This is a genomic window from Enterobacter sp. JBIWA005 (assembly GCF_019968805.1).
Classification (GTDB): Bacteria; Pseudomonadota; Gammaproteobacteria; order Enterobacterales; family Enterobacteriaceae; genus Enterobacter; species Enterobacter vonholyi.
The window spans coordinates 1-55983 of the sequence record NZ_CP074161.1; the positions used below are offsets into that span (position 1 = coordinate 1).

Consider the following 55983-nt stretch of genomic DNA (forward strand, 5'->3'; position numbering starts at 1 on the left):
GTGCGGGAAGGTGTGACTGACGCTCAGACCCTGTTCTCACATTACCGTCAGGTCAGAAACCCGCATCCGGCATTCACGCCGCGTGAAGGAAAGAAGACGCTGCCGTTCTGTCGTAAGCTGATGGCGAAAGCCGAAGGCTTCACGTCCCGTTTTGATTTTTCCGTCCACGTGGCGTTCGTGCGCTCGCTGGGTAAGCGTCACCGCATGCCGCCGGTGCTGCGCCGTCGTGCCATTGATGCGCTGCTGCAGGGGCTTTGCTTCCACTACGACCCGCTGGCCAACCGCGTCCAGCGCTCCATCACCAATCTGGCCATCGAGTGCGGACTGGCGACGGAGTCGAAGAGTGGCAACCTGTCCATCACCCGCGCCACGCGGGCGCTGAAATTTATGGCGGAGCTGGGTCTGATTACCTATCAGACCGAATATGACCCGCAGATTGGGTGCAATATCCCGACCGATATCACCTTCACGCCGGCGCTGTTCTCGGCGCTGGACGTCTCAGACGTGGCCGTGGTGGCCGCGCGCCGCAGCCGCGTGGAATGGGAAAATCAGCAGCGTAAAAAACAGCGCCTCCAGCCGCTGGGGATGGACGAGCTGATAGCGAAGGCCTGGCGTTTTGTGCGCGAGCGGTTCCGCAGCTACCAGACCGAGCGCAAGTCGCACGGGCTGAAGCGCGCGCGCGCCCGCCGCGACGCGGGCAGAACCCGTCAGGATATTGTCACGCTGGTGAAACAGCAGCTGACGCGCGAGTACGCCAGCGGCCGCTTTACCGGCGGGCTGGATGCGATGAAGCGCGAGCTTGAGCGGCGCGTGAAGGAGCGCATGCTGATGTCGCGGGGCAACAACTACACGCGACTGGCCACCGTCCCCATATAACCCTCCTTCATGAAAAATCCGGCTGACGCCGGAGGATTTCGCACGCCTGCAGCATACAGTCGCGCATTATCTGAGCAACATGGTCTACCCCACCATCAAAATTCCCACCGTCCTGTCCCCAAAACGGCCCAAAATCTCACCGGCGAAGCCCGCTGCGGTCGCTGAATACACTTACCCACATTTAACTGCAAGGGACCTTTCCATAAGGTTACAACCGTACAGCTTACAGAGCGCCAGCCGATGTATTTTCAAAGTGCGTGGTTTCCTTTAAAAACCTGCTCTGTACTTCTTTTAAATAAATAAGATTACTTCTTATAAATAAATAACCTGTTCGTCGCCTGCCCTGTGGACAGGCTCAGGAGAATGCCCGCCCCTGCAGCGGACTCACGTCCGCGCCGGTTCGGTGAACATAAGAGGTTGGTCCCGCCGCGTTGCAGCGGGCGCTGTCGCGCGCGTATAGTTACAACATACAAAAATGAGAGCGGCAGACCGTGCACAGCGGCAACACCTGAGCCAGAACCCACCACTGAAAAGCGCCGCCACCCCCGGCCACAGGCCGGGAGTAGTGTCGCTTTTAGTGATGGATGTTGTAACCAGCTTTTGAGTGGCTGTAAGTGGTATCGCTGGAAGTATTGTGTACACGCCCGTAAGCGGCCCTGACGGCCCGCTAACGCGGAGATACATTCCGGCTATGCCGGAATCACTCCGGTGGCGCACACAGGCTTCTGCGTCGCTTTGAGCGGGGTTGGGTCTGGCAGGGGGAAGGTATGGATTGGTGAAACCTGTCAACAACGTAACCGGCTGCGCCGGGCTACGGCGCCACTCACTCACAGTGCCATATTCAACGCACGCTGGCGCCTCCATGCCGCGTTGCGGCATCACGTGACGGGTACCGTTAAATATCATTAACTATCATCAGGATATGCTATACTGCCCCGGTATATGATACCCGGAGATAACCGTGTCGCTGACTGAACAATCTGGCCATCTGGCATGGTGCGCCCTCATTGCCCTGCTGACCGCCCGGGAAGACCGCGTGGTGGTCTCAGAGTCGCAGGAAAATCTGTTTCTTGCCCGCTGGCTCGCGCAGGCAAAAAAACAGCGCCGGTTTTCCCGTGACGTCGCCACTGATATCGACTGGCTCCTCAACCAGGCCCGCACCCTCGGTATCCGGGCTCGGATGCGCCACAAGCTGGACTATCTCTGGCGCAGCTGTACCGGCGAACTGTCAGAACAGAATGACCTCTTTCGCCTGACGTATGCGATGGAGCTGGCAAAACAGTATGACTGGGTGTATCACGTCCTCAGCGACAGTGAGTGGTGCGGCCGGCGTCAGATTCAGCCAGCGGCGTCGGTTAACAGCATCTCTCTGCTGAAAAGCGCGCTGGAAATCGGTTTTAATGATGACGGGAAGCAGGTTATGCCGGTGCCGGTAAGAATTGGTGGCCAGGCTGACGGGCTGAATGCGCTGCTGAAAACCTGCGGCTGGGAGGCCGTCTGCTGCGACGGAGACTGGACACTGCTGACCATAAACCCGGTCAGTAATGGCGAAACTGACACGCAAACCGCCGGCTGAGTGACGGCATTAACAGGGGGATGACGGGTTATGGGTTTTCTGGTTCACGTATAGGAAATTGAAACCTTTTCTGCTCTGGAATGAAGTGGTTGAAATTTAACCCCTCTTTGATTTATGTCTCCGTGGGTAAGCGGGCACTCCCCGGAGTGGTGATAATTTGTGCTTTTTCAGGTCAATTTCCAGGCTGCCAGTGTACGCAAGGCAGATCTTCCCTTCATCAGGCCGGGATATACCTCATCAGACTGCTCTCCCGGGCATGAGTCTTCAGCCCCTGCACATTCAGGCCTGCTACCGCACGACGGTACGCCATCTTCCCTCCACACAACACGCATTCAAACGGGTCACGTCGCAGGAACTGCTTACTCATCTGCGCATAGCAGACCTTCGGTACAATGGAACGAAAACGTACATTAGTGAAGTAACTGTCTGATATATCAAAACGCAAGCCTGATACCAGAGATCACTCACTGATTAGGTAATATTCATTTAAAAATAGTTTCGCTTAGTGACCGCCGGGTCTGATAACCTGTTGCCCTTTTCTGGTGCAACCTGTTACCCCGGGCGGGGACATATTGTCAACGACGGGTAAAAAGTGATCCACTTATATCTCCACCGACGGTCTAATATTGGGTCTTCCGCAACTTGGGTGGAAGAAAATCAATGAAACTTTTTAGTTAACAAAGATCTAAGCTGTTTTAAGTTATGGATGACGAGATGACCTCACTTAAAACACTTTTGCAGCTACCTTGTGGATGGCAATCCAGCCGACAAATTACTGGCTCTGATGGGATCACCCTCCATCTCCGCGCCACGCGTAAAACAGCGCAATGCCCTGAATGTCTAAAACGCAGCCGCTCTGTTCATAGTTGTCGTCGACGACGGATACAACACCTCCCATGCTCCGGCCGGACACTCTGGTTAATCTTTGCTGTCCGGCACTGGTACTGCCGTAACCCGTCCTGTTCACGCAAAATCTTTGCGGAATCGCTGGCTCCTTTTGCTGGTCCACAGCAGCAGTCTTCAGCGTTACTTCAAAATCTACAGCATCAACTGGGACTCATTGCTGGCGGAGAGGCTGGAAGACGGGCTGCGGTAGCCTCAGGAATACAGATCAGCCCGGATACGTTGCTGCGTAGGGTCGTTCAGGCTCCAGAGCAGACGGAGAACAGGACCCGGCATGTCGGTATCGACGAGTGGGCATGGCATAGGGGCCACAGGTACGGCACGCTGATTGTTAACCTCGATACGCATCGCCCTCTGGTACTACTGCCCGGTCGGGAGCAGCGCACTCTGACTGCATGGTTTAAAAAATACCCGGAGATACAGGTCGTTTCACGCGATCGAGGAGGTATTTACTCCATGGCTGCCCGGGAAGGAGCACCTCAGGCCAGACAGGTGGCCGATAGATGGCACCTGTTAAAAAATATTGGCGATGCGCTTGAACGAATGATGTACAGACATATGCCTCTGATAAGGCTGGTTGCCAGTGAGTTGTCACCAAAGAAATCACCTGAGCCAGAATCCTCTGTGCCAGTACCAACGCTCCGTCGTCCGGAACGACTTAAACAGCAGACCCGAAATAAACGACATCAGCGCTGGACAGAGGTTATGGCCCTGCATAATAAGGGGTGTGGGTTCAGGGAAATATCCCGCATCACTGGATTATCACGCGTAACAGTCAGTCGCTGGGTGCAGTCAGGGGCATTCCCTGAAATATCGACCCGGCCTCCAAAGCGAGGCCTTCTTGACCCATGGCGAAAGTGGATGGAAGAGCAACGTGAAAGTGGTAATTATAATGCTAGCCAGATATGGCGGGAAATGGTGATGAAGGGGTTTACAGGCAGTGAAACCATCGTCAGGGATGCCGTTGCCAGATGGCGTAAAGGCTGGCTCCCACCGGTTGCTGCCACCACCCGACTTCCTTCCGCTTCCCGTGTAAGCCGCTGGCTGATGCCCTGGCGAATAATCAGGGGTGAAGAAAATTATGCCTCCCGCTTCATCGGGCTGATGTGTGAAAAAGAGCCGCAGCTGAAAATAGCACAACAACTGGCACTGGACTTCTACCGGATCCTGAAAACCAAAAACAAGCAACAACTTAGCAGATGGTTCAGTAATGTCAGCAAAAGCGGCCCGGTTGAGCTTCAGCGTGTTGCTGCCGGGATGGAAGCTGATGCAGCAGCAATATATGAAGCGATTACCAGCCGATGGAGTAACGGTGTAGTCGAAGGGCATGTAAATCGCCTGAAAATGCTGAAGCGGCAGATGTACGGGCGTGCTGGGTTCGAGTTACTGAGGCGACGGGTGTTGAGTCCTCTGGCCTGAAAGGTTCCACCCAAGTTGCGGAAGACCCACTTTTTACCCGTCGTTGACAATTGTGCAGGTCAGATGCTTATCCTTCGGAACTTCTCTGGCTTAGCTGCCCCAGTCGTCGCTGGTGATAATGTCCGGAATCACGCTCGTTTAGCGGCGTCGAAAATCTATTTAGAATAGCAGGAGAAGAGCTTCGGTATTTCGTGCAGGAACCAGGATTTAGCTTCTCCCATGCTGTCGCGACGCCACGCCATAATGATATCCACCTCATGGCTATATTCCGGGCTGACAACGCGCAGCCGCCCTTCAGCAATATCTTTTTCCACAAACGGATACGGCATTGTCGCCACGCCAAGCCCTGCCAACAGCGCCTGCCGTTTGTCTTCCAGCGAGGTAACTGTCAGACGAGGCTGTTTATCCAGCAACTGTACCGTCAATACAGGACGTTCACGTGCGGTATCTGCGACTGCAACACCGCGATACTTCACGCGCGTGACTTCAGACAGCGGTTCCGGCTCGTTGTGAATAGGGTGACTGGGTGCAGCAACATAGATGTTATTCACGCTGTAAAGCTTGCGCGAGTTGATTTCCGAACTTGAACGCAAATGCCTGCCCGACGCAATGACGATGTCTGCTCTGCCAGTATCCAGACTCTCCCAGACGCCTGCCAGAACCTCGGTGATGATTGACAGCTGCGTATTGGCCTTCGCCGCCAGGCGGTCAACCAGCGGGAACAGCGCTTCAGTCGGCACCAGTGCTTCGGTAACTAACGTCAGATGGTTTTCCCAGCCTCGCGCCAGCGCTTCGGCGTCCGCTGTAAGCTTGTCCGCAGCTTCCAGAAGCATGCGACCGCGCTCCAGAAACATTCGCCCCACATTAGTGAATTTTGTTCGGTGACCTGAGCGATCAAACAACAACACGTCCAGCTCTTCCTCCAGCTTCTGCATGGTGTAACTTAGCGCAGACGGAACGCGTCGCAACTCATTTGCCGCCGCTGCAAAACTGCCACGCCGGTCAATCGCGTCTATGACGCGAAGCGCCTCAAGCGTTAATGCTCTCTCTTTTGCCATGTCGTACTCAGTTGATCTTGACCCGCCATCTCCGGACAGCTTTGTCTCTTAATTTAACGATGCCCACCCTCTCCGGTATTCCCTTGGGGAGTGATATCCCAGCGCGCTGTACGGTTGTAATGCGTGAACGATGCTGCAAGGTTTCGCAGGGCTGTTCTCACATCCGGTTTTGCCATGAACGCGATATAGTCTTCCTTCATCGTCTTCACGAACCGCTCTGCCATGCCATTACTCTGTGGGCTGCTCACTGCTGTTGTACAGGGTTCCAGATTCAGCTCTCTGGCGAACTTCCGCGTTTCATGCGAGGTATACGCTGAACCGTTATCTGTCAGCCACTGCACCGGTGTGTCGGGCAACCTGTCGCCGAAGCGTTTTTCCACCGACCTCAGCATCACATCCTGCATGGCGAACTGTCATAGCCTCCCGTGCTTGCTGCCCAGTCTATGGCCTCACGGTCACAGCTGTCCAGCGCGAACGTTACACGCAGTTTTTCGCCGTTGTCGCAGCCGAACTCGAAGCCATCTGAACACCAGCGCATATCGCTTTCTGCAACGGCGATTTGGCTTGAAGAACAGCGAGAAAGCGGAAACCACAATGCCAGTCAGATATGGCGAGAAATGGCGGGAAAACGGTTCGCAGGCATGATGCTCCCAAAACGCCTTATAATCGCCTGATAGAACTGCATACTCTGCGTGCTGAGTTCCGATGCCATTTTGACGATATCATCCACGCACTAGATCCTTTGAAGTTGCTGGAAACCATTCGACTTTATCAGCATCAGTTGGTACGAATAGCTGTCGGAGATCCTGTTGGAGACAAAAACAGCGATTTAACCGCATTTTGCAGGGCCTCTCCGTAGCCTGGCAGGAAGGTGCAGTGAATCCTTTACATCATCCAGCACCATCAAAACCTCGCCACTGGCGAATCCGTGCAGATCCCTTCGCTGACGTCTGGAACGAAATAGAATGCTGGCTTAAAGATGAACCGCAACTGGGCAGTACCGAATTACTTCTCAAACTTGAAGACGCACATCCGGGTCAATTTACGGAGGGTCATCGCAGAACACTGCAACGCAGGTTGCAGGAATGGCGGGTCAGGGTGGTCAGAGAACTGGTCTACGGAACTCATGCCGATGGTAACATTTTAGCTGAAGCAAGAAAGTAACATTAACTGGTGAGGCAACACGTCGGCAAAACTAGTTGACGTCTAATATCCAGCCCCTTAATGGTCAGACTCAATGCTGATTGCGACAAATGCAGTCTTTTACTGGCGTGGACGAAATTCAGAGTGTGAGCCACCGCTAAAAATGCGCGTAACTGCTTGACGCTCATTTTCATTCTTTCGCCAGTTAATTAATTGAAAAAATTCAGTTAAAAATAATTTAATAAAAAAAACAAATGAGTACATCACAAATTCAAAATTAACAAATAAGTCTCTGCCATCAATGATGGCGGCATAAGCAACGGGAGAGATAAACATGTCTGGACTGGACAAACGTGTGCTCAGTTATGCAGAAGCACTCAATGGTCTGAAAGACGGCATGACCGTGCTGGCTGGCGGCTTTGAACTGTGCAGTAGTCCTGAAAATCTGATTGCTGAAGTCAGACGTGTTACCAACGGTGCGAAAGGTTATAGCTTCATATGTGGGGGAAAACGCACTGTTTGAACAACTAGTACCCTGTGGCGAACTGGAAATTGAACTGACACCTCAGGGAACGCTAGCAGAGAGAATGCGTGCAGGAGGGGCTGGTATCCCCGCATTTTATACCGCAACAGGATATGGCACGCCGATTTCTGAGGGTAAAGGGCTTCATCAGTTTGGTGGTAATCATTACATTCCTGAAGAGTCTCTGACAGGGTATTTTGCATTAATCAAGGGCTGGAAAACAGACTGGTACGGCAATGTGGTTTATCGCCATACTGCGCAGAATTTCAATCGACTCATGGCGACGGCGGCTCAGATAACGGTAGTAGAAGTGGAGGAAATTGTCCCGCCGGGTGAATTACCGCCAGACGCTATTCATACCCCGGGTACACTCTGTGCAGTGTGGTGGACAGGGTATTGCCATGCCCCTTTTCTGCTGATGTAGTTCCTTGATTTCCCGATAGTCTCCATGCTAACGAGATGTTGTATAACGCATTGACAGCTCTCCTGTATCGGCGTTGCTTGATGCCGGGAGACTAAACTTTCAAAAGCATTTTACAGATATCTGGAGAAAAAAGATGCAACTTATTAAGAGAATTCACCATGTGGCTTATCGCTGCAAAGATGCCAAAGAGACGGTCGAATGGTACCAGAAGTACCTGGGAATGAACTTTGTTCTCGCTATTGCTGAGAATCAGGTCCCCTCGACAAAAGAGCCGGATCCCTACATGCATGTTTTTATGGATGCGGGTAATGGCAGTATTTTGGCCTTCTTCGAATTACCGACCAGACCTGAAATGGGGCGAGATCCGAATACTCCAGACTGGACTCAACACCTGGCTTTCGAAATCGGGTCATTCGATGAATTGATGGAAATTAAGAGTAAACTCGAGATTGATAGAATTTCAGTCGTTGGGCCGACCGACCACACTATCTTCCAGTCCATTTACTTCTTCGATCCGAATGGTCATCGTCTCGAGCTGGCGGTCAATACCGGAACACCAAAGATGGCAGCATTGCTTAATGACGTTAAGTGGGAAATGCTCAACGAGTGGTCCAGGACCAAAAAAGCACCTCAGCACGCCAGCTGGATGCACGATGGCAGCTATACAGAATAACGCGTATTACCTATCAGGCCGGGGTTACTAAGCCGTTCCCCGGATAGTTAAACTGAATTACAACTGTGATCGTCTGAGAGCCCATTATTTAAAAGGGGTTTAAGGATATCTAGGAGACATTTAATGGGTTTGACTTCAAAAATAGACGTCGTCAGGCTGATTGACGAAAATCCCATAGGTACGTCCCAGTGGCGTATTTTTATCCTGTGCGCTATTTGCATGATACTTGATGGTTTCGACGCTCAGGCAATAAGCTATGTTGCCCCAGCGTTACTTCAGGACTGGTATGCTGACAAGACGGTTCTAGGGCCCGTATTTGGTGCCGGTTTATCCGGTCTGCTCATCGGCTCTCTGATATTCAGCATTGCTGCCGATAAACTTGGGCGACGCCCCGTGCTCATCGTATCCACATTCTTTTTTGGTGTGTGCATGCTGTTCACACCATTTTCCAGTACCATCCAGGAACTGATCATCATTCGATTTATCACTGGGCTGGGACTGGGTGCCATTATGCCCAACTCGATGGCGCTTTGCGGAGAGTTCAGTCCAAAGCGTAAGCGTATCTTAATAATGATGCTGATTTCCTGCTGCTTTACTGTTGGTGCCATGCTTGGTGGTATAGTTTCAGCTGTACTGATCCCTGTGCATGGCTGGCAATCAGTATTCTGGTTGGGTGGTCTCTTGCCGCTGATTCTCGCAATACTAATGACCGTCTATCTGCCTGAGTCCCTTCAGTTCCAGGTGCTCAGTGGGAAAAGTGTGGATACAACGCGGACAGCCTGCAATAAAATCTTTCCGGAGCAGCATATTTCCGATGACATGGAACTGGTGGCTGTCGGACATCACAATACCGGTTTACCCATCATTGCTCTATTTCAGGATGGCAGGACGGCCGGAACGCTGGTGCTCTGGACAATCAGTTTTCTTAATATGATAGCTCTCTATTTCCTGTCCAACTGGCTGCCAACGATTGCCAGACTCGCTGGGATGAGTCTTGAACAAGCCGTACTTGCTGGTGCCATGCTGCAATTGGGCGGAACCATCGGTACCATTGTAATGGGCAGCCTAATCGACAAAATTGGATTCAGACGTGTTCTGGTGCCGTGCTTTGCAATAGCCGCCGTGTTCATCGCCTTAATCGGTCATTCAATAGAAGTGATCACGCTGTTGTTTACTGTTGTTTTTGTCACTGGTTTTACCGTCGTTGGTGGTCAACCAGCTATCAATGCGATGGCTGCCAGTTACTACCCAACCACACTGCGAACGACCGGAGTGGGCTGTAGCCTAGGTGTTGGTAGGATCGGATCGGTGGTAGGGCCCGTTATCGGTGGTCAGCTGATCGGTTTGAACTGGAGTCAGGGCAGTCTTTTTTTTCTGATCGCCATACCTTCGATCATCATTGTTCTGGTTCTGCTGCTTGGTGTACGAATCGAGCAGACTGTGTTGTCTGATCCTTCGTGATTCACCAGGAAGAGGTAGTGTGCCGGAAAACCGAAGGCAACCGTCTTTCCATTATCATCAAAAATGGAGTAAAAAATGAAACTGGCTACGTTGAAAAACGGTCGTCGTGACGGCGTCCTTGTCGTCGTGAATCGCACCCTGACCCATTGTCAGAAAGTCCCTTCTATTGCCAGTACTTTGCAGGACGCACTTGATCATTGGGATACAGCTGAAGGGAAATTGCGTGAAATTTACAATGCTATGAATAGGGGGGAGTTACAGGCTGCGCAGACGTTTAATCCTGCACAGTGCCACTCTCCGTTGCCGCGCGCCTACCAGTGGGCTGATGGGTCGGCATACATCAATCATGTCGAACTCGTTCGCCGTGCTCGTGGTGCTGAGCTTCCGCCGTCTTTCTGGACTGAGCCTCTGATGTATCAGGGCGGATCTGACTCGTTTCTCGGCCCACGAGACCCCATTACAGTCAGTTCCGAAGAATGGGGGGTTGACCTCGAAGCGGAAGTGGCGGTGATCACTGATGATGTACCTATGGGCACCACACCGGAACAGGCGAAGAACCATATTCGACTCATCATGTTGGTTAACGATGTTTCCTTACGTAATCTGATCCCGACTGAACTGGCCAAGGGGTTTGGTTTTTTCCAGTCGAAACCGTCATCGGCTTTTAGTCCAGTAGCCATTACGCCGGATGAGCTTGGAAGAGACTGGCGTGATGGTAAAGTTCATCGTCCTCTGACAGTCAGCATCAATAGTACCCTCTTTGGGCATCCGGATGCAGGTCAGGACATGACTTTCAGCTTCCCGCAGTTGATTGCCCATGCTGCCAAAACCCGCAATCTGGAGGCCGGTTCCATCCTTGGCTCAGGAACAGTCTCGAACAAACAGGGGGATCTGTATGGTTCATCGATTATCAATGGTGGTGTCGGTTACTGTTGTCTTGCAGAGGTCAGGATGTACGAAACTATCGAGAAAGGTAAACCACAGACCGGCTTCCTGAAGTTTGGCGACAGCGTGAAAATTGAAATGTTTGATAATAATGGCCAGAGTCTGTTCGGTGCTATTGAGCAGCAAGTCCAGCCAAATGCTGAATGAGAAGTAGTCCGGGGAGTCTCCTGAATTTGTTTACGCTCTGTCAGGACAAAATAGTATGAAGCTTTATACCTATTTCAGAAGTTCGGCCTCCTACAGGGTTAGAATTGCTCTAAACCTCAAAGGGATACAATACGATACCGAGTCAGTACATTTACTGAAATCCGGTGGTCAGCAGAATTCGGTCAGCTACCGGGCACTCAGTCCACTCGGTCTTGTTCCCTGCCTTGAGACAGATGCTGGCGGCCATCTGACGCAGTCTCTGGCTATTATTGAGTATCTGGAGGAAGTTTATCCGGATGCTCCATTGCTACCGGTTAGTCCTGGGGATAGGGCTAGGGTCAGAGGTATTGCCCAGACGATTTCCTGTGATATCCATCCACTTAATAACCTCCGAGTTCTTAATTTTCTTACCGGGAAGTTTGGCCTGTCGGTGGAAGATAAAGAAGGCTGGTATAGCCATTGGCTTACTGAGGGCCTGCTGGCCATCGAAAGAATGCTCATTGATGATCCACGAACCGGTCGTTTCTGCCATGGTAATACGCCAGGATTAGCTGATTGTTGCCTGATACCGCAGGTCTTCAATGCGCGGCGTTTCAATTGCTCGCTGGAACGTATGCCTACTATCCAGCGAATTTGCCTGGCGTGTGAAGAGCTGATATCGTTTCATGCTGCATCTCCGGTTAATCAGCCTGATGCGGAACCAGAGAACAATTAATTTGATTAAACTTTGTAGCTCCGGCATTTGCCGTGGTTTCTTGGGGAAAATTCCTGGAGTATGAACCGCCCCGGGAATCCTGGAGACTAAACTCCTTGAGAGAGGTTATGAGACGACAATAACTCAGTCCGGTTGGCGCTGATTATTCTGGCCGATTTTGTAATCTGAGCATCATGTTCATGGTTAGGAAAATGAATCATCGTTTTGAAAATTTCCTGACCATGAACAGCAGTGTCAACAATGCAGTAATGATGCGCCATCGGGAACGTTATAGTCATAAAATGCTGTTTTTGACGTGTTTTTAACCCGTAACCCATATTTCAGACGCACTTATCCTGCAGCCTGTGCCAGAAGCCATCGTTTTCTGTCTATGTCATGCAGCCTTTCTGCCACTAATTCGGTCGTATGTCTCCCTGCCTGTGCACTGCTGAAGCGCAGCCGGTTGCCGCACAGAAGGCATTTGTACGGATCCGTGCGCAAAAATTCCTTCATCAGCACGGCGAAGCCCGGCTGCTCCGGTTTTTCCCGCGTCTCCATCTCCAGGGCTTCATACACTTTTGGCGTAAGCGCTCCGTCCTGAGCGTGGTCGTAAGGATTATTTTACAGAAGAGAGGTTCCAGGGTAGCAGTTCATGTAGCCGGTTTGAAGGCCAGGCGTTGATCTTGCTTATAATATCACGCAGCCAGCCTTCCGGCTCCACGCCGTTCAGCTTGCAGGTGCCAACCAGGCTGTAGATCACCGCCGCGGCCTCACCGCCGTTATCAGAGCCGAAGAACAGATAATTTTTCCTGCCAACTGCCACTGAGCGCAACGCGTTTTCACCGATGTTATTGTCGATCTCTACCTGACCGTTGCGGCAGTATTCGTTCAGCGCATCCCATTGTTTCAGCATGTACGCGAACGCCTTCGCCATCTCAGCGTGGACCGACAGCGTTTTCATCTGCTCCTGTACCCAGTCATACAACGACTGCATCAGCGGGACCGTCCGCTCCTTTCTGGCTGTCAGTCGCTCACCCGGCGGGAGACCACGGATTTCGGCTTCGATAACGTACAGCGCAGCTATCCGTTTCAGCGCCTCATTCGTCATCACAGTTGGCCGCCGCGCATGCTCGTCATGGATTTTTCGTCTGGCATGCGCCATGCACGCTGCCTCTCTGATCCGCCCGGACTCATACAACGCATCGTAAGCGCCGTACGTATCGGCCTGCAGCACGCCCTGATACCCGGAGAGATGCCGCTGCGGATGTTCCCCCTTACGATCCGCTGAGTAAGAGAACCACACTGCCGGTGGTTCTGTCGCCCCGGCGTTGCTGTCATCCCGGACGTAGACCCACAAGCGACCGGTTCGCGTTTTACCTCTCCCCGGCTCCAGCACCCTGACCGGCGTGTCATCGGTATGCACCTTGCCAGCCTGAAGGACGTACTGGTTGAGCGCCTCATACAGCGGACGAAGCCGGCTGCCCATCATCACGACCCAGCGCACCATCGTGTTACGACTCAGCGTCAGTCCATGACGGGCGTAGATTTCAGACTGTCGGTACAGAGGCGTATGCTCCACATATTTTCCTACCAGGATACGGGCCAGCAGGCTGCTGCCCACACGACTGCCTTCTACTGGTTTGGCCGGGAGTGGCGCCTGCACGATAACGTCGCACCGGCTGCACGCCAGTTTTGGCCGGACCGTTTCGATAACTTTAAAGGCGGTATTGATGATTTCCAGTTGTTCAGAGAGAGTTTCTCCCATCACCTTCAGTTCTCCACCACAGGACGGGCAGACGCTGTCCGCTGGCAGGAGAGTCTGCGTTTCCCGTGGCAGGTCTTCTGGCAGCGGTTTTCGGGTGGTGTTGCGGGCGGTTTTTCCTGGCGTCGTTTGTGGCGCAACCTCAGCATCTGTTGGCGCATCCAGGACCGCTTTGTCGTCGTTCAGGCAGTTTTTTGCCGCCTCCAGGCGGTTTTCCAGCTCTGCCAGCCGTTTCTCTGCCTGGCGGATTTTGTTTTCCAGCTTATTACGGCTCTTTTCCGAACTCTGACCGAACAGCATTCTCCGCAGTTTATCCAGCTGTGCTTTCAGGCGGTTGATTTCCTGCTCATAACCCGCCAGCTGGCCTGCATACTGGCGCAACCGGGTCTGCTGGTCGTTCAGCATCGTCCGCTGTTTACGCAGCATGGCTTTTAACTGGTCGATATCGTCAGGGAGTTCATTTTCCATACACCCGACATTACAACAGGTTACACCCGCAGGCCAGGACGTTGTGATGACTGCGGATGTTTCCAGTTCAGGCCTTCCAGCAGCATAGCCAGTTGCGCCGGGGTCAGGTGGAGCTTCCCGTCGCTGACAGCGGGCCAGACGAAGTGTCCACGCTCAAGACGTTTGATGAACAGGCACAGACCATCCTCATCGGACCACAACAGCTTCACCATATCACCACGGCGCCCCCGGAAGATGAACAGATGGCCGCTGAACGGGTCATCGTTGAGGACATTCTGCACGCGGGAGGCCAGGCCGTTGAAGCCGTTTCTCATGTCGGTAACGCCCGTCACCAGCCAGATGCGGGAACCCACGGGAAGGGATATCATCCGCCACCTCTCTTCAGTTCACGAACCAGAGCAGACAGCATGGCCGGGGTGAGATTGCCGGACAGCTTCAGGCGTGCACGGCCGATGCTGACCTCACAGCGTTGCCCGGTATTCGCTGGCAGACTCTGTGCTGATGATGCCGGGAGAGCGGGCAGCACGGGTTGAGAGTATCCGGCGGTCACAACAGGAACGATATCGTCACGGATAATGGTCGGTGCCTGAGGCTCATCAGATAGCGCATCAACCAGATGACGATAGCGCTGACGCCAGGTGAAAAGCAGGTTGTCATTAATGCCGTTCTGGCGGGCGAGTTGTGCCACACAGGCACCGGGTTGAAGTGATCGCTGAACCAGGTCGAGTTTGAACGGCATGGAGTAGATTGCCCGCTGGCGTGGGGCTCTAGGTTCTGTCATTTGTGATAGAGTCCATTTAAAAATTAAGTGGACTCTATCATCGCCGGATTAAAGGTTCGTCGACAGACGTCGCTGACGGGGCGCTTACGCCCAGCCTGCTGTTCAAGTGGAAGAAACAATACCAGGAAGGCAGCCTCACTGCCGTTGCGGCCGGGGAGGAAGTCGTTCCTGCCTCTGAGCTTGCAGCAGCACTGAAACAGGTTCGGGAACTACAGCGCCTTCTGGGCAAGAAGACAATGGAAGTTGAGATCCTGAAAGAAGCAGTGGAGTACGGTCAGTCGCGAAAATGGATAGCGCACGCGCCCTTGCTGCCAAAGGACGGGGAATAGCCCTGGTCAGCCGCACCATGGGCGTGTCGCGTGCGCAGCTGTCACTGCGGATGAACCGTTCTGCCGACTGGCTGGACAGGCGCGGTAACCGGCGTAATGACGAAGCTGACGCTGAAATACTGTCGGCTATCCTCAACATTATCAGCGATATGCCGAGTTATGGTTATCGACGCGTGTGGGGCATCCTGCGCAAGCAACGTCGCTCAGAGGGACAGCCACCTGTGAATGCCAAACGTCTTTACAGGATAATGAGCGAGCATAACCTGTTGTTGTTGCATGACAAACCAGAGCGCCTGAAGCGTGAACATAAGGGTAAAATCGCAGTTGCAGAAAGCAATATGCGCTGGTGTTCAGATGGCTTCGAGTTCGGCTGTGACAACGGCGAAAAACTGCGTGTAACGTTCGCGCTGGACTGCTGCGACCGTGAGGCCATAGACTGGGCTGCAAGCACGGGAGGCTATGACAGTACGACTGTGCAGGATGTGATGCTGAGGTCGGTGGAAAAACGCTTCGGCGACAGGTTGCCCGACACACCGGTGCAGTGGCTGACGGATAATGGTTCAGCGTATACAGCGCATGAAACGCGGAAGTTCGCCAGAGAGCTGAATCTGGAACCCTGCACAACAGCAGTGAGCAGCCCACAGAGTAATGGCATGGCAGAGCGGTTCGTGAAGACGATGAAGGAAGACTATACGCGTTCATGCCAAAACCGGATGTGAGAACAGCACTGCAAAACCTTGCAGCAGCGTTCACGCATTACAATGAAAACCACCCGCATAGCGCGCTGGGATATCACTCCCCAAGGGAATACCGGCGGCAGCGGGCATCGTTAACTTAAGATACAAAAGCTGTCCGGAGATGGCGGGTCAAGATCAGAGCCACGAAGAGGTTGAAAAGCGTGGTGATTTCAGTGTGAAAGAATTTCAAATTTTCCTTTATAATCAAACCAATAAGCATGAAATTGGCGTGGTGAAAAATATACAAAAAAGGATGCTCTTCGGCATCCTTGTCCCTTACTCACCTGACTCTGGAAGTCTTTCCAGAATACGTTTTATTGCCTCATCAATCTCCGACTGCACCTCAGCGGAAATACGGGAAAACTCATAAACAACAAGTCGCTTCTTTGGATCAGTTTTCTTTCTGGCAAACTGATTACGATCTGAAAATTCTCTCAGCTTCTCGGTTTGAACCGTTCTAGTTGGGAGGGCTGTCAACAATTTGCTCTCCGACCGGATAACCGCAAGAATTTTGCTTTTATCAATTGCCGGATAATCTGGCATGGTCTTCAACCGATACAGAACTTTTTCCATAAGTTCTGTTACCGATGTTTGCTTGTTGTTTGCTTCTTCAGCCAGTTTCAGTAGAAACTGATAATCCGACAACGAAATATCATTTATCATCGGGAATACTGCAACCATTTCATCTGGCACTGCTGCGGCCTGGAACGCACGTGTCACTTTCGCCGGAGAGAGATTTTCTTTCAACGCAATCTCTTCTTTCGTCATGCTAGTTCCATAGGTGACCTCTAGTCGTTTTCCCAGCTCGCGAAGACTATGTTCTCTTGCTGTCTGGATATCTTTCGCCAGCTGCCGTGCATCGGCGAGTGAGATATCATCTTTGGTTACCAGAATTTCGAATTTAACATTATTAAAGATGCAGGCGGCACGACGTCGGGTCCCATCTAATATCTCAATTCGTCCATCTACTTCGCGTCCAATAGCCGGGAAGAATTGCTGCAGCCTTATCGTCCGGGAAATATCACTTACGGACTCGCGAGTAAGCATCGCCTGATCCCGTCCATTAACAGATGCATCAACGAACGTTTTTGATTCAATCTCACCGCTTAATACAACCGTTTTGACAAATTTGGCCTGCTTGCCAGATTTGAGTGTGAACGTTTTGACATCTCCGTCACCTTCAAGCATACGGGCGAACTCTGAATTGCTATTGCCGAGAACTCGACCACGAGCTAAAACCTTTTTCACTTAGATGCTCCCCGGATGTATTCAATGCGATCAAAAACAGCTTTCGTAAACCGTTCTGCTTCAGTACGTGCCTTTTTCAACGCTTCAGCACTACCTGGGTATGAAACAGGGTTAGCACTAATGATAGTGTCAAAAGATTCACCACATCGTTCGAATCCATCCAAACGTGGCAGCGACGAGTCCAGAATATTACTTGCATACACTTCGCGGGCCAGGCTATGCGAAGTTTCGTGATCGCGTTTATTAGTCATTTTGGACATGAAACCGATACTCGCACTCAGGCGTGGTTCTACACCTTCTTCTTCAAGACGCTCCAGCATTTCAGGCAAACGCGTCAGGTATTTAAGGGTTGAATGGAAATCAACCTGCGCCGGTGGGGTAGGGGTCAGAAGCAAATCACTCGCCGCCAGGCCATTCAAAAGAAACGGATCAAGATGGGGGCCGGTATCAATGAAGACAAAATCATAGTCCCCTGCGATACGGTCGATGATTGTTTTCCTGAGCACTTCTGAAGGTTTAAGACCTGGTAAATGTTCTGCAACCAGAGACTCCCACTGACTCGCCACGAAGCCGTCATCAATAGAAGCAGGGATGACATCAACGCCAGGAATAATAGTAGGACGAATAACGGCTTCTCGTAATGTTTCGGTATCGAGGTCATTCAGCATTGCCTGAGCAGCTGTTTCAAGGACCGTACCAATGCTATGGGTGTGATCCAGGAACATGGTACTGGAGGCCTGTGGGTCGAGGTCTATTACAAGGATGCGAAGATCATGCCGCAGCAGGTCCTGATGTACACGCAACGCATGTGCAAGCGTAACTGTACTGACTGTTTTTGATACACCACCTTTAAGGTTTACAACGAAAATTACGTAGGGTTCTTTATGGATATCGCGATATTTAGGTATCTGTCGGTGGGCGTAGATATCGATAACATTCTTTATCGTCAGAGCATATTGTTCGACGTTACCAATCTGCTTTTTATTAAATATATAGCCGTTTTCTTCCATTTCTTTCATGGCCAGTTCTACGATACGCCGGCTCAGCTTTGGTAGTTTTGCGACAGCGTTACGAGTATATGTCTGATGATACTCTGTCAGATTAAATTCTTTCCTTTGTTCCTCAATATCCCTACTCATAGCCTGAAGTAAAGCGCTTGCTCTGAGAGCTATGGTACCCACACTACCGTAATCGCGTTTCATTATTGTCCCCTCAAGATGGAATCCTTGCACATTGATGGCGTAAAAGCTCACGCTATTGTACAAAACAAACAAAAACGTACAACATATAATGATACGGCATTAAATTTTTGTACATAAACGATCATTTATCTCATGGTTCAAAAAGACAACTGAGGCTGTACTCAAAGAACCAACTCCTCCTCTGTTCAGAACTTGCTTCGGAACAAGGGGAGGGGTGGGACAAGCCCGGCGGGTGCGTCAGCCTGTCACATTGGGGTATACCTCTGCGTAACCATAAATTGATATTCAGGATCGCTTATGTGGCCACATAAGCGATGCCGCTGATAGAGTGACCATTTAAACCTAACCCGGCTGGATGAAGTGTTGAAACTGGGCTGGACTTCATTGACCGCTAACTTTCGATGTTGAGCCTCTCGCTCAGCCGGGCCATGAGATCCATACGTTCATGAAAAATCGCTACAACCAGTGCGGGCGCACTCCCGCGTGGCAGACAAAAAACATAATGATGTTCACAGTGTATCATCCGTAGTTCAGGAAAGAGTTCGCTCATATCCCTGAAGGAACCTCGCCCGGCAGCAAGATCTGCAATACCATGTTCCAGCCTGGCAATATAGCGACGAACTTGTGCGGTCCCCCACTGTTTACGCGTGTAGCGGATGATGCTCCGTAGGTCGGCTTCCGCATCAGTGGTAAGTATATAGGCCGTCACGCGCGCTCTCCGCTCAGTTCGTCATCAAGAATGTCTCCGATACTTTTGGTAGAAACTTTCCCCTCCAGCCCGTTGTTTATACGGTTTCCCAGCAGCTTTTTCAGCTCCTGCCATGCCTGGTCAGCGTCTGCATCGCCGGGGAACAAACGTTCGAGTGCGTATTGCTTGATCGTTTTACCTTGCAGGGCAGCCAGCGCTTTCAGGCTCTGATGCTGCTGGTCTGTTATGTCAATTGTCAGTCGGCTCACTGGCTTATCTCCTCTGGAATGCACAAACCCACATTAGCACATATGTACAAATGAGGCCATCAGATAACTTCTCCATCAAACGATCGTTTGCTGGACCAGAGAACACTTCTCCCACAACCTCTGTTTTGATAAATTGGTATAATCGGTCTGCCGGGTGCCAGCCACGGGTCTGATGACCGGTTGCCATAACACAGCGAAAACCATTGTTTTCTTTGTCCTGCGACTGACACAGAGTAATACTGTTGTCGGCCTCACCACAGACCTCTGCGAGTAATCGCCTGAGAAGATGCATACTGACTGACGGAGTGACGCCGCCTTTGACACTGCCTGTGACCGGGTCTGGTTGCCCGGAAATTGATGCTTTACCTGAGTTCCTGCAGGATATTTCGCGGGAACTGTATCAGCACTCACTGGGCGAAGGTCATCGGGAGATTTTCCAGGATGCCTGTAGCATTTTAAAAGAAATCCTCCCGGAGACCGAATGCCCTTACAGACCGTATACCATCGCCTGGCGTATATGGTTTCGGGGATTCACCAGAGGCTTTACTGAAAGCTACATCGATACAGTGGTCAACAAAAGCACCAGTAGGGTCAGACTGGATATTGCGTGCACCATGCTGAAGCACGGATTCGATAGCAATACCGTCATGAAAATGACCGATCTGGCTGAAGACGGCCTGACGCAGATCCACCACTAATCCTTTCCTGAGACTCCCTGTCTAGCCATCAGCGAGTACTGGTGGGGCAGGGAGACATCACTCTCTGTTCGGCCTGCCAGCCACAGCGGTTCAGCAGCTTCATCACACCGCCCACATTCCCCGTCAGCTGAGCCATCAATGGGTTAACCTGATAGCCATTATCGTCAAAAGCGATATCAAGGTTAGATCGCGAAAGGTAAACGCCGTTTACTGCGCCATTCAGAGCCACGGCATACCGCCCGGACCACTCTCTGTCGTTCAGCAGACGGTAAGTCCAGCTCATGTCCTTCGCCGTTTCCAGCGCATACGTCAGCCGGAACAGGTCGTTCTGTTCAGCCAGCTCCCCGGAGCAGGAACGCCAGAGGTAATCCAGCTTGCCGGCCAGCTTCGCGCCGACGCCCAGCTGGCGCCGCTGCTTCAGCGCGGCGGCCAGCCAGCGGGTGAGAAAGAGGTTTTCCTGTGCCGGCGACAGCGCATCGCCGTTCTGCCTGGCCAGCGCAAGCGCCACCAGGGCACACCACGCCAGATGGCCCGATTTTTCTGTCAACGTCACTGAGTGCTCTTTTCCTTATATTCAGCCCGTAAAATGCTGGCGGGTTCCCGTTAACGTGCACAATGGCATCTGAATCGATCACGGTTTGGCATTCGAATCGATCATGATTTGGCATGTATCTCCGATCGCGGTTTGGCATCACAATCGATCATGATTTGGCACGCATCCGATCACTGATTGGCATCCTGTCGCTCACTCCGGGAATTAACTCTTTCCATCACAGTCTTCATTGCTGTTTTAAGCCAATGGAGATATCGATGTCCAAAAAGAGAAAAGCCAGGAGTTCCATGGAAACCTGTTTTAAGATCCTTCAGCTTAAGTTCGACCAGAAGCTGACCAACCGTTGCATCGCACTGACGCTGAAAATCAGTGCATCAACCGTTTTTGAGGTGCTCTCCCGCTTTAAAGCCACGTCTCTCCCATGGCCCCTCCCTGAAGCCATATCCCACGCGGCCCTTGAAAAGCGTATCTTCCCGGCCAAAAGTGCCTCTGCGTCAGAGCTGGTTATGCCTGACCTGCTTCACTTCGATACTGAGATGAGAAAGCCAGGCGTGACGCGCCAGCTGCTGTGGATGGAGTACAAGGCTCAGGCCGGTGAGCTGGCTATGGGGTACTCCCACTTCTGCCGCTGCTACCGGGAGTGGAAAAAAACGCGCCGCCTCTCCATGCGCCAGGAGCACCGCGCCGGTGAAAAGCTTTTTATCGACTTCTGTGGCCCGACGGTCCCCGTCGTCAACCCGGATACCGGAGAAATACGCCGTGTGGCCATCTTCGTGGCCGTGATGGGAGCATCCAACTACACCTACGTCGAGGCGTGTGAAGGACAGGATATGATGTCCTGGCTGAACGCCAACAGCCGCTGCCTGACCTTCCTGGGCGGCGTACCGAAGCTGCTTATCCCCGATAACCTCAAAAGCGCGGTGAAAAAGGCCGATCGCTACGAGCCAGTCATCAACGACAGCTACCAGGCGCTAGCGGAGCACTACGGTACCGTCATCATCCCGGCCCGCCCCTATAAGCCGAAAGACAAGCCGAAGGCGGAAAACGGGGTCCTCATCGTCGAGAGGTGGCTGCTGGCCCGCATCCGCAATGAAACCTTCTACACGCTCAGGGCGCTGAATACCCGCCTTCGGGAGCTGCTGACGGACATGAATAACCGGCCAATGAAAGGGTACGGCAACCAGACCCGCGCAGAGCGCTTCCGCATGCTGGATGCGCCGGCACTCTCACCGCTGCCTCTGGCGACGTATGAGTACACCGAATACAAAGCGGTGAAGGTCGGTCCTGACTACCACGTTGAGTATGCCCGCCACTGGTACTCGGTCCCGCACGAACTGGTCGGTCAGCGTCTGTCGCTGAAGGCAGGCCAGGCGGTGGTTCAGGTCTGGCACAAGGGTCAGTGCGTTGCGCAGCATCCGCGCAGTTCGCATGAGTATAAGCACACCACCAATCCGCTGCATATGCCTGCTCAACAGCGGGGGCACGGGACATGGACACCGGAGCGGCTGATCGAGATGGGATGCAGCATCGGCCCGTTCACCGGCAGGGTGGTTGACGCCATGCTGAAAGCAAAGGCTCATCCGGAGCTGGCCTACCGCGCGGTACTCGGTCTGACCGCGCTGCAGAAAAAATACGGAAAAGAGCGACTGAAAAAAGCCAGTTGCGTCGCCTGGCACTATAACGCACCGGACAGACGGTTCATCGACAACCTGCTGCGCCACCATCGTGAGAACCAGGAGCTGCCGTTATCCCGTCAGAGCGAGCAGCACTCCATGACCTCACCTGAGCATGAAAACCTGCGCGGCCCGGGCTACTACCACTAACAGATGACCAAAGGAACCGACTGTATGAGCGATAACCTGTTAAACAAACTGACCCAACTGAAGCTACCGGCGATGGCCGGTAGCCTGATACGCCAGCGAGAAACGCCCCAGACCTACGAGGAGCTGTCGTTCGAGGAGCGGCTGACCCTGCTGGCCGATGATGAGTTGCTGAACAGAGAAAACGGTCGTGTTGCGCGGCTGAGAAAAAGCGCCAACCTGAAGTACCAGGCAGCCCCGGAGGGGCTGCATTACCCGGTCTCACGGGGTCTGCGGGCCGAACAGATGCGGGAACTGCTGAACGGTCACTACATCACCCACAAGAAAAGCCTGTTGATCACCGGCCCGACGGGGTGCGGAAAAAGCTGGATAGCCAATGCGCTGGGTGAGCAGGCATGCCGACAGAAACACAGCGTGCAGTACTGGCGTACGGGACGGCTACTGGAGATGCTGGCGCAGGGGCGTGTTGACGGCAGCTGGCTGAAGCATCTTAAACAGCTGCAGAAAACGCAGGTGCTGATACTGGACGATCTGGGTCTGGAACCGCTGAGCAACGCGCAATGTAACGACCTGCTGGAGATAATCGAAGACCGCTACGGACAAAGCAGCACCATCGTAGTAAGCCAGTTCCCGGTAGACAAGTGGCACGGTCTGATGGAGAACCCGACAATGGCAGATGCGATCCTGGACAGGCTGGTGCATAACGCGCACAGGCTGGTACTCCAGGGAGAGTCAATGAGGAAAAATAAACCGGCAGTGGAAAGCGACGAAAAAACAGTTTAAAAAGTAGTAGGAAAAGTTAAGTTCCCGGTTGATCGAATGGAGGCGAATCGCTGATCGAACTTCGATGCCAATCCGTGATCGAATAGAGCGGAATACGCAGTTAACGTTCACGCTGAGCGTAGTTTAAGCGAAACCGCGGCAGAGTGGCATCCGGAAGCGTCTGCGTCTGCCTCCGCATACCAGAGGGTCCGGAAATGATGTTTTCCGCGTAACGCTAAAACCCGCTCAGGTACCGCCCTCCCCGAAAACCCCTCACGGGAGACGGGTCACGCCCCGCTCCTGTAAGGGGGTGGACAAGCCCACCGGGCGCGTCAGGCCGTTATCAACAGATTCACACAGCGCCTTTCAGCATGGCCACCGCGTCGGCCTCCGGCATCTGAAACTGCACCCGGTGCCGCGCCGCGATGTCGAGCGCAAACACCTTCGTGTATACCTCGGTCGAGCTTATCGACTTGTGGCCCATTAATGCCTGCAGCACCTTTAGCGAAATGCCGGCGTACAGCATATGCATCGCATAACTGTGGCGGAACGTATGCGGGGTAATGGGTATAGAGAAATTTACCCCATCTGCTGCTGCAGCGTCCACGGCCTCCGCGAGCCAGGTTCTTACCGTTCTGTCGGTGATGGTCCACAGGCGGGCCTTTTCCATCCGGCCGGTTCGTTTATTCTTTCTCTCCAGCGGGATCCTGAGCGTGGCCACCATCATCTGCAACTGGCTGAGGTAGTGCTGATCGGACAGAGGGACCAGACGATGCGGTACTGTTCCAGCCGGAGTCCGGCCGGCGCTGCGGGCGGCTTTCTCTTCACGCTGCTTCAGGGTAGCCAGCTGCACGAACGGGTAGGGTGGTTGCAGTAAAAAATCCGTTCTACCCAGTGCTAACGCCTCGTTGATGCGGGCGCCGGTGTTCCAGAGGGTGCCCAGCAGCATCCTGCGGTGCAGGTCGGGGACGTAGTGGAGCAGGGCACTCACCTCCGGCGCCAGCAGGTATTTCGGCAGTTCCTCCTGAACGAGGGCCATCTGCCGCAGCGCCAGCGCGGCCGGATAGTCCATCGCCACCGGCAGCGGCGGGGCGGACTGCTGCACCCGCGGGCCGGGAACGGCCGGCATCATTCCGGCTCTCCCTCACGGCCCGCTCCCGGGAGCGCCTCGCGGGAGGCGGAGGCAACCTCCTCCAGGACCGACGTCCATCCTCCCGCAAACCACTCTCCCGGATCTTCGCCGCTCAGCACCTGCTGCAGCCAGCGGGACGGAGAGCGCCGGTTGGCGTCACGAAACCAGACCGGATGGTGCTGTCCCATGACGGACCAGAAGTCGAAGTCCGCCTCCGGCGGCTCAAAAACGTACGCGTTCATGACCAGATCCCGGCAGTGCGCGTTCAGAAACAGCAGAAACGCTTTGAGACTGCCGTAGCCGCCGCTGCCCATCCCGGCACCGAGATAAAACGCCTCGGTCACCAGGCCCGTGGCGATCGCCCCCGTTTTTTCGTTCTGACGCAGGATCATAAGGGTCCCGTCATGACGCCCGCCGGTAATACGGATCAGCTCAAAGACATACCGTTCATCACCGTCCGGGAAAAAGAACGTCTGCCAGCTGACACCGGAATAGGTCCCCAGCGTCACCAGCGGAAACATCATCCCGTCACCGGTAGTGAGCCAGTCCGTGCCGGCGCCGAACGTGGTTTCAAGGCGTTCCGCCAGGTCCCGGGTCAGCTCGTCCTCGCCTTCAGCACAGTCCATAAGCAGCCCCGGGGACACGTTCAGCCGCTGCGCGATCCGCACCAGATCCGCAATGCGCGTCCGCCCATCATGCCGTGAGCCCGGGAGAACACCGTCAGAAGAAAGGCGACCGAACAGCGCCAGCAGCCGTCCGCCGCATTCCTTCTGCCACCGCTGCCGGCCGGTCAGCATTTCCCCGTCTACCGTCACGTCCGGGTACTGCCTGGCCAGCGCGAGGCGGATCTCGCCCTCGAGGGAGCGCTCATTTTTCATAGCCGACTGCTCGATGCGCGCAAACAGCGCATCGTCAACATTCCTGGCCTGGATCTTCGCCATGATTCTTTCCTTATGCAAAACGTATTCAGCGACTGTAAAAGTCGGCTTTAACGAATATGAGTCTTCATTAACTGATGATTGATTAAATGAATGCGCAATGATTCTTTTTGTAAACAATAAAAGAAATTAACACATGGTAAACAGTGAAACAGTCACATTGCTAAATTACCGGATGGCCGTTCCGGTTGGATCCGATTTTTACGGTATAGCGCAGTTTCCGGAAGTGTACCACGCCCACGGAATAACCACACCGCCCTTTTCCGGTGCTGAGCGGCCGGTCACGGGGCAGGGCATGAACACAACATACAGCGTCATGAGCAGCTGATGACACCGCTACATCTTGTGTCATGGGGCCGCAGCACGCCGGTGGGGTTCAGGAAGATCCGGAACAACCATTTTTCGGATCTGCGGAGAAGAAAAGAAGGATTATTGCCGGAAAGTCACAAAAAGCGGCGGATTGTTGTGATACGGGGATTATTGCCTTACAGGAATAAAATAATGACTATTGTTGCCATTATTGGATAAGTCAGCGTCAAGGTAAATTAGCGACGAATCGGCGCTGATTATTTCTCACCCTGAGTGCCCATCCTTCATTTTGGCATCGTGTCCGATCATTAAAGCCCACTTTGTGCCAGAAGCGGACGTTGATAACGTTGAGATATGTTAATTTATGCGGAGCAGGTCAACAAATAAAAGGAGAAGAAGATGCAAATCAAGTTTGGGGTGTTGTTACTCGTGGTGCTTGTTCCATTGACATCAACTGCAGCAAAAGGGAGTTTTGTTTTTTCGGTCGGTAATGAGAAAACTTCGTTTGACTCTGGATGTGTAAAGTCAATTGATTATGTAGAGAAGGATGAGACAGGTGCAGAGAATTTAGTATTTAGATTTTCCGATGAATGTGGCAAAAGGTTGTCGGACATGACCCGACAGAATATCGGAAAGCATATGACCATCGCCTACGATGATAATAAAATTACTTCCGCTATGATTGCCTCGCGCCTGAGTACCAGTTTCAGAATATCCACAAAAAACATACCAAGAATAATGTTAATGCAAATACTTAATGATTATGATGGTATTCGTGATTAACCAGAAAAAAGCGGCAAATAACAATTTATTTGGCAATGTAAAAGTCATTTATAAATACAATTTCCGCTCTTCGCTCAAAATGGCCATATCAAATGGATGCATGACAGGTTTGGCTGGCATCAAGAAGCGGGCGTTTGAGCATTTCCCCATGTAAACGGTGTCCCTTCAGAGCGCGTTTGACTATGTGGATGAGGCCTTTGACGTATGGCGGGAATGCTCTCGTCATGCCTGGCAGCTGGATATCTCGTGGCTCGAAGCGCAGGGGATTAAACTTCAGGATGAGACAGCAGCAGAGGGCTACTGATCCTACCCGCGAATAGTGGACACGGGACTAAGTGAGTTGGACTGACCCCGCCCCGGTAGACAATCCTGCCATATAGTGTGTAAGACGGCGATCCACAGCAGGAAGTGGGAAGAGATACAAAATCTGTCAGGAGATGACCTTTCAGGATCGCAGGATTAAAGTCAAACGCTTACAGAATTTTTTTGATACCTGTCACAGGTTCAATATTTCACAATCACTGATACAAAATAAAATCATAATTCACCTATATTGAAACCCGGCAACACATTTGACGTACTAACTTAAAGGGTATTATTACAGGGAATGATGATGACCAGTATATCCGCACTGCTTGCTGCAGAACGCATCATTGAAAATATTGAGAGCGCTGACTGTTTTCACAGGGTTGTCGCCGGCGAAAAGCAGACCATACCATTTCGTCAGAAAGAGACGCAGTACGTGTACTGTCTGCGCGCGGGTGAAGCAGAGGTCCGCAGGCTGTCAGACGATACCGTCGTGGCTTACGTCAAAGCCCCCGCCGTCATCGGGCTGACCATTCGGGAGAAGGATACGATCTTTCATTATCTCAGAACCACCCGACCAGCAGAGCTGATGGCAGTAAGGCAGGAACGCGCGCTGCGCCTTATCGATGAGCTATCACTCTGGCAGGAGGCCTTCACCCTTTGTGTGGATGTGGTAAATAAATGCTACATTCGCGATGAAGTATTCGTATCGCGCAACGTCTACGGTATTGTCAGACAGCACCTTGACATGCTGTGGGAAATGGATGAAGAGCAGCGCAGCAGGTTTTCAGCCTTTGAGTTCATTCTTAGCCGGACGACCATCTCACGCAGTTCACTGAACAAAATTCTGAAGGAGCTCAGCACCGGCGGATATATTACAATGCGCAGGGGAAGGCTGATGGATAAAAAGTCACTTCCGGCGAATTACTGATGTTCCGGCAATCCCGGGCATCTTCCGGTGCCTGCACGGCATGGTGAGAGCCGGGGGAAAGGTTCCTGCCCTGTGCCATCAGCTAATGAAATACCTGCTTCAGGACACCTTAACATTCAAGATGTTCAGCGAACTGAAGAACGATTCGGCCACCGCATTATCCCGGCTGTTGCCACGTCTGCTCATGCCCGGCGCCAGGTTACTGGACCGGCAGAAGCGCTGCCAGTCGTCACTGCCGTACTGGCTGCCCTGGACGCCCTTCCAGGAGTCAAGTCAGGGGTTTGGGGCTCCGTGGAACAGTGTAAGCGTCACTAAATGGGGTTATCGGGTCGCGCAAGGGAACTTCCCCCCTGCGCTCCCACGGAACCGGACGTGACAGTCTCCCGTCATCCGGCTCTTGTCGTTGACCGTTCATGGTTAGGAGACTGGAAAAGCGTTTTAAAAATATCCTGACCATGAACATAGTCTTTTGGAGCGCAGTGATGGCGGGTGGTAGTGACGCTAATGGCGATAAAATTCGGTTTTCGGTGCCTTTTTAACCTGAAACCCATTTTTCAGGCGCACTTATCCTGCAGTCTGCGCCAGAAGCCATCGTTTCCTGTCGATGCCGTGCAGCCTTTCTGCCACCAGTTCGGTGGCGTACCTGCCGGCCTCTGCGCCGCTGAAGCGAAGCCGGTTGCCGCACAGAATGCATTTGTAGGGAGCCGTGCGCAGAAATTCCTTCATCAGCGCGGCGAAGCCCGGCTGCTCCGGCTTTTTCCTCGCTTCCATCTGCAGGGCTTCGTACACTTTCGGCAGCAGCTCGCCCCGTTTCCGGTTAGACAAAAAGCCGTAGTAGCGCACCATTTTAAAATACTTTTCCGGCACGTGGCTGATGTAGCGCCCGCTCATCTCTTCCTGAGTCAGCGTCTGTTTCCGGTGCTGCTGCGTCCGGTGGTCGTAATAGTGGTGCACCACGGCGCCGCCGCTGTAGTGCCTGAGCTTTGCCGCCGACACCGGCGGTCGCTTCAGGTACCGGCCAGAGTATTTGACGCTCCGCCAGGCGCCCCGGGTTTTCTTCGCAAAGTGGACCTTCCAGCGGCGCCCGTACTGCGCCTGCAGGTAGCGCTGCCACTGCTTTTTATCGCGGATATGCCCCAGCCCGGGCAGGCTGCCGGGATTAATCAGGTCATAGCTGTGGCGCAGCAGGTGGATGACCGCCCCGCGCCAGATTTCCTCTACAGGCTGCTTCTTAAAGAAGAGGTCGCGCCATACGCTGTGTTTTATATCCAGCCCGCCGCGGGTGACGGACAGATGAATGTGCGGGTGCTGGTTGAGCTGGCGGCCACAGGTGTGCAGGGCGCAGAAGATGCCGACCTCCACGCCCTGTTTGCGGGCCCACCGGAGCATGGCGCGGGTGGCGGCGCGGAACAGAGCGTTGAGCAGGGGCCAGTTGTTGTTAAAAAAGGGCCACAGGAGGTGAGGCATGGTAAAGGTGATATGCTGCCAGTCGCAGTCCGGGAGGATGTGGCTCTGCTGCGACACCCACAGCTCCGTGGCTTTGAAGCCGCAGGAGCAGCAGGCCTTTGACTTACAGCTCTGGCAGAAAAAACGGGAGTGGGTGCAGTCGGCCGGTGCGCAGCAGTAACGGCGAACGCACATGGCAGCGGTGCCGCAGGCGAACATGCGCTCGACGCAAAGACGGGTCCACGGGGTCAGGCTATCGCCGAACTTATTGATGAACAAATTCCAGCCGTCATCGACGGTGAAGAGGAGTTTTGCAGGGCGAGGAATATACATGCCGCAGAGTATAAAGCCGGGTTCGGGACATGCAAGCCATCGGAACCGCGAAGCGGTGACGCTCGCCCTGCAAGGGCGCTACTGTTCAGCTTGCAGGTACGAACGAAGCAGCCTGGTGGCTGCAAATCGTAATCGGTTAGAATGGCGTCAATTATCGCTCCCCTAACCGAAGGTCAGCCCTTTTCTGCCCGTTCCACTGAGCGTCAGACCCAGAATTTATTGGCCAATTGACCGGATGAACTCAACATACTCATTGGGTGTTTCTGTCGGCTTAAATTGATCGGCATGAATGACGTATGGATCAATAAAACGCATTTTGCAGGTTCTCGCCGTTTGCACGAAAGGTACCATGAAGTCGTAAAACCAATGCATGTTGTAGCCATCTGGGCCATAGGAGCTTTTAGAGCCACCCGTTGTCGGAGCGAGCAACAGCGACTTACAAGCAAGAGCATAATCTTTACCTTCCACGCCTCCATGATGTGCCCAACCGTTTAGTAAGATGTCATCAATCCACTGCTTCAATAAGCTTGGAGTGGAATACCAATAGAAAGGAAATTGCAAAACGATGGTATTTGCCGTAAGCAACTTTTGGCGATCTTCTTCTAGCTTATCATCAGGCAGACCATTATAGGTTGCATGGCGGTAGCGCTCATAAAGATCAAGAACTTCAATGTTCTTCTCGTTGGAAAGTTTTTCCACCAGACTTTTATTTAAAATAGATTCTTCGAGATTGGGATGTGCAACGACAACAATGATCATTTATCGAGATGCCTTAGAGATAAAAGTTAATTTATATTATGATAACTGTACTGGGGAAAGCTTTCTAGGGTTTACTGAAGTGTCTGAAAAAGGTAGTGCATCCAATTAGTAGAACATGTATTTTTCGATAAACGCTCCGATCACTTTTTCGTGGATCTCAACTGAGCGTGAGAAGCAGATTGTTTTACGAGCCAATCGCTTAATGCGGGTGCGGAGCGTCAGGTTATTACGCTCAATGCGTTGGGTGAATATTTTGCCGGTCAGATGCTTATCCTTCGGCACCTCCCGGCCATAGCTGCCCCAGTCGTCGCTGGTGATCATGCCGATGTTGAATGGTGTAAGCAGTGCCAGTAGCTCCCGGCAGGTTTTATCGGTTCGAGGACCGAAAGTGTAGGCCAGTACACCGCCTGTTTTGGTGTTGTACGCGTACCAGAGCCAGTGCTGCCGGGCTTTACTGCCAACGAAGCTCCATTGCTCATCAAGTTCGCAGATAAGCGCCACATCAGCATGGGCAACAGGCGAAGACGTTATTCGCTTTGGCGCGAGTTTTTTAAAGTCCGGATGACGGTGTTAATGCCAATTTTCAGTGTTCTGGCGGTATCGCGAACCCCGACACCATTGAAGGCCATTTCAGTGATCTGCTCTTTAATACCCGGCTTACGCGCTTCATAAGCATAAGTGAGCTGAAACACATGGTGGCAGTCACGGCAGCGAAATCTGTCATGGCCTTTAGGGTTCTGACCATGGCGGTAGACCTGTGCAGACTGACAACGGGGACAATGAACGTTAACGCTGGCCATGAGATAACCTCAAAAGCCCGTATTATACATCAGATTCAACTAATTAGAGGCATCACCTGGAAAAAGTGTCCGGTTAACTCGACCAGAACAGGTCACTGATGACAGGAACGAGTGGCGTTTGCTTGCTGAAGAGCTTTCCCTGTTGCCGGGAATGACCGATACAGGACACCAGGGATTTACCGTTTTATATAATGTGTAATTTTAATTGTTGCACTTTACTGATTTTATGGTAATAATATAATTTTTAAATTGTTTGAATTATTTATTTCTTTGCAAGAAGAAACAACAAAGGAAACTACAAGATAATTTCCAATGTGTGTTATTACTTAATTAAAAATTAAGTAGTATCCGAATTAATTTCTACTAAGTTTAATGAAAAGGTTAAGTATGAAAGAATTTGATAAAAAGGTTGCATTGGTCACTGGTTCTTCTCGCGGTATTGGCGCTGCTATAGCAATTGAATTAGCGAATAAAGGTGCTAACGTAGTATTAACGTATTCATCTTCAAAAGATAAAGCTGAATTATTATTAAATAAAATAAAAGCAATGGGTTCTGATGCAATGCTTTTAAAAATGGATGCAAAGAACCCATCAAGTATGTCAAAGCTAATTGATTCGGTTAGCGAAAAATTTGGAGGGATTGATATACTGGTAAATAATGCAGGTGTGTTTAATGCTGTTGGTTTGATAGGCGATATTGATGAGTCTGAATTTGAATTTCAGTTATCGGTTAATGTTCGTTCGGTGTTCAGTCTTACTCAGGCGGCAGTGAAAAAGATGAAACCTGGTGGAAGGATTATAAACATTAGTAGTATGGTTGGTGAAAGAGCTGCATTTCCTGGTTGTAGTGCTTACATAATGACTAAGTTTGCAATTTCAGGATTAACTCGTGCCTGGGCACTAGATTTAGCTTCAAAAGATATTACCGTAAACGCCGTTTTACCAGGGCCGATAGCAACAGACATGACTGCTGGTTTTCAAGGAGCAGATCAAACGCCAGCGTTGAAAAGATTAGGTACACCAGAAGAAATAGCAAATGTAGTTGTGTTTCTTGCCAGTAGTGCTTCAACATTTATGACTGGTGCTTTGGTTACTGTTGATGGTGGTGCTAATGCATAATAATAACCTATCCCAGAAGGGATTGTCAGAATGTCTTAACTGGTAATTTCTGAAGGGAAAATATTGCAGGCAGAAAATGGTGGATTAGCGATAAAGCTTTGGGAAAAATGACATCATTTATCCTTGAGCGCAAAACCAATCATCTGTTCGGTACTCACCGTAAATGAGCTGCCATGTATGCTATATTCTTCGTTCTCAGGAATGATTGCCAGTGGAATGCCACCGGGATATGTTCATCGATTCCTGTACACCGGTGTTTACAGGAATGGTGTGACATCGGTATCTTTGAGTGCTTCTGGCAGAATGGTTTATTTGCTTATGAACATTAGGACGGTATTGGTTGGTCATGGTTGTCAATGGACGGCTGCATGACCGGATCACTGCATTCAAGAACAAAAACAGGCAGCAATCAGTTAGAAACAAGGTGTAAAGCGTAGTCTACTGATGGATGGTAACGGGTTTCTTTTATTGCTGATTGTTGCATCAGCAACAACGTATGACATCAAACTGGTTGTGGAGAAGACCGATACTCTTCAAACGGGGGGTCTGGGACAAAAAATCAAGTTTTGCCTGGACAAAGGTTGCTAATAGGGTTGGTTCTAAAGAGTTGCTGTTACGAGCCGCATATCCAGCCCCGTAAAGAAGAGTTTGATGCCAGTAAAAACTAGGACTTCAAAGTCCATCGCTACCGTTGGGTTGTCGAAAGAATTCGTAGTTGGATGAATCACTTTATCCGGGTACTGACCAGATGGGAAAAGAAGACCGAAAATTACGAGGCCAATTTGCCTGGGGTTTTATCGTCTGGAATAAAGTCTCTGTTTAAATGATACAGGCTCCGCCCTTTAAGATATTACACTAATCTATAACACAAATGAATAAGTAGGTTCATATATAGTGTATGAATGATAGTTAATTGATTTTTAATACAAGGATATAGGGAGAGAGAATGATTTCAAAAACTAATATTATTAATGCTAGTGTAAATAGTCAGCATTTACCACTCAGTGCGCTTTTGGCACTATCAATAGCAGCATTTTTGACACTATTGACCGAGATTATGCCAGCTGGATTGCTCTTGTATATTTCCGAAGGATTAGATGTTTCCGAGAGTATTGCCGGTCAGTTTATAACAGTTTATGCTGTAGGGGCACTTATTGCAGCTATTCCTATGACTGTATTTACTCAAGGAATACGTCGGCGCCCATTACTATTAACTGCGATATTAGGATTTGCGCTTGTAAACCTTATTACAGCAGTTTCTGATAATTTCATTTTATCTATCGGTGCACGATTCTTTGCCGGCATTTTCGGTGGTCTCGTCTGGTCGTTACTGGCAGGCTATGCAGTACGTATGTCGCCATCTCAGCTAAGTGGGAGAGCTATAGCAATTGTATCGGCAGGTGCGACGATAGCATTAGTACTAGGTGTCCCGTTTGGTTCAGTACTGGGGAGAATAATTGGTTGGCAAGGCACTTTTGGACTGATGAGTGCTTTGGCAATTTTACTTATTATATGGATAATAAGTATTGTACCTGATTTCCCGGGGCAATCCAGAGAACTGCGTCAGTCGTTAATAAGTGTCTTTAATAAGACAGGTATTTGCGCGGTGCTTTTTGTTGTCATGTCTTTCGTTCTTGCCCACAACATTCTCTACATTTATATCGAACCCTTTCTGACAATGTCAAGTTTATCAGCGAATGTCCATATTGTTTTATTTGTTTTTGGCTTTGGCTCAATCATTGGATTATGGTTCATTGGTGTAATGGTAGATCGTAAGTTGCAATTTCTTGCAGTAGCAAGCATTATTATTTTTGGACTTTCTGCTTTTCTTCTCGGATTATGGGGACATTTTGAGCAAATAGTTTATCCTTCAGTCTTCATTTGGGGACTTTCCATTGGAGGCTTTGCGACTATTACCCAAACAGCATTATCGCGTTTTTCTGGTAACTCATTTGATGTGGCCCAGTCTATGTATACCACTGGCTGGAATATTGCTGTTGCATGTGGCGGAGTTGTCGGTGGTATTTTACTTGATACGATAGGACCTTCATCTTTTGCCTGGGCCGTAATCTTAGTTCTAGTTTTTTCTTTAGTAGGTACAGTTTTTGCTATGAATAAAAAATTGTCAAAAATGAACTGAAGCGGGTAACGTCTCTAATTAGTTGAATTCGATGTATAATACTCGCTGAACGATCAAGCCTGGATAGAGCAAAAAATGGTTCTGTGGTAAGAAAACTGGCGGGATATAGTCGTCTTGACGGTGAACCTGCTGTAAAAGCGATGAATCAGATGTACATGGCTAATCGATTATTTATTAACTTCTTTCAGCCATCGTTCAAGCTTCTGGAGACACAACGTATTGGCGGGAAAACGGTTCGCAGGTTCATCGCTCAGGGTATCCACCAGGAGGGCTATTTTTTCCAGAGGCGGTCGAACTCCGCCTTCGCAAAATAAGCTGAGGCCTGTCGCAGGATATCATTGCTGCGCCGTAGCTCGCGGTTCTCCCGCTCCAGCTCTTTCAGACGCTGACGCTCAGTGGTGGTGAGGCCACCATCACCGCCACCGGCATCACGTTCATACTGACGCAGCCAGATACGCAGGGTCTCGGGCGTACAGCCGATTTTAGGGGCGATGGAACTGATGGCCGCCCACTGCGAGTCATAGTCATTCTGGCTTTCAATAACCATACGAACGGCCCGCTGACGAATCTCAGGGGAAAAGCGAGTATTTTTAGTCATCCTGTTTACCTCTCTCAAGGAGTTTAGTCTCCAGGATTCCCGGGGCGGTTCACTCTGACATATCAGTAGTCACAAACCCGTTAGCGCGTTCATTATCGGTCTGCAGATTCTTTGTGTGGTAACGCTCAAGCAGCGCCTTAACCAGTGGAATCTCTTCTGTGGTAGCTAATCTGATTTCAAACTTTTCATGTGATGCGTACATTTTCACCTCTCAGAGCTGAGCAACAGATTTAAACAACAGCGTTAGCATCATCACGCCCACTGTAAAATACAGAACCTTTTTGATTATCGCGCCATCGGTCTTAATCGCGTGCAGAGAGCCAATATGATTACCGACCAGACTACCAATAATCATAGGGATGCCAATTAGGTAAGCCATTTTACCGGCAAGCGCAAACGCAACAAACGCTCCGATGTTTGAGGAGAAGTTAAACATTTTGCTCGTGGCTGATGCCTGCAACATGCCGAAGCGGTTGATTACCGTCAGCGCGATGATAAACAGGCTCCCCGTACCTGGACCAAAAAAACCATCGTAGAAGCCAACAACCAGACACACAGCAGTAATGGCCATAATGCCCGTTTTAACCTCATCAGAGGCTCCCTGTTTAAGTTTTCCTTTCAGGGTGGCCGCAAGCAATCCAATCGGTAAAAGCGCCGCTATGACGATTGAGAGCGTTTCAACAGGTATCAACAGGATAACTTTTGCGCCAATGTATGCGCCCACCAGTCCCGCAAAAATTCCGGCCGGTACAACGCGCCAGATCACCGATTTGTTTTTCACAAAATTTTTGATGGCCGCAATCGTGCCAATGGTACTTACTAACTTTTCCTGCCCGAGCGCCAGCTGGGGCGGCAAGCCAGTAAGGATGAATGCAGGGATAAGAATCAGCCCCGCACCGCCGGCCACCGCATCAATGTAACCTGCCACAAACGACGCCAGCACGAGCAGCAGCACGCCGATAAGCAGATACTCAGCTATAACACTTCCTGCAATAAAATCCGTTGTGTTCAGCAGTTCCATTTTTACCTCAAAGAGTGCGTAAATTATGCTCGCAAGCCGCTGCATCAAGAAGCTGGCTATCGAGTGGTTTTGTCATCATGCCAAAGACGCGTAGCAACCAACGATCAGTTCAACGCGTCGGTGAGCAGAACTGGATGAGCAAATGCCGGTAGCATTGAGGGCATTCCATTGGCCCCCCGTCCTAAGCACAAAGAAAATGGCGTTCATCGCGGCACGATTATCCACCCGCTTGCGATGCCTCCCCAAGGGGTGGTTGGTTTTGTGTTCTGGAAGCAATGGTTCCATTTTTGCCCAGAGCTCATCACTAATCAGCCAGTTATCGCCCGCCATCCGCCCCTCAGAAATTGTCACACAACACTATTTTTGTCTGACAACTCCTTTTGGGATAGGTTCTAAGTATTGTGATAACGTTTCAGTGCCTCTGCCGAAATTCCCAGTTGCCCTGCAACGGACTCCAAAGTATCTCCTCTTTTTACCTGATATGTAGATATGCTGATATTCATTTGTTCATGTCTAGGAATTTCAAACTTTTTGAGGCCGCATAAATTAAGACAGTACACCGGCACCACTTTTCCTTCTTCATCACGGACGACCGTTGTAGCCGTCCCAGTATGTTGCGATGGCACCCTGTTTCAGAATGTCGCTGCGTTTCCCAGGCTGGTCGGCGTCATAGTCCCGGTTAATGAACGTCGTTTTTTGTGCGCCGGGTGCAAAAGGGCCGTCGTCGCTGCTGAAGCTGTTCACCCGCTGCTGCGCCTGTGCCGTGGTCAGGCCTGTGGCCCGGTCCTGTTTCCCCATTTCGTAAAACTGGCTGAGAAACGCCGACATCAGACGGATGTTATCGCCTGTTAACGGTTTTGTGTTGGGGTCAAAGTGTGCCCGTTCTATCTTGTATGCCAGGTTTCGGGCATTTTTCTCGACGCTGGTCTGATTACCTGAACAGGCGACCAGAAATAAAGGTATGAAGAATACTAACGGTAAAAGACGAACCTGAGGCATGGTGAACATTCCCTGTGAGCATAAAAGAACGCCATAATAATTTGAGATTTAAGCGGAAGTAAATCACCGGAAATAATGCTTTTGTTATCCTTTTTCTGTCAAATCCTATGCTATTCAGTTGCACGCATAGCCATGCATCCGGGTAAAATTTATCCGGCGCGTTTCCGGGGGCGTTGCAGGTGGTTTGTTGCCTGTTTTATCCTGTTGGCCCCGGAAACGCCGCCAGTGCCGATCGGGTGGTGCCGGTAACGGATGTTATGTTTAATCAGCGTGAACGGCAGATACAAAAAAGCCCCGGAGGGCTTTTAACTACTGACTTATTTTTTGAAGATTTGCTGGGTTTCAATTTGTCAGTATTTCCCCGCGTTTTTTTATTGTCACGCTGGCGTTTATCAGGTTCCCCTGTTGAATCGGTAATTCGTTTCGGACCCGGCTTAAGACCCATAATCGTTATCCTTTCAATAGTTAAGAGGAAAGCCCTCAAGCTAGATATATTGACCGCGTTACGGATTATCAAGAGGGGCTAACAAGATTATTTTTTGTTCTTTTAGGTTGATTGTGGTACTGTTGATATACATGTATAGCAAATGGTGTTCGGGAGGTTTATATGCTTGCTATCCGGTTATCTGATGAGATTGAGTCCCGTCTGGACTCGCTGGCGAAGCAAACCGGCAGAACAAAGACGTTTTATGCGCGGGAAGCAATACTGGCGCATCTGGAAGACCTGGAGGATTATTATCTTTCAGCAGAAACTGCTGCACGCGTTCGCCGTGGTGATGAAGCAGTGCATTCGTCTGAAGACGTGAGGAAGTCACTTGGTCTGGACGATTAACTATTCCGATCGGGCGCTCAAATCGTTACGCAAGATGGATAAACAGAACGCACGACGGATTGTGGATTTTATGAGTTTACGCATTGCAGTTGCTGCCGATCCTCGCCAGTCAGGGAAGCCGCTCAAAGGTGAGCTGGGCGAGTTCTGGCGCTATCGGGTGGGAGATTATCGCGTTCTGTGTGAGATCCGAGATGACGAGCTTGTTATCCTTGCCGCCACGATTGGACATCGCCGCGAAGTTTACGACTGAAGTCCGCTATGCGGGCTTTTTTGATGCCGACAACAGGTATTAGGGGTTTGAGGGCCAATGGAACGAAAACGTACGTTAAGGAGATAATTCATTGTTTAAATTGAAATTTAATGTCCTTATTTCTCCCTCCGGAGACCACTCATGGGGAAGCGCTTTCCCTCCGGATACCGGCAGCGTGGAAATACCCGCCTCTGAGCGCCAGTGGTAAAGCGTTTTTATCGGGATCTCCTCCTGCCGTGATAACTGGCTGAGCGGTTGATTATGTGGTGGCAGCATTCTGGCGATCACAGCCGCTTTACGCTCAGGTGAATAGGTTTTCATTGTCGTCTCCAGCCCCTCAGATTGTTTTCACTCAGAGGCGACAACTACCCTGACATGGGGGGGTACTCACTGCGCTGGAAGCGTCCCGGTCCCTGTCCAGGTGAAAAGGCGCTGACTTCTGCCAGCGGACAACGGGTCAAATGTCTGCGCAGAATGCCGATGCTGGATAGATTTCTGGTTAAGAGTGACATAAAACTGTTAAGAAAGCCCCGCCGTTTCTGGCGGGGCCATCTAAGGCGCAACATTACCAGTGCAGTTCGGTTCTGTCGCTGGCTCCCTCCCTACCGTGCTGCACTTCGTCAGTGCGATTAATCGGGAAATTCGCCTCCACATAACGTACCACGAGTGGCGCCAGTATATGAATGAGAATCGCGAGTAACACGGCCTTCAGAAAGTCCATGCGATAGTCCTGCTTGCATTGGCTAACGCTGGCGGCTATCCTTGATGTGTCTAGTATCACGGAACACCCCCGTTAGTTGCCTGTTTAACATCGCAACAGCGGGGGGGGGCTCTTTCTGACTCAAGGTGGCCGCGAGAGAAAGAGTTCCCCCGCGCCGTTGCACCTGCCGCTTGTTCATGCCAGCGTCACGAATCATACCCTAAATTCGCCTCTATAGTTCAACACTATCAGATGCTTTGGTCCGCTTTCCGGGCTGGCTGTGCTGGTGTCTGGATTTCAGTATCCCCTGTTTTCTCGCTTTTGCGTATAGCAGCAGCCTGCCGTGGTTGCCGGTGTTCATTTCCGATGGCCATAAACTTCTTTCGTCTTCGTTTTTCTGTTCCTAGGGCCGGTCTGACTGGCCGTGGGCGTCCGGGCAGGCTGTCATGCTTCGCACAGAGCCTGCTTCGCTGTCTCTGCCCGGGCCCAAAAAACGGGCCAGCGGGTGTCCATCCCATGACGCAGTAATCAAAAGCAGGGCCAGGTCAGGGTCAAAGGCAGCTTGCAGCATCCCGGAGGGATGCGCCGCTCACACCATCCCGGCGGTAAAGCTGCCGGGATTCTGCTGACCGGAACGGCCTGCCGTTCCGGAGTGTGTGAATCCTGTTCTCGCGGTGAGGCCATCACCCTGTGCGTCCTCACGCGGAGGGCTGGTCGTAGCACCGTCGCGTCGTCATCCAAGGGGTGAAATGAACTACGCCAAAACTTTTTGCGAAAAGCAGCAAAAACTTTTGTCTCCGCCCCTTTCCTTCCTCCTTGCGCCGTTGCTCCTTTGCCCGTCGCCGCGAGAGAACTCACCAGGGAGATGGATAAACCATCACTACAGGAGAAAACCAGAATGAACACACAAAACGTCAACGTCAAAACCGCCGCTCAAGAATCTGCCGGAAGATGGGTGAAAACCTCGTCCCTGCGTACCGATGGCTTTGTGCGCAATATCCATTCCCGTAATGCGTTTGATGTTATCCGCGCCGATGTGGTGCTGGCTCGGCTGGAGAGTCAGGCCAGCCGTGGCTGTGGGATGCACTACGAACTGTATGAGTCCAGCCTGCTGACGGCGGCGCTGGATTACCTGGATGAACTGCCGCTGAAAGACCGCCCGGTATTTATCGGCGCGGCGGCGAAACGGGGCTACCTGCTGACGCTGGCGGAGGAAGAACGCGCGCTGGACGCCCGCTATGCCCTGATGCACGAACTGAGGACGGAGTACTGATTTTTTACCCGGTGGCGGCAGGGGCCGTCACCCTGCACAAGAGGAGCACGACCATGCATTTACATCTGATCGAATCCGACGCCCTGCGAGGTTTTCAGGCCACCGCCGAAGCGGAGCGCGCGTACTGGCAGAGCCGGGAAAACGCGGCGGTGAGCGCGCCCGTGGAGATTGACGTTCACGCCTTTCATGACGCGCTGGGGCTGATGTACCCGGAGAACTGGCGCAGTAGCGAAGACGGCGAGTGTGAAACCTTCATGCTGGCGGAAAGGGTCTGCGGCAACGTGACCGAAATCTACGCGCGGATGGGTATCCGTTATTACCGGATGCGCGACTACAGCCACCTTGACCACCCGGAGATTCTGGCGCGCGTTAAGGCTGAATCTGGCCTGAGCCATAAATGAAAAAAGCAGGCATACGCCTGCTCGTTCCCCGCCGAATCTACCCGCTAGTAACGATTGATCCGGCGACCATCAAAACCCAATAGAGGATGAATCTATGAATTTCGACCCGCAAATCATTACACCTTCTACGGCCTCTGTAAAGCCCGGCGGTGACGCGGAGCCGGCGCAATGATCAGCGATATCGGCAACCAGGTGGCGGATATTGCGCGGACGCAGGGTGAGCTGAATGCGCTGAAAGAAGCGCAGAAAACCTATGGTGGGGTTCCGGAGAATGCGACTGAGAAAGAGCGTCAGGAATACCTTGCAAACCTGCGTAATACACCGGAATACAAAAAAGAGCAGGAGAAATACGGCACCGGAAGCGATATCCAGCGCGGTATCCAGGCCGCGACGGCAGCACTTCATGGCCTGGCGGGCGGCAATATCGCGGGTGCACTGGCGGGGGCTTCAGCACCGGAGTTGGCACATCTGCTGAAGGGGCCAACTGAAGGTAACGCAGCCGTTAACGCTATCGCCCACGCCATTCTCGGTGGTGCGGTTGCAGCGCTTCAGGGTAACAGTGCGGCGGCAGGAGCGATTGGTGCAGGTGGCGGAGAACTGGCGGCACGCGCTATCGCCAATATGCTCTACCCGGGTGTGGATAAACTCTCTGAAGAACAGAAGCAGACGGTCAGTGCTCTGGCGAGTATTTCAGCGGGTATGGCTGGCGGGATTGCTACAGGGACTACTGCAGGGGCTGCGACCGGTGCCAGTGCCGGAAAGAATGCGGTTGAGAATAATGCGCTCAGCTTCGGTGATGGTTTTGAAAGCAATGCTGCGGCGGCTACATCATGGAACAAGTACGCGGTGGACAATAATCTGACACCGGAACAAAAGCAGGCCGGGCTGGATAAGATAGCGAAAGGTGATATGCCGGACAGCACCAATATCACGAAAGTGATCGTGGATGGCTACCAGGATGGTGTGATGATTGCCGGGGCATGGTATCTGGGGCCTACGGCGTCAGCAGGTAAAGTTCTTGGTGGCGGGCTTCTTGGACTGGCGGCCAATAGTGGTTATCAGGTCTATGATTTGAATCAGCCGCAGAATGCGAATAAGTCGTGGGACTATCTGGGAAGCGCGACCTCATTTACAACAGGCATGATGGCTCCCGGTCGTGGTGTCCTTGCGAACACAGGTATCGCAATGGGGGGGCATTCTTTACTGATGGTCCAAATACAGTGTCACTGGCCGGGGCTGGTATTGGTGCTGGTCTGGGTGGGGCATTTGGGAAGTATGCGCCAGTTGGCGTAGATAAAGTATTAAACGGGAATAACATTCCTGATTTTGTTTATGATGCTATCGGAGGTGTTGGTAGTGAGTTTATTAACGGATTCTCGAAAGAAGCATTAAACAATCCATCTGAAGAAAAATCAGGGGCTAAAAAATGATTAGTTACTTGAAGCTATTTGAATCGCCACGGGTTTAACAGACACCTCAGAGTCATTTAAAATGGCTAAAAGAGAGGTGCTAAAAGAGAGGTGCCCATGAGCGGTAAACGTTATCCCGAAGAGTTTAAAACTGAAGCGGTAAAACAGGTTGTTGATCGTGGTTATTCAGTTGCCAGTGTTGCAACACGTCTCGATATCACCACCCACAGCCTTTATGCCTGGATAAAGAAGTACGGTCCGGATTCTTCCACTAATAAAGAACAGTCAGATGCTCAGGCTGAGATCCGCCGTCTCCAGAAAGAGCTGAAACGGGTTACCGACGAACGGAACATATTAAAAAACTGTCCATGGGTGAAACCCCGTCCTGAGTCTCAGAAACTCCCTGGAAAAGCTGGCAGACTAATTTAGCGAAGGAAGCAGCCGTCGGCCTTTTGGTGGTATGACCCCGTAAAAAAACATGGTTCAGGGACTGTGGCGGATCCGACAGTGGTGACTTTGATCCCGTTCAGGAAGGTGATTTCTCCGTCGTCCCCTCCTTCGTTCATCAAAAATGAGCAAGGAGATTCCCATGAAAAAATCCTCCCGAATGTCTATTGTCCATTCTCATGCTGCGGGCGTTGATATTGGCGCTGAATTTCACGTTGTCGCCGTACCGCCTGACGCTGACGCCGAGCCAGTCAGGACTTTTCAAAGTTTCACCGGCGACCTTCATCGGATGTCTGACTGGCTCAAAACCTGTCACATTACGACCATCGCCATGGAGTCCACCGGCGTTTACTGGTTGCCTGCTTTTGAGATCCTTGAAGCCGCGGGTTTCAATGTGATCCTCGTAAATGCCAGAGACGCAAAAAATGTTCCTGGTCGCAAGACTGATGTCAACGACGCCCAGTGGTTGCAGAAACTGCATTCATTTGGTCTTCTCCGGGCCAGCTTCAGACCTGAACACGACATTTCTGTACTCAGGTCTTATTTGAGGCAACGGGAACGCCTGACTGAATACCGGGCTGCACATATCCAGCATATGCAGAAGGCGTTGATGCAGATGAATGTGCAATTACATCATGCCGTATCGGATATCACTGGCGTTACCGGTCTTTCAATCGTCAGAGCCATTGTCAGTGGTGAGCGCGATCCTTCAATGTTGATCCAGTATCGTGATGTCAGATGTAAGAAGACGCCAGAAGTGCTTCAGCAGGCCCTGACAGGGAACTGGCAGCCTGAGCATCTTTTTGCACTTGAACAGTCGGTTGCATTTTTCGATTTTTACCAGGAAAAGATCCGCGAGTGTGATGATCAAATCGAAACTTCATTATTGCAGCTCAGTATCGGAATTAAAGAGCCTGAGGGAGTATTGCCCTCCGCCAGACATCGTACAAAGCAACCCAATCAACTTTCCTTTGATGTCAGACCGTTACTCTGGAAAATTACTGGGGCAGATCTGACACAGATACATGGGTTTGGACCTTATCTGGCACTAAAATTCGTTGCCGAATGCGGTACTGACATGAATCGCTGGCCGGATGCGAGCCATTTTACCTCGTGGCTATGTTTGTCCCCGGGAAATAAGATCTCCGGTGGAAAAGTGTTGTCCTCGAAAACGAGACGTTCATCCAGTCGAATTGCTGCTGCACTCAGGCTGGCAGCCACAACAATTGGCCGGAGCGATACCGCGTTGGGCGCTTTTTATCGTCGATTATCATCCCGTATAGGGAAAGCGAAAGCAGTCACTGCAACGGCAAGAAAACTGGCAATACTGTTCTACAATGCCCTGAAATATGGTCAGAAATATGTCGATCCTGGCGCGGATTATTATGAAGAACGCTACCGTAGTCGCGTACTCGATGGACTTAAACGAAGAGCAAAATCAATGGGTTACTCTCTCCAGCAAGACCCTGAATTATGCGTGTGAATCGGGAGTTTCTCAGGAAAGCCGCGGCGTACTTCGCAAAGCTGTCCGACTGAGGTACGCCTTTATCCGTGACAACACCTGTTGCTGGCCTGTTCGCCTGCTATGTCGGGTACTGGATGTTCATCCCAGTGGTTGGTCGAATCCGTCAAGGTGGTGTAAATTCAGTTACAGCCTTCCGGTCCGGTAACGGGCCTGTTATGCACTGAGTGGCAGCGCGTCGATTACTTCGGTTTCAGCGGGCTGGTCTATCTCCGCCATGCTGTGTTGCGGCAGGTAGCGGTTCTGCAGCAGCCATTCTTCGTTCTGCTCCGTCAGTACCGCACCCAGTAGCCGCATGATGCTCTCTTCGTTGGGGAAGATACCCACCACGTCGGCACGACGTTTCACCTCTTTGTTCAGGCGCTCCAGCGTGGTAAGCGTACAGCGTGAACCGTCTGGTCATAATCTGAAGCATCCGACAAAGTGGTGTCCACCAAATAAGTAGTGGGAACCAAAGTGTCAGATATGCAGAAAAATATGACTCCCGGCAGGCGTAAAGGCTGCCCTAATTATTCTCCTGAGTTTAAACAGCAGCTCGTTGCTGCCTCCTGCGAACCCGGGATATCCATCTCAAAGCTGGCGCTTCAAAATGGCATTAACGCCAATCTGTTGTTCAAATGGCGTCAACAATGGCGTGAGGGAAAGCTGCTATTACCTTCTTCAGAGAGTCCTCAGCTACTTCCTGTGACTCTCGATGCAGCTGCCGTACAGTCAGAGCCACTCGCAGAGGACCCGGAAACCCTCAGTATCAGCTGTGAGGTAACGTTCCGGCACGGAACGCTCCGCCTCAACGGTACTGTCAGCGAAAAGCTCCTGACCGTGCTGATACAGGAGCTCAAACGGTGATCCCGTTACCAACAGGCACCAAAATCTGGCTGGTTGCCGGTATCACCGACATGCGTAACGGCTTCAATGGCCTCGCCGCAAAGGTGCAGATGACGCTGAAAGACGATCCGATGTCCGGGCATGTCTTCATCTTCCGGGGCCGAAGCGGCAGTCAGATCAAACTGCTGTGGTCTACCGGTGACGGGCTGTGCCTGCTGACCAAACGGCTGGAGCGCGGGCGCTTCGCCTGGCCGTCAGCTCGCGATGGCAAAGTGTTCCTGACACCGGCGCAGCTGGCAATGCTGATGGAAGGTATCGACTGGAGACAGCCAAAGCGGCTGCTGACATCCCTGACCATGCTGTAGGCCTCTTTATCCTGGTTGTCGCAGAATAAGCCTGGTAAAATACGGGCCTATGAATGACACCTCTTCTGACGATATCCTTCTGCTAAAACAGCGCCTGGCCGAACAGGAAGCGTTGATCCACGCCCTTCAGGAAAAGCTGAGCAACCGGGAGCGTGAAATAGACCATCTGCAGGCGCAGCTGGATAAACTCCGCCGAATGAACTTCGGCAGTCGTTCCGAAAAGGTATCCCGCCGTATCGCACAGATGGAAGCTGACTTGAACCGGCTTCAGAAAGAAAGCGATACGCTGACGGGGCGGGTGGATGATCCGGCCGTGCAGCGCCCGCTGCGTCAGACCCGCACCCGCAGACCGTTCCCCGAATCACTTCCCCGCGATGAAAAACGGCTATTACCCGCAGACCCCTGCTGCCCGGAGTGTGGTGGCTTGCTGAGTTATCTGGGTGAGGATGCCGCTGAACAGCTGGAACTGATGCGAAGCGCCTTCCGGGTTATCCGGACAGTACGTGAAAAGCATGCCTGTACTCAGTGCGATGCCATAGTGCAGGCTCCCGCGCCTTCGCGGCCCATCGAGCGGGGTATAGCAGGACCGGGGCTGCTGGCCCGCGTGCTGACCTCAAAGTATGCAGAGCATACCCCGCTGTATCGCCAGTCAGAAATATACAACCGCCAGGGTGTGGAGCTGAGCCGTTCACTGCTGTCGGGCTGGGTGGACGCATGCTGCCGACTGCTGTCACCGCTGGAAGAGGCGCTTCAGCACTATGTAGTTACCGACGGCAAACTCCATGCCGATGATACCCCCGTGCAGGTGCTGCTGCCGGGTAATAAGAAGACGAAGACCGGGCGGTTGTGGACATACGTTCGTGATGACCGCAACGCCGGGTCAGCGTTGCCACCGGCGGTGTGGTTCGCGTACAGTCCCGACAGAAAAGGCATCCACCCGCAGACTCATCTTGCCGGCTTCAGCGGTGTGCTGCAGGCAGATGCTTACGCCGGGTTCAACGAACTGTACCGCGATGGCCGGATAACGGAAGCGGCTTGTTGGGCTCACACCCGCCGTAAAATCCACGATGTGCACGTCCGTACGCCGTCGGCGCTGACGGATGAAGCCCTGAAGCGTATCGGCGAGCTGTATACCGTTGAGGCGGAGATAAGGGGAATGCCGGCGGACCAGCGCCTTGCTGAACGTGAGCGGAAAACGAAACCGCTGCTGAAATCCCTGGAGAGCTGGCTGCGTGAAAAGATGAAAACGCTATCGCGACACTCGGAGCTGGCGAAGGCCTTCACGTACGCCCTGAACCAGTGGCCGGCACTGGCGTACTATGCAGAGGACGGCTGGGCCGAAGCAGATAACAACATCGCTGAAAATGCCCTACGGATGGTCAGCCTGGGTCGTAAAAACTGGTTGTTCTTCGGCTCAGACCACGGAGGTGAGCGTGGAGCGTTGCTGTACAGTCTGGTCGGGACATGCAGACTGAACGGCGTGGATCCAGAACGCTACCTTCGCCATGTCCTTGACGTCATAGCTGACTGGCCGGTCAGTCGGGTGAGTGAACTGCTCCCCTGGCGCGCAGCACTGTCAACTGAATAACCCGTCCCCGTCAATACGGTTCTCGCTTGACGCTTACCCAGCGTGTTGGTCGAGTGGATTTTCACCCGGTGCGCTTTCGGGAAGCCGAAGTACGCCAGCACGTCCGCCTCCGCTTCATCCATCATCGCCGTGACCGCCGGGTTGCTCTTCTCCAGCTGGCCGGCAACTTCACGCCAGGTGGCATGGGCGCTTTTCTCGTCGGTCTGCACGAACACCTGCTGCAATGCGGCACGGACCACCGACTGGTTCGCCCGGCTGACGCGGCTCAGCACATTGCGCATGAAGTGGACCCGGCAGCGTTGCCAGCTGGCGGAGAACACCTGCTGTATCGCTGCTTTAAGGCCGCTGTGCGAGTCGGAGATAACCAGCTTCACGCCCTCCAGACCGCGCTCCTTCAGGCTCAGCAGGAAGGCCTGCCAGAACGCTTTGGCTTCAGACTCACCGATACCCATCCCGATATTCTCGTCAGAGCAGCTACTGCGCGGCTTTTGCGCTGTTATCAGGGAGTTTACACCAGTTGTTTTTTTCGTTAATTCCACCATCCGGTGAGGTATAGCCGAGACAACCCATGATGGTGTCGTACAGCTCAACGTGACGACGCGGCACCTTCATCTCCGCCTCTTTCTTCAGCTGAGCAAACATCTTCGCTTTCTCCGGGTCTTCCAGATACTTGTCGGACATCCACACCATCATTGGAACGCGGAACTGCTCCGGCGGCGCCATCTTGCGTGGCGTACCGTGCAGATGCTCGTATTCATTGATGGATTCACCGTGGTCCGCCGCATAGAAGACGATCGCTTTCTTATCACGAACATAGTCAATCACCGTATCAATAAAGTGATCCACATACATCACGGAGTTGTCGTAGGAGTTAATCAGCTGCGCTTTGGTGCAGTCTTTATCCACCCCGACACATTCCGGCATCCATTTGGCAAAGCTACGCGGATAGCGTTGGGTGTAATTAAAGTGCGACCCTTTGGTATGCAGGATGATCATATGCTTGCTATGAGGCTTACCGTTGAGAGAGAGTTTCATCTCATCAATCAGCAGCATGTCATCGACAGGTTTTCCACGATTGCGCGCCTCTGCACCAATCTGCTCGCGGTAGGAAATATTTTGCGCCATGGTCTTACTGTAGAACCACATTTCGCTCTGCATCGCATAGAGGTCAGACGTAAATCCAAGCTGATGCAGCACCGAGAAGACGTTTTGCTCTTTTAGCGTACGCTGCGGGTTGTCGCTCGCCCCGCCCTCGCGCACAAACATGCAGCGCAGTGAGAGCTTGGTGGCGGTATCACAGGAATAGCCACGATAGGCAATCAGGTTCTTTTCCTGCGCCAGTTTCGGCGTGGTATCACGGTTATAGCCGAGAATACCCATATGATCCCAGCGAGTGGTCTCTCCGATAATAAAGGCGACGTAGGTATCGTCGATATCCTTTGGCGCAACATAGGTAAATTTCTTCGCCGGGTTCATCAGCGACTTATTATCCAAGGACTCATCCACCTGCGCCCACGCATACAGTCCCAGCGCGGAGATCCAGTTAGACGGCAAATACGAGTTGGCGACCACACCGCCATAGCTTGGCAGAACCACGCCAGAGGTACGCTCATCATTCTTCTGCTTCACTTCCAGCAGGCGAATCGGCCCCCAGACCATCAGTCCCGCCAGCAGCACCACGGCGATGCTTCTGAATCGCTTTCCGGGCGTGCGGATCTGGTGAACCAGCGTATAGCGGCAGCGGTTGCTCCAGATGAACAGCAGCGGCAAGACGCTGACGATCACCAGCCAGAGAATAAAGTGGAGCCCTACAACCTCTTTAGATAGGTCGATATCCGTGGTCATCACCGAGGCAATAATGCCGTAGCCAATCACCACGTTCATAAAGGTCATGTAATAGCTGGCACCCGCCGAGCACAGCACGATAAACGTTGCGAGCACTCGCCACACACGACGGCCAAACAGGGTAAGAATACGGAATAAAAAGAAGGTGACCAGTACCGCAGCGACCAATTCGACAACCGCTGCAATTCCTTTCCAGACGGTAAAATCATGCGCATAACCGTCAAACCGACGAAAAAAAACTGCGCCATTCATAAACAGACCGATGTACAACGCCAGCAAAAAGCAGAGCTTTTGTTGCGCCATCGATTTAATGTATTTCATGCAAGCTACCCGGAACAAGGGACAGTACCACCACCCACGCTGATTATTACGCGGGCAGATTAAATATACGCACAGGGGATCGTTCAGTGAAAAGACGACAAGCATGGTAAATATACCACTGAGGAAGGAAAAATGGCAGCAGAGTGTGTGATAGGTGCAGTTATTTACATGACATCGGATCATCTTTCAGCGCTGTCTGCACCTTTGCGGCGAGGCCGTTGAAGCCATTTCTCATATCAGTGATACCGGCAACCAGCCAGATCTTTGTCCCTGATGGTAGTGAGATCAACGTTTGAGCTCCCGTATCAGCAGGTTCATGGTTAGGAATCTGAATCGCTTCTTTTGGGTGCACCTGACCATGAAAAGTGGCATATTCCTTTCCAGTGATGCCGGGGATCTAAGTGGCGTTTGATGTAAAAATGCCATCTTAGCCGTATTTTTAACCTGAAACCTGTTTTTCAGGCGCACCGATCCAACTCAGGCATCCGCAGCCATCGTTTTTTCGCCATCTGATGCAGCCTATCAGAGAGAGCATTTTTGTGGCGTGCTCACCTGCCACGGCTCCGGCAAAACGCAGCCGGCCTTTGCAGAGGATGCACTGGTACGGATCCGTACCCAGGAAGCCTTTCATCAGCACCGCGAACCCGGGGCGTTTCGTTTTTCCCGTACCGTCAGCGTCCACGACAGACACGGTGGCGCACGAGGTGAATGCCTCCGGCGACCTGCTGCTGACCTGCGGCCCGCGCGCGTGGCGGGTACGGGGCTGGCCTGTGAGCAATCAGTTATCAAACGCGAATGCGGCCGCCTGCTGCTGTTGCTGGAGCAGAAACAGGACGAGGCGCGACAGTCTGAAGCCACCGACAACAGGACCGCCATCACGATGAACGCTGACGATGAAGCGGCGGCGCTGGCACTCCTGAAATCCCCGGACCTTGCGGCGCGTATCACCGATGACCTGGCGGCCTGCGGTGTGGTGGGTGAGTCCACCAATCTGCTGACCGGGTATCTTGCGGCGGTATCGCGCAAGCTGGATAAACCGCTGGCAGTACTTATCCAGTCGTCGTCGGCGGCGGGGAAGTCCTCGCTGATGGATGCGGTGCTGGGGCTGATGCCGGATGAAGAACGGGTGCAGTACAGCGCGATGACGGGCCAGAGCCTGTACTACCTGGGTGAAACCTCGCTGCAACACAAGATACTGGCCATCGCCGAGGAAGAAGGTGTGCGGCAGGCGGCGTATGCGCTGAAGCTGCTGCAGTCAGACGGGTCGCTGACCATCGCCAGCACGGGGAAGAACGAGCAGAGCGGCGAACTGGTGACGCGGGAATACAGCGTTCAGGGTCCGGTGATGCTGATGCTGACGACCACGGCCATCGACGTGGACGAAGAGCTGCTGAACCGCTGCCTGGTGCTGACGGTGAACGAGAGCCGGGAGCAGACGCAGGCGATACACGCGATGCAGCGCCACGGGCAGACGCTGGAGGGTCTGCTGGCGCAGAGTGAGAAACAGTACCTGACGACCCTGCATCAGAACGCCCAGCGGCTGCTGCGGCCGCTGAAAGTAGTGAACCCGTATGCGCACCAGTTAACGTTCCTCAGCGACAAAACCCGCACCCGGCGCGACCATATGAAATACCTGACGCTGATACAGGCGGTGGCGCTGCTGCACCAGTACCAGCGGGAGGTGAAACGTGCGACCCATCGCGGGCAGGTCATCGAGTATACCGAGGTGACAAAAGCCGATATCGCGCTGGCAACCCGGCTGGCGCACGAGGTGCTGGGCCGGACGCTGGATGAAATGCCGCCACAGACGCGCAAACTGCTGTTGCTGATACAGGCGATGGTCAGGGAGATGGCGGGTCGTCAGCAGTGTCTGCCGGGCGAGGTTCGCTTCACCCGCCGTGATATCCGGGCCAGTACCGGGTGGAGCGACAGCCAGCTTAAAAACCACTGTGTGCGCCTGGTGGAAATGGAATACCTGCTGCTGCACGGCGGGAGTCGGGGCCACCTGCTGCACTACGAGCTGCTGTGGGACGGCGACAACACACAGGCCCCGCACCTGTGCGGTCTGCCGGATGTGGGCGAGCTGATAAACGCGGCCTCAAAAACAGAGGGCAGCGAGCGCAAGTCTGCCTCTGATGGCGTAAGGTCTGGTTCAGGTCAGGGTCAGGTCTGCCCGTTGTCTGGTACAGAGCAGACAGCTCCAGGCCTCACGGTGCAAGGCCCGGAGCCACAACCGGACGGGCTGAACGAAAACGCAGTAAACAGTGATAACCCGCAAGCGCCGCATCACACTACTGCCCCCCATCATCACAGCGATAATCACCACAACAGCGCCTTCGCAGCGGCGGTAACGCATGGCTAACCGAAAACGGCGTGGCAGTCTGCTGACGGTCGATGACGTGTACCGTCAGCCTGTCGGCCCGGCCTCAGACCCGAAGAGCCTGTACGCGCTGCTGCTGCGGTTCGTGGCGTGGCGGCGGGAGCGCAACTGGTCAGAGACGACGCTGAAGGTGCAGACGCACCACAGCTACCGGTTCGTCCAGTGGGCGGCAGAGCGCGGGCTGCACCATCCGGCAGAGGTGACGCGTCCGGTGCTGGAACGCTACCAGCGCCACCTGTACCAGTACCGCAAGCGCAACGGCGAGCCGCTGACCACCCGGACCCAGCGCACGGCGGTGCAGCCCATCCAGGTGTGGTTCCGCTGGATGACGCAGCAGAACCTGATACTGGCGAACCCGGCGGCCGACCTTGAGCTGCCGAGGCTGGAAAAACGCCTGCCGCGCTATATCCTGAGCGTGGACGAGGTGGAGCAGGTGCTGGCGCTGCCTGACCTGAGCACGCCCGGCGGCATCCGTGACCGTGCGCTGATGGAGGTGCTGTGGTCAACGGGCATACGGCGCAGCGAAGCCGCAGGGCTTGAGGTGTTCAGCGTGGATGCAAACCGCCGCATCCTGACCATCGTTCAGGGCAAGGGAAAGCAGGACAGGGTGGTGCCGGTGGGCGAGCGTGCGCTGTGGTGGGTGCAGCGTTACCTGCACCACGTCCGGCCACAGTTACTGGTTAACCCGCACTGTAAGGCGCTGTTCGTGGCCCTTGATGGTGTGGAGGGGCTGACGCCCAACGGGATCACTAACATCGTCAGCCACCATATGAGAGCCTCCGGGCTGGTTGCGCAGGGAAGCTGTCACCTGTTCCGGCACGCGATGGCGACCCAGATGCTGGAAAACGGCGCAGATCTGCGGTGGATACAGGCGATGCTGGGCCATGTCAGCGTGGAATCGACGCAGATATACACGCAGGTGTCGGTGCGGGCGTTACAGGCGGTTCATGCCTCAACCCATCCGGCAGAGCGGGAAGCACGAATCCTGGATGACAACCTTGAGGACAATCATCATAATGACAACACAACTGACACCACGTGAGGTTATGGCGATGAGCAGCACTATCCACTTCCGAATCGACGAAGAAACCAAACGCCTGGCGATGCAGGCCGCAGAGCGCCAGCAGATGAGCCTTACAGAGCTGATGCGCCAGCGGGCCGAAGAGCTGGCCGCAGAAGAACGTCGCCATCAGAGCAGCGAGCATGAAGGCTGGCTGGAAACACAGATAGCCCAGGCGTTCAGCCGCCATGATGCAGGTGAAGGCGAGTACATCAGCAACGATGAAATGGAAAAGCGAATGAAGGCGCTGAAACAACAGGCCATGCGGGGTAAGCTGTGAGCATCAGGGTTGAGTGGGAAAAACGCGCACAGCATGACAGAGAAAACCTCTTCCGGTACCTGAACCGCGAGGCGGGGGCAATGGTGGCTATCGCGGCTGACGACCGTCTGGCGGGTATGGTCACTATCCTTGCGGAAAACCCGCTTGCCGGAGTGAAAGCCGGAGGCTCAGAGAAGCAGCGTAAACTGGTGGTGCCGCACTTCCCGTTCATCGTAGTGTATGTGGCAGAAAGCGCTCGTGTGCGCATCCTGCGAGTACTTCACACCTCCCGCAAGATAGCCGGGCAATACAGCCAGAGCTGAGGCCCGCAGAGGCCTCTCCGGCCTTATCCCGGCTGTCCCCGTATAATCCCGCTAACTCCCTGAATAGAATCTCAAAACGGCATAACTCATTACAGCAAAGATGGGTTATGATGCTGCATGCCAAAAAAGCTGACACGTCTGATGAGCCTGTTACTGTGCCTGGTGATCTTCACCGGGGCGGTAGGGTGTTCGGGCGAAAAAGGCGCGTCGGGGCAAAAAGTTGCAGTGCCGGAAGTACAGCGTGCAAAAGCGGCTGTAACTCACGGAAAGGACAGGGAAAAAACGTGTTCATCGCAGCAATGTGTACCGGAACGAGTTGTTGTTGAGAATAACTCGCTCAGCTTTGGTGATGGTTTTGAAAGCAATGCTGCGGCGGCTACATCATGGAACAAGTACGCGGTGGACAATAATCTGACACCGGAACAAAAGCAGGCCGGGCTGGATAAGATAGCGAAAGGAGATATGCCGGACAGCACCAATATCACGAAAGTGATCGTGGATGGCTACCAGGATGGTGTGATGATTGCCGGGGCATGGTATCTGGGGCCTGCTGCGTCAGCAGGTAAAGTTCTTGGTGGCGGGCTTCTTGGACTGGCGGCCAATAGTGGTTATCAGGTCTATGATTTAAACCAGCCGCAGAATGCGAATAAGTCGTGGGACTATCTGGGAAGCGCGACCTCATTTACAACAGGCATGATGGCTCCCGGTCGTGGTGTCCTTGCGAACACAGGTATCGCAATGGGGGGGGCATTCTTTACTGATGGTCCAAATACAGTGTCACTGGCCGGGGCTGGTATTGGTGCCGGACTTGGGGGCGCAATAGGTAAATACGCACCATTTATAGTAACTAAAACTATTGGAAACGATCCTATTCCGAGTACTGCGTATGACTTTATTGGAGGGGTCACATCTGAATTTACAAATGGCTTTATTAAGGATTTAAATAATCCACCTCAAAAAAACGAGGGCGCTAAATAATGAAAGGTGTATTGGCATACATTATTTTATTTATTTACTCTTCTCTTTTTGTGTTTTTTTTGCTGATAGCAGTTGGCGGCGTAATTTCAATCATGCATTATCTGTCCAATGGTGTGTTTTATTACCCTGTAAATCAGGTGTGGCGCGCTATTGTTTTTGGGGGTATATGTGGTGGAGCGATAACCTTAGTGACTTTGCTGTATAAAATAATAGACAAAGTTAATACTAGTAAAAGACCACCGTCTAATCCTAAGTTATAAACTAGAATCCCGCCCTTTCGCTGGCGGGATTTTTTGCTCACTAATTACTGAATCCATCCCGGCAGGTTATTTTACGATAGCCTGCTTCTCACCTCAAAATCCCCACACACCTCGCAAGATTGCATCTTGCCTGGTTTTTCTTTGAAATCATGCTGTTATAGTTTTTTTAAGACTGCAAAGTCATTTTGCATCATTGATGCATAGAGTATATATATACTCTATGCAGAGTATAATTAGAGTATATATATACTCTTTTTATACTATACATTTAAAATCAATTATATAGATAGAGTGCACTCTAGAGTATACTCTGGTTTTTCGAGGGGGGTGTACTCGTTACTATACTCTGCAAAAATAAATTATATACTCTGAACATACTATGGATAATTTTCCGAATTTATATTTTAATAAGATTCTAAATCTGTAAGGAAAAGCAAAGAATGCCACGGATAAAAACATTTGTCAGTAATCAGGTCAGGGAAGAAATAGATGCGATTATTACTGAGCGCAGGCAGGAAGGAGCAACGGAGACTGATGCAACAGTTTCGTCAATAACTTCCATGTTAGTAGAGCTAGGGCTCAGAGTTTATCGTATTCAGAGAGAAAGGAAGGAAGGCGGTTTTAACCAGATGGAGTACAACAAGGTTATGCTGGACAGTTTGGTTAGAGTCAGGGCTATGTGTAGTGAAATTATGAGAATGAATATGCTTAGTGAGGAGTCTGTAGCTAGTGGTAAATTTGACGGACAAACTATTAAGTGTTAGTACCGATGTAAAAATGACCCACATGCCAATGTAAAACGGACCCACCATGGGTAAAACTGGCAGTTTTAAGCGAGCTGCCGATGCTAACATTGGAGTTAAGAGTGGAGATTGCTGTTCTTCGTCGGCAAGGCATGTCTATCCGTGCTATTGCCCGTCATTTGAGGTGTTCCCGCCAGACTATCCGGCGTTATATCCGCATGGGAGATGCTGCGTCCTCATCCCGTTATTCCACCAGAGCTCCACGCCCGGGCAAGCTTGATCCGTTCAAGGCTTATATCAACGAACGTGTCGAGGCTGCCCGACCACACTGGATACCCGCCAGCGTTATGCTTCAGGAGATCCGCGCACGAGGCTATTCCGGCGGCTACAGCATGCTGACCGCTTATTTATTTCCGTTGAAGCAACAACCCGCTGAGCCGGTGGTTCGGTTTGAGACAGAACCGGGCGAGCAGATGCAGGTTGACTTCACCATCATTCGTCAGGGTTCGAGCCCTCTCCTGGCGATAGTCGCCACTCTGGGCTGGAGCCGGGCTACTTACGTCCGCTTTTACGCGAACCAGGATACCGCTGCATGGTGCGACGGGATTGAACATGCACTGGCCTTCTTCGGCGGCACGCCACGGCATCTGCTGTTTGATAATGCTAAGGCCATTATTCTGGAGCGGGACGTCTATGGCGAGGGGCTTCATCGCTGGAACCCTACGCTACTGGCTTTAGCCGAGAAGTACGGCTTTACGCCCAGAGTTTGTCGGCCTTATCGCGCGAAGACTAAGGGTAAAGTTGAACGCTTTAACCGCTATCTCAAGGAGAGTTTTGTCGTACCGCTGGCGACAACGTTCAAGCAGTCGGGCCTTCTCCTGGATGTTGACTCCGCCAACGCCCGTGTTGGGGCATGGCTTGTTCATACGGCTAACGCCCGGAAGCACGGTACGACCGGGGTTCCTCCTGACCAGCGATTACAGAAGGAGCTCGCAGCATTGCTGCCATTGCCGGCACCAGGGCCGTTCTCCGTTCCCCGACTGGCCGATGCTCCCCGACGGGCTCTGCCAGTAGAGAGTATTCAGCACCCTCTGTCGGTTTATCAGTCCTTACTGGAGGAGCGTTCATGAGTGATCTTCAGCATCAACGCATTGATGAGCTATGCCAGCAGTTTCGCCTCGATCGTATTGCATCCGAGTGGCCTGCTCTGGCCCAGAAGGCGATAGATGACACCGCGTCATTCGGGGATTTTCTTGAGCAACTTCTGAAGCTGGAGGCGGACAGCCGTGATGAGCGTCGGCGCCAGACGCTGTTACGCCTTTCTGGTTTGCCAGCGATCAAGACGCTGGAACAGTTTGACTTCAAGTTCGCCAGCGGTGCTCCCCGGGCGCAGATACAAGAACTGACAAGTCTGGCATTCATCGAACGG

At 52.3% G+C, this 55983-nt stretch carries 52 protein-coding genes, 16 pseudogenes and 1 other annotated feature (1 of these 69 only partly in view); of the genes and pseudogenes, 38 read left to right on the forward strand and 30 right to left on the reverse strand.

What is annotated here, in order from left to right; genetic code table 11:
* Window positions 1-876, forward strand: a complete 876-nt coding sequence (gene repA / locus KGP22_RS23395) for an incFII family plasmid replication initiator RepA (RefSeq protein WP_223582740.1) — start codon at window positions 1-3, stop codon at window positions 874-876.
* Between the two features lie 961 nt (window positions 877-1837).
* Entirely contained in the window at window positions 1838-2452 is a 615-nt protein-coding gene (locus KGP22_RS23400; RefSeq protein ID WP_223582742.1) for a DUF2913 family protein, read from the forward strand.
* Between the two features lie 217 nt (window positions 2453-2669).
* Here the strand turns inward: KGP22_RS23400 and KGP22_RS23405 are convergent.
* Window positions 2670-2843: pseudogene (locus KGP22_RS23405) on the reverse strand (IS91 family transposase); the annotation flags it as partial.
* Between the two features lie 311 nt (window positions 2844-3154).
* Between KGP22_RS23405 and KGP22_RS23410 the strand changes: the two are divergent.
* Complete coding sequence (locus tag KGP22_RS23410) at window positions 3155-4774, forward strand: ISL3 family transposase (protein WP_223582744.1); 1620 nt, start codon at window positions 3155-3157, stop codon at window positions 4772-4774.
* Between the two features lie 155 nt (window positions 4775-4929).
* Here KGP22_RS23410 and KGP22_RS23415 read toward each other — a convergent pair whose 3' ends face one another.
* Complete coding sequence (locus KGP22_RS23415; RefSeq protein ID WP_223582747.1) at window positions 4930-5832, reverse strand: LysR family transcriptional regulator; 903 nt, start codon at window positions 5830-5832, stop codon at window positions 4930-4932.
* Between the two features lie 48 nt (window positions 5833-5880).
* A pseudogene (locus tag KGP22_RS23420) lies at window positions 5881-6394 on the reverse strand (DDE-type integrase/transposase/recombinase); the annotation flags it as partial.
* 314 nt (window positions 6395-6708) lie between these two features.
* On the opposite strand from KGP22_RS23420, the gene KGP22_RS23425 reads away from it, so the two are divergent.
* Window positions 6709-6996 carry a hypothetical protein gene (locus KGP22_RS23425; protein WP_223582749.1) on the forward strand — a complete coding sequence of 96 codons (288 nt, stop codon included), beginning with the start codon at window positions 6709-6711 and terminating at the stop codon, window positions 6994-6996.
* 47 nt (window positions 6997-7043) lie between these two features.
* On the opposite strand, the pseudogene KGP22_RS23430 reads toward KGP22_RS23425, so the two are convergent.
* A pseudogene (locus KGP22_RS23430) lies at window positions 7044-7130 on the reverse strand (LysR family transcriptional regulator); the annotation flags it as partial.
* The gene (locus tag KGP22_RS23435; RefSeq protein ID WP_223582811.1) at window positions 7096-7311 is read right to left on the reverse strand and encodes a hypothetical protein; all 216 of its coding nucleotides are present in this window, start codon (window positions 7309-7311) and stop codon (window positions 7096-7098) included. The pseudogene KGP22_RS23430 and the gene KGP22_RS23435, both read right to left, overlap by 35 nt.
* Between KGP22_RS23435 and KGP22_RS23440 the strand changes: the two are divergent.
* The 5 genes and pseudogenes from KGP22_RS23440 to maiA all read left to right on the forward strand — a co-directional run.
* A pseudogene (locus KGP22_RS23440) lies at window positions 7310-7865 on the forward strand (CoA transferase subunit A); the annotation flags it as partial. The gene KGP22_RS23435 and the pseudogene KGP22_RS23440 sit on opposite strands and share 2 nt — an antisense overlap.
* Before the next feature lie 190 nt (window positions 7866-8055).
* Window positions 8056-8595, forward strand: coding sequence for a VOC family protein (locus KGP22_RS23445; protein ID WP_223582751.1), 540 nt, complete (start codon window positions 8056-8058; stop codon window positions 8593-8595).
* 123 nt (window positions 8596-8718) lie between these two features.
* Window positions 8719-10056, forward strand: coding sequence for an MFS transporter (locus KGP22_RS23450; protein ID WP_223582753.1), 1338 nt, complete (start codon window positions 8719-8721; stop codon window positions 10054-10056).
* Between the two features lie 75 nt (window positions 10057-10131).
* Window positions 10132-11148 (forward strand): fumarylacetoacetate hydrolase family protein, encoded by a 1017-nt coding sequence (locus tag KGP22_RS23455; RefSeq protein WP_223582755.1) that lies wholly within the window; start codon window positions 10132-10134, stop codon window positions 11146-11148.
* Window positions 11149-11203: 55 nt separating this feature from the next.
* On the forward strand, window positions 11204-11863 hold the full coding sequence (maiA, locus tag KGP22_RS23460; protein ID WP_223582757.1) for a maleylacetoacetate isomerase: 660 nt from the start codon (window positions 11204-11206) through the stop codon (window positions 11861-11863).
* Between the two features lie 330 nt (window positions 11864-12193).
* Here the strand turns inward: maiA and KGP22_RS23465 are convergent, their stop codons facing one another.
* From KGP22_RS23465 to KGP22_RS23480, 4 genes are read right to left on the reverse strand one after another with little or no spacing between them, the layout of a single operon-like run.
* Window positions 12194-12418, reverse strand: a complete 225-nt coding sequence (locus KGP22_RS23465; protein WP_223582759.1) for a hypothetical protein — start codon at window positions 12416-12418, stop codon at window positions 12194-12196.
* A gap of 40 nt (window positions 12419-12458) precedes the next feature.
* A complete protein-coding gene (locus tag KGP22_RS23470) occupies window positions 12459-14072 on the reverse strand; it encodes an IS66 family transposase (RefSeq protein WP_223582761.1) in 1614 nt (537 codons plus the stop codon).
* A gap of 20 nt (window positions 14073-14092) precedes the next feature.
* Entirely contained in the window at window positions 14093-14440 is a 348-nt protein-coding gene (gene tnpB, locus KGP22_RS23475) for an IS66 family insertion sequence element accessory protein TnpB (protein WP_223582763.1), read from the reverse strand.
* Complete coding sequence (locus KGP22_RS23480) at window positions 14437-14853, reverse strand: transposase (RefSeq protein WP_223582765.1); 417 nt, start codon at window positions 14851-14853, stop codon at window positions 14437-14439. Before KGP22_RS23480 ends, tnpB (KGP22_RS23475) begins: the two co-directional genes overlap by 4 nt.
* A 98-nt stretch (window positions 14854-14951) precedes the next feature.
* On the opposite strand from KGP22_RS23480, the pseudogene KGP22_RS23485 reads away from it, so the two are divergent.
* A pseudogene (locus KGP22_RS23485) lies at window positions 14952-16020 on the forward strand (IS3 family transposase); the annotation flags it as partial.
* Between the two features lie 175 nt (window positions 16021-16195).
* On the opposite strand, the gene KGP22_RS23490 reads toward KGP22_RS23485, so the two are convergent.
* The 4 genes from KGP22_RS23490 to KGP22_RS23505 form a co-directional block, all read right to left on the reverse strand.
* Entirely contained in the window at window positions 16196-17167 is a 972-nt protein-coding gene (locus KGP22_RS23490; RefSeq protein WP_223582767.1) for a ParB family protein, read from the reverse strand.
* Window positions 17164-18369, reverse strand: coding sequence for an AAA family ATPase (locus KGP22_RS23495; protein WP_223582769.1), 1206 nt, complete (start codon window positions 18367-18369; stop codon window positions 17164-17166). Before KGP22_RS23495 ends, KGP22_RS23490 begins: the two co-directional genes overlap by 4 nt.
* A 391-nt stretch (window positions 18370-18760) precedes the next feature.
* Entirely contained in the window at window positions 18761-19078 is a 318-nt protein-coding gene (locus tag KGP22_RS23500) for a type II toxin-antitoxin system RelE/ParE family toxin (RefSeq protein WP_223582771.1), read from the reverse strand.
* Entirely contained in the window at window positions 19075-19326 is a 252-nt protein-coding gene (locus KGP22_RS23505; protein ID WP_023213107.1) for a plasmid stabilization protein, read from the reverse strand. The genes KGP22_RS23500 and KGP22_RS23505 overlap by 4 nt, the downstream gene beginning before the upstream one ends.
* A gap of 317 nt (window positions 19327-19643) precedes the next feature.
* On the opposite strand from KGP22_RS23505, the gene KGP22_RS23510 reads away from it, so the two are divergent.
* Window positions 19644-20024, forward strand: a complete 381-nt coding sequence (locus tag KGP22_RS23510) for a hypothetical protein (RefSeq protein ID WP_223582773.1) — start codon at window positions 19644-19646, stop codon at window positions 20022-20024.
* On the opposite strand, the pseudogene KGP22_RS23515 reads toward KGP22_RS23510, so the two are convergent.
* Window positions 20021-20577: pseudogene (locus KGP22_RS23515) on the reverse strand (hypothetical protein). The gene KGP22_RS23510 and the pseudogene KGP22_RS23515 overlap by 4 nt on opposite strands.
* 287 nt (window positions 20578-20864) lie before the next feature.
* Here KGP22_RS23515 and istA (KGP22_RS23520) point away from each other — a divergent pair.
* Both istA (KGP22_RS23520) and istB (KGP22_RS23525) read left to right on the forward strand, forming a co-directional pair.
* Window positions 20865-22400 carry an IS21 family transposase gene (istA, locus tag KGP22_RS23520; RefSeq protein ID WP_223582775.1) on the forward strand — a complete coding sequence of 512 codons (1536 nt, stop codon included), beginning with the start codon at window positions 20865-20867 and terminating at the stop codon, window positions 22398-22400.
* 24 nt (window positions 22401-22424) lie between these two features.
* A complete protein-coding gene (gene istB / locus KGP22_RS23525; RefSeq protein WP_223582777.1) occupies window positions 22425-23180 on the forward strand; it encodes an IS21-like element helper ATPase IstB in 756 nt (251 codons plus the stop codon).
* 331 nt (window positions 23181-23511) lie between these two features.
* Here istB (KGP22_RS23525) and KGP22_RS23530 read toward each other — a convergent pair whose 3' ends face one another.
* A complete protein-coding gene (locus KGP22_RS23530; RefSeq protein WP_223582779.1) occupies window positions 23512-24291 on the reverse strand; it encodes a site-specific integrase in 780 nt (259 codons plus the stop codon).
* Window positions 24288-25232, reverse strand: coding sequence for a hypothetical protein (locus KGP22_RS23535; protein ID WP_223582805.1), 945 nt, complete (start codon window positions 25230-25232; stop codon window positions 24288-24290). Before KGP22_RS23535 ends, KGP22_RS23530 begins: the two co-directional genes overlap by 4 nt.
* A 705-nt stretch (window positions 25233-25937) precedes the next feature.
* Here KGP22_RS23535 and KGP22_RS23540 point away from each other — a divergent pair.
* The 3 genes from KGP22_RS23540 (at window position 25938) to KGP22_RS23550 (ending at window position 27558) form a co-directional block, all read left to right on the forward strand.
* Window positions 25938-26321: an Insecticidal toxin complex protein tccz gene (locus KGP22_RS23540; RefSeq protein ID WP_223582781.1), complete on the forward strand. Its 384-nt coding sequence runs from the start codon at window positions 25938-25940 to the stop codon at window positions 26319-26321.
* 157 nt (window positions 26322-26478) lie between these two features.
* Window positions 26479-26625 carry a hypothetical protein gene (locus tag KGP22_RS23545; protein WP_223582783.1) on the forward strand — a complete coding sequence of 49 codons (147 nt, stop codon included), beginning with the start codon at window positions 26479-26481 and terminating at the stop codon, window positions 26623-26625.
* A gap of 309 nt (window positions 26626-26934) precedes the next feature.
* Entirely contained in the window at window positions 26935-27558 is a 624-nt protein-coding gene (locus KGP22_RS23550) for a helix-turn-helix domain-containing protein (RefSeq protein ID WP_223582785.1), read from the forward strand.
* 126 nt (window positions 27559-27684) lie between these two features.
* Here the strand turns inward: KGP22_RS23550 and KGP22_RS23555 are convergent.
* From KGP22_RS23555 to KGP22_RS23570, 4 genes and pseudogenes are all read right to left on the reverse strand, one after another.
* Window positions 27685-27810, reverse strand: a pseudogene (locus KGP22_RS23555) (IS3 family transposase); the annotation flags it as partial.
* Between the two features lie 312 nt (window positions 27811-28122).
* Window positions 28123-29337: an IS91 family transposase gene (locus KGP22_RS23560; protein ID WP_223582787.1), complete on the reverse strand. Its 1215-nt coding sequence runs from the start codon at window positions 29335-29337 to the stop codon at window positions 28123-28125.
* Between the two features lie 216 nt (window positions 29338-29553).
* Window positions 29554-30096 carry an NAD(P)H-dependent oxidoreductase gene (locus KGP22_RS23565; protein ID WP_223540672.1) on the reverse strand — a complete coding sequence of 181 codons (543 nt, stop codon included), beginning with the start codon at window positions 30094-30096 and terminating at the stop codon, window positions 29554-29556.
* 105 nt (window positions 30097-30201) lie between these two features.
* Window positions 30202-30896, reverse strand: a protein-coding gene (locus KGP22_RS23570; RefSeq protein WP_223582616.1) for an IS1 family transposase whose coding sequence is annotated in 2 segments (ribosomal slippage) — window positions 30202-30650 and window positions 30650-30896 — 696 coding nt in all. Because the reading frame shifts where the segments join, the coding sequence is not laid out codon by codon here.
* A 387-nt stretch (window positions 30897-31283) separates the two neighbouring features.
* On the opposite strand from KGP22_RS23570, the gene KGP22_RS23575 reads away from it, so the two are divergent.
* The 3 genes and pseudogenes from KGP22_RS23575 to KGP22_RS23585 all read left to right on the forward strand — a co-directional run bounded on the left by KGP22_RS23575 (window position 31284) and on the right by KGP22_RS23585 (window position 34155).
* Window positions 31284-32015, forward strand: a complete 732-nt coding sequence (locus KGP22_RS23575; protein ID WP_223540674.1) for a 3-oxoacyl-ACP reductase family protein — start codon at window positions 31284-31286, stop codon at window positions 32013-32015.
* A gap of 62 nt (window positions 32016-32077) precedes the next feature.
* A pseudogene (locus KGP22_RS23580) lies at window positions 32078-32842 on the forward strand (IS5 family transposase).
* A 119-nt stretch (window positions 32843-32961) separates the two neighbouring features.
* Complete coding sequence (locus KGP22_RS23585; RefSeq protein ID WP_223582618.1) at window positions 32962-34155, forward strand: MFS transporter; 1194 nt, start codon at window positions 32962-32964, stop codon at window positions 34153-34155.
* Between the two features lie 220 nt (window positions 34156-34375).
* Window positions 34376-34472, reverse strand: a sequence feature (AL1L pseudoknot).
* On the opposite strand, the pseudogene KGP22_RS23590 reads toward KGP22_RS23585, so the two are convergent.
* The 4 genes and pseudogenes from KGP22_RS23590 to KGP22_RS23610 all read right to left on the reverse strand — a co-directional run.
* Window positions 34407-34753 (reverse strand): annotated as a pseudogene (locus tag KGP22_RS23590) (transposase); the annotation flags it as partial. Its footprint overlaps the feature before it by 66 nt.
* Before the next feature lie 211 nt (window positions 34754-34964).
* The gene (locus KGP22_RS23595; protein ID WP_223582620.1) at window positions 34965-35774 is read right to left on the reverse strand and encodes a TSUP family transporter; all 810 of its coding nucleotides are present in this window, start codon (window positions 35772-35774) and stop codon (window positions 34965-34967) included.
* Window positions 35775-35888: 114 nt separating this feature from the next.
* Window positions 35889-36104, reverse strand: a pseudogene (locus tag KGP22_RS23600) (transposase); the annotation flags it as partial.
* A 252-nt stretch (window positions 36105-36356) separates the two neighbouring features.
* The gene (locus KGP22_RS23610) at window positions 36357-36773 is read right to left on the reverse strand and encodes an Exc2 family lipoprotein (protein ID WP_223582791.1); all 417 of its coding nucleotides are present in this window, start codon (window positions 36771-36773) and stop codon (window positions 36357-36359) included.
* Between the two features lie 607 nt (window positions 36774-37380).
* Here KGP22_RS23610 and KGP22_RS23615 point away from each other — a divergent pair.
* Window positions 37381-37605: a DUF6290 family protein gene (locus tag KGP22_RS23615; RefSeq protein WP_000879771.1), complete on the forward strand. Its 225-nt coding sequence runs from the start codon at window positions 37381-37383 to the stop codon at window positions 37603-37605.
* Window positions 37589-37855, forward strand: a complete 267-nt coding sequence (locus KGP22_RS23620) for a type II toxin-antitoxin system RelE/ParE family toxin (RefSeq protein ID WP_004197762.1) — start codon at window positions 37589-37591, stop codon at window positions 37853-37855. The genes KGP22_RS23615 and KGP22_RS23620 overlap by 17 nt, the downstream gene beginning before the upstream one ends.
* A gap of 75 nt (window positions 37856-37930) precedes the next feature.
* Here the strand turns inward: KGP22_RS23620 and KGP22_RS23625 are convergent, their stop codons facing one another.
* The gene (locus KGP22_RS23625; protein ID WP_223582793.1) at window positions 37931-38176 is read right to left on the reverse strand and encodes a transposase; all 246 of its coding nucleotides are present in this window, start codon (window positions 38174-38176) and stop codon (window positions 37931-37933) included.
* 244 nt (window positions 38177-38420) lie between these two features.
* Window positions 38421-38576: a hypothetical protein gene (locus KGP22_RS23630; protein WP_223582795.1), complete on the reverse strand. Its 156-nt coding sequence runs from the start codon at window positions 38574-38576 to the stop codon at window positions 38421-38423.
* An 877-nt stretch (window positions 38577-39453) separates the two neighbouring features.
* Here KGP22_RS23630 and KGP22_RS23635 point away from each other — a divergent pair.
* From KGP22_RS23635 to KGP22_RS23660, 6 genes and pseudogenes are all read left to right on the forward strand, one after another.
* Window positions 39454-39828, forward strand: a complete 375-nt coding sequence (locus tag KGP22_RS23635; RefSeq protein WP_223582796.1) for a hypothetical protein — start codon at window positions 39454-39456, stop codon at window positions 39826-39828.
* A 53-nt stretch (window positions 39829-39881) separates the two neighbouring features.
* The gene (locus tag KGP22_RS23640) at window positions 39882-40229 is read left to right on the forward strand and encodes a hypothetical protein (RefSeq protein ID WP_223582798.1); all 348 of its coding nucleotides are present in this window, start codon (window positions 39882-39884) and stop codon (window positions 40227-40229) included.
* Window positions 40230-40397: 168 nt separating this feature from the next.
* Window positions 40398-41018, forward strand: a pseudogene (locus KGP22_RS23645) (VENN motif pre-toxin domain-containing protein); the annotation flags it as partial.
* Window positions 41019-41755: 737 nt separating this feature from the next.
* Window positions 41756-41998: pseudogene (locus KGP22_RS23650) on the forward strand (transposase); the annotation flags it as partial.
* Between the two features lie 229 nt (window positions 41999-42227).
* The gene (locus tag KGP22_RS23655; protein WP_223582800.1) at window positions 42228-43568 is read left to right on the forward strand and encodes an IS110 family transposase; all 1341 of its coding nucleotides are present in this window, start codon (window positions 42228-42230) and stop codon (window positions 43566-43568) included.
* Between the two features lie 18 nt (window positions 43569-43586).
* Window positions 43587-43704: pseudogene (locus KGP22_RS23660) on the forward strand (IS3 family transposase); the annotation flags it as partial.
* Between the two features lie 59 nt (window positions 43705-43763).
* On the opposite strand, the pseudogene KGP22_RS23665 reads toward KGP22_RS23660, so the two are convergent.
* Window positions 43764-43976, reverse strand: a pseudogene (locus KGP22_RS23665) (transposase); the annotation flags it as partial.
* 96 nt (window positions 43977-44072) lie between these two features.
* Here KGP22_RS23665 and KGP22_RS23670 point away from each other — a divergent pair.
* From KGP22_RS23670 to KGP22_RS23680, 3 genes are read left to right on the forward strand one after another with little or no spacing between them, the layout of a single operon-like run.
* Entirely contained in the window at window positions 44073-44453 is a 381-nt protein-coding gene (locus KGP22_RS23670; protein ID WP_073001090.1) for a transposase, read from the forward strand.
* Entirely contained in the window at window positions 44450-44797 is a 348-nt protein-coding gene (tnpB, locus tag KGP22_RS23675) for an IS66 family insertion sequence element accessory protein TnpB (protein ID WP_073001021.1), read from the forward strand. The genes KGP22_RS23670 and tnpB (KGP22_RS23675) overlap by 4 nt, the downstream gene beginning before the upstream one ends.
* A gap of 49 nt (window positions 44798-44846) precedes the next feature.
* Entirely contained in the window at window positions 44847-46385 is a 1539-nt protein-coding gene (locus tag KGP22_RS23680) for an IS66 family transposase (RefSeq protein WP_223582802.1), read from the forward strand.
* Between the two features lie 38 nt (window positions 46386-46423).
* Here the strand turns inward: KGP22_RS23680 and KGP22_RS23685 are convergent.
* From KGP22_RS23685 to tnpB (KGP22_RS23695), 3 genes and pseudogenes are all read right to left on the reverse strand, one after another.
* A pseudogene (locus tag KGP22_RS23685) lies at window positions 46424-46843 on the reverse strand (transposase); the annotation flags it as partial.
* Window positions 46844-46859: 16 nt separating this feature from the next.
* A complete protein-coding gene (gene eptB / locus KGP22_RS23690; RefSeq protein ID WP_223582708.1) occupies window positions 46860-48551 on the reverse strand; it encodes a kdo(2)-lipid A phosphoethanolamine 7''-transferase in 1692 nt (563 codons plus the stop codon).
* A 169-nt stretch (window positions 48552-48720) separates the two neighbouring features.
* A pseudogene (gene tnpB / locus KGP22_RS23695) lies at window positions 48721-48840 on the reverse strand (IS66 family insertion sequence element accessory protein TnpB); the annotation flags it as partial.
* 255 nt (window positions 48841-49095) lie between these two features.
* Here tnpB (KGP22_RS23695) and KGP22_RS23700 point away from each other — a divergent pair.
* The 8 genes from KGP22_RS23700 to istB (KGP22_RS23735) all read left to right on the forward strand — a co-directional run.
* Entirely contained in the window at window positions 49096-50913 is a 1818-nt protein-coding gene (locus tag KGP22_RS23700) for a hypothetical protein (protein ID WP_348984620.1), read from the forward strand.
* A complete protein-coding gene (gene xerC / locus KGP22_RS23705; protein WP_223539164.1) occupies window positions 50906-51973 on the forward strand; it encodes a site-specific tyrosine recombinase XerC in 1068 nt (355 codons plus the stop codon). Before KGP22_RS23700 ends, xerC begins: the two co-directional genes overlap by 8 nt.
* A 10-nt stretch (window positions 51974-51983) precedes the next feature.
* A complete protein-coding gene (locus tag KGP22_RS23710) occupies window positions 51984-52271 on the forward strand; it encodes a damage-inducible protein J (protein WP_223540567.1) in 288 nt (95 codons plus the stop codon).
* Window positions 52268-52573, forward strand: coding sequence for a type II toxin-antitoxin system RelE/ParE family toxin (locus tag KGP22_RS23715; RefSeq protein ID WP_223539163.1), 306 nt, complete (start codon window positions 52268-52270; stop codon window positions 52571-52573). The genes KGP22_RS23710 and KGP22_RS23715 overlap by 4 nt, the downstream gene beginning before the upstream one ends.
* A 117-nt stretch (window positions 52574-52690) precedes the next feature.
* The gene (locus tag KGP22_RS23720; protein WP_223582710.1) at window positions 52691-53551 is read left to right on the forward strand and encodes an adhesin; all 861 of its coding nucleotides are present in this window, start codon (window positions 52691-52693) and stop codon (window positions 53549-53551) included.
* Window positions 53552-54251: 700 nt separating this feature from the next.
* Window positions 54252-54575, forward strand: a complete 324-nt coding sequence (gene traM / locus KGP22_RS23725; RefSeq protein ID WP_223582712.1) for a conjugal transfer relaxosome DNA-binding protein TraM — start codon at window positions 54252-54254, stop codon at window positions 54573-54575.
* A gap of 80 nt (window positions 54576-54655) precedes the next feature.
* Window positions 54656-55684 (forward strand): IS21 family transposase, encoded by a 1029-nt coding sequence (istA, locus tag KGP22_RS23730; RefSeq protein ID WP_223579877.1) that lies wholly within the window; start codon window positions 54656-54658, stop codon window positions 55682-55684.
* Window positions 55681-55983: the start of an IS21-like element helper ATPase IstB gene (gene istB, locus KGP22_RS23735; protein ID WP_223540741.1), read on the forward strand. The gene runs 489 nt beyond the window's last position; only the first 303 of its 792 coding nucleotides appear in the window; its start codon is at window positions 55681-55683; its stop codon lies beyond the right edge, outside the window. The genes istA (KGP22_RS23730) and istB (KGP22_RS23735) overlap by 4 nt, the downstream gene beginning before the upstream one ends.

What these genes read in the sequence shown, in the direction of transcription:
- maiA (WP_223582757.1), top strand. Translation starts at nt 11,204, where the DNA reads ATGAAGCTTTATACCTATTTCAGAAGTTCGGCCTCCTACAGGGTTAGA.
- KGP22_RS23435 (WP_223582811.1), bottom strand. Translation starts at nt 7,311, where the DNA reads ATGTTTATCTCTCCCGTTGCTTATGCCGCCATCATTGATGGCAGAGAC.
- KGP22_RS23575 (WP_223540674.1), top strand. Translation starts at nt 31,284, where the DNA reads ATGAAAGAATTTGATAAAAAGGTTGCATTGGTCACTGGTTCTTCTCGC.
- KGP22_RS23595 (WP_223582620.1), bottom strand. Translation starts at nt 35,774, where the DNA reads ATGGAACTGCTGAACACAACGGATTTTATTGCAGGAAGTGTTATAGCT.
- KGP22_RS23415 (WP_223582747.1), bottom strand. Translation starts at nt 5,832, where the DNA reads ATGGCAAAAGAGAGAGCATTAACGCTTGAGGCGCTTCGCGTCATAGAC.
- KGP22_RS23615 (WP_000879771.1), top strand. Translation starts at nt 37,381, where the DNA reads ATGCTTGCTATCCGGTTATCTGATGAGATTGAGTCCCGTCTGGACTCG.
- xerC (WP_223539164.1), top strand. Translation starts at nt 50,906, where the DNA reads ATGGCTAACCGAAAACGGCGTGGCAGTCTGCTGACGGTCGATGACGTG.
- KGP22_RS23565 (WP_223540672.1), bottom strand. Translation starts at nt 30,096, where the DNA reads ATGATCATTGTTGTCGTTGCACATCCCAATCTCGAAGAATCTATTTTA.
- KGP22_RS23670 (WP_073001090.1), top strand. Translation starts at nt 44,073, where the DNA reads ATGCAGAAAAATATGACTCCCGGCAGGCGTAAAGGCTGCCCTAATTAT.
- KGP22_RS23540 (WP_223582781.1), top strand. Translation starts at nt 25,938, where the DNA reads ATGCAAATCAAGTTTGGGGTGTTGTTACTCGTGGTGCTTGTTCCATTG.
- KGP22_RS23530 (WP_223582779.1), bottom strand. Translation starts at nt 24,291, where the DNA reads ATGATGCCGGCCGTTCCCGGCCCGCGGGTGCAGCAGTCCGCCCCGCCG.
- KGP22_RS23610 (WP_223582791.1), bottom strand. Translation starts at nt 36,773, where the DNA reads ATGCCTCAGGTTCGTCTTTTACCGTTAGTATTCTTCATACCTTTATTT.
- traM (WP_223582712.1), top strand. Translation starts at nt 54,252, where the DNA reads ATGCCACGGATAAAAACATTTGTCAGTAATCAGGTCAGGGAAGAAATA.
- KGP22_RS23410 (WP_223582744.1), top strand. Translation starts at nt 3,155, where the DNA reads ATGGATGACGAGATGACCTCACTTAAAACACTTTTGCAGCTACCTTGT.
- KGP22_RS23585 (WP_223582618.1), top strand. Translation starts at nt 32,962, where the DNA reads ATGATTTCAAAAACTAATATTATTAATGCTAGTGTAAATAGTCAGCAT.
- KGP22_RS23495 (WP_223582769.1), bottom strand. Translation starts at nt 18,369, where the DNA reads ATGAAACGCGATTACGGTAGTGTGGGTACCATAGCTCTCAGAGCAAGC.
- KGP22_RS23450 (WP_223582753.1), top strand. Translation starts at nt 8,719, where the DNA reads ATGGGTTTGACTTCAAAAATAGACGTCGTCAGGCTGATTGACGAAAAT.
- KGP22_RS23535 (WP_223582805.1), bottom strand. Translation starts at nt 25,232, where the DNA reads ATGGCGAAGATCCAGGCCAGGAATGTTGACGATGCGCTGTTTGCGCGC.
- KGP22_RS23635 (WP_223582796.1), top strand. Translation starts at nt 39,454, where the DNA reads ATGAACACACAAAACGTCAACGTCAAAACCGCCGCTCAAGAATCTGCC.
- KGP22_RS23445 (WP_223582751.1), top strand. Translation starts at nt 8,056, where the DNA reads ATGCAACTTATTAAGAGAATTCACCATGTGGCTTATCGCTGCAAAGAT.
- KGP22_RS23550 (WP_223582785.1), top strand. Translation starts at nt 26,935, where the DNA reads ATGACCAGTATATCCGCACTGCTTGCTGCAGAACGCATCATTGAAAAT.
- KGP22_RS23630 (WP_223582795.1), bottom strand. Translation starts at nt 38,576, where the DNA reads ATGGACTTTCTGAAGGCCGTGTTACTCGCGATTCTCATTCATATACTG.
- eptB (WP_223582708.1), bottom strand. Translation starts at nt 48,551, where the DNA reads ATGAAATACATTAAATCGATGGCGCAACAAAAGCTCTGCTTTTTGCTG.
- KGP22_RS23455 (WP_223582755.1), top strand. Translation starts at nt 10,132, where the DNA reads ATGAAACTGGCTACGTTGAAAAACGGTCGTCGTGACGGCGTCCTTGTC.
- KGP22_RS23680 (WP_223582802.1), top strand. Translation starts at nt 44,847, where the DNA reads ATGAATGACACCTCTTCTGACGATATCCTTCTGCTAAAACAGCGCCTG.
- KGP22_RS23560 (WP_223582787.1), bottom strand. Translation starts at nt 29,337, where the DNA reads ATGTATATTCCTCGCCCTGCAAAACTCCTCTTCACCGTCGATGACGGC.
- KGP22_RS23470 (WP_223582761.1), bottom strand. Translation starts at nt 14,072, where the DNA reads ATGGAAAATGAACTCCCTGACGATATCGACCAGTTAAAAGCCATGCTG.
- KGP22_RS23710 (WP_223540567.1), top strand. Translation starts at nt 51,984, where the DNA reads ATGAGCAGCACTATCCACTTCCGAATCGACGAAGAAACCAAACGCCTG.
- istA (WP_223582775.1), top strand. Translation starts at nt 20,865, where the DNA reads ATGGAAACCTGTTTTAAGATCCTTCAGCTTAAGTTCGACCAGAAGCTG.
- KGP22_RS23655 (WP_223582800.1), top strand. Translation starts at nt 42,228, where the DNA reads ATGAAAAAATCCTCCCGAATGTCTATTGTCCATTCTCATGCTGCGGGC.
- KGP22_RS23480 (WP_223582765.1), bottom strand. Translation starts at nt 14,853, where the DNA reads ATGACAGAACCTAGAGCCCCACGCCAGCGGGCAATCTACTCCATGCCG.
- istB (WP_223582777.1), top strand. Translation starts at nt 22,425, where the DNA reads ATGAGCGATAACCTGTTAAACAAACTGACCCAACTGAAGCTACCGGCG.
- KGP22_RS23640 (WP_223582798.1), top strand. Translation starts at nt 39,882, where the DNA reads ATGCATTTACATCTGATCGAATCCGACGCCCTGCGAGGTTTTCAGGCC.
- tnpB (WP_223582763.1), bottom strand. Translation starts at nt 14,440, where the DNA reads ATGATATCCCTTCCCGTGGGTTCCCGCATCTGGCTGGTGACGGGCGTT.
- KGP22_RS23720 (WP_223582710.1), top strand. Translation starts at nt 52,691, where the DNA reads ATGCCAAAAAAGCTGACACGTCTGATGAGCCTGTTACTGTGCCTGGTG.
- KGP22_RS23625 (WP_223582793.1), bottom strand. Translation starts at nt 38,176, where the DNA reads ATGAAAACCTATTCACCTGAGCGTAAAGCGGCTGTGATCGCCAGAATG.
- istA (WP_223579877.1), top strand. Translation starts at nt 54,656, where the DNA reads ATGCTAACATTGGAGTTAAGAGTGGAGATTGCTGTTCTTCGTCGGCAA.